Annotated in this window: 52 protein-coding genes (1 of these 52 only partly in view); 27 read left to right on the top strand and 25 right to left on the bottom strand. The window is 67.0% G+C overall.

The window, feature by feature from the left end; genetic code table 11:
- The 6 genes from aceE to IB225_RS14970 all read left to right on the top strand — a co-directional run.
- Nucleotides 1-873 carry the 3' portion of a pyruvate dehydrogenase (acetyl-transferring), homodimeric type gene (gene aceE / locus IB225_RS14995; RefSeq protein WP_192312061.1) on the top strand. The gene continues 1,821 nt to the left of window position 1, outside the view, so only the last 873 of its 2,694 coding nucleotides appear in the window; the start codon falls outside the window, past its left edge; its stop codon occupies nt 871-873.
- A gap of 22 nt (nt 874-895) precedes the next feature.
- On the top strand, nt 896-1,990 hold the full coding sequence (locus IB225_RS14990; RefSeq protein WP_192312060.1) for a crosslink repair DNA glycosylase YcaQ family protein: 1,095 nt from the start codon (nt 896-898) through the stop codon (nt 1,988-1,990).
- 174 nt (nt 1,991-2,164) lie between these two features.
- Entirely contained in the window at nt 2,165-4,999 is a 2,835-nt protein-coding gene (locus IB225_RS14985; protein ID WP_192312059.1) for a TrlF family AAA-like ATPase, read from the top strand.
- A gap of 147 nt (nt 5,000-5,146) precedes the next feature.
- Nucleotides 5,147-5,464 carry a DUF3817 domain-containing protein gene (locus tag IB225_RS14980; RefSeq protein ID WP_192312058.1) on the top strand — a complete coding sequence of 106 codons (318 nt, stop codon included), beginning with the start codon at nt 5,147-5,149 and terminating at the stop codon, nt 5,462-5,464.
- Between the two features lie 93 nt (nt 5,465-5,557).
- Nucleotides 5,558-6,532, top strand: a complete 975-nt coding sequence (locus tag IB225_RS14975; protein WP_192312057.1) for an HPP family protein — start codon at nt 5,558-5,560, stop codon at nt 6,530-6,532.
- A gap of 189 nt (nt 6,533-6,721) precedes the next feature.
- Nucleotides 6,722-7,078 carry a cupin domain-containing protein gene (locus IB225_RS14970; protein ID WP_192312056.1) on the top strand — a complete coding sequence of 119 codons (357 nt, stop codon included), beginning with the start codon at nt 6,722-6,724 and terminating at the stop codon, nt 7,076-7,078.
- A 6-nt stretch (nt 7,079-7,084) separates the two neighbouring features.
- Here IB225_RS14970 and IB225_RS20590 read toward each other — a convergent pair whose 3' ends face one another.
- Nucleotides 7,085-8,140, bottom strand: coding sequence for an alpha/beta fold hydrolase (locus IB225_RS20590; protein ID WP_305076524.1), 1,056 nt, complete (start codon nt 8,138-8,140; stop codon nt 7,085-7,087).
- Nucleotides 8,141-8,301: 161 nt separating this feature from the next.
- Between IB225_RS20590 and mddA the strand changes: the two genes are divergently transcribed.
- The gene (gene mddA, locus IB225_RS14960; protein WP_192312055.1) at nt 8,302-9,066 is read left to right on the top strand and encodes a methanethiol S-methyltransferase; all 765 of its coding nucleotides are present in this window, start codon (nt 8,302-8,304) and stop codon (nt 9,064-9,066) included.
- Here the strand turns inward: mddA and IB225_RS14955 are convergent.
- Both IB225_RS14955 and IB225_RS14950 read right to left on the bottom strand, forming a co-directional pair.
- The gene (locus tag IB225_RS14955; protein WP_192312054.1) at nt 9,042-9,422 is read right to left on the bottom strand and encodes a hypothetical protein; all 381 of its coding nucleotides are present in this window, start codon (nt 9,420-9,422) and stop codon (nt 9,042-9,044) included. The two genes, mddA and IB225_RS14955, sit on opposite strands and share 25 nt — an antisense overlap.
- Nucleotides 9,422-10,447: a DUF2272 domain-containing protein gene (locus IB225_RS14950; RefSeq protein ID WP_192312053.1), complete on the bottom strand. Its 1,026-nt coding sequence runs from the start codon at nt 10,445-10,447 to the stop codon at nt 9,422-9,424. The genes IB225_RS14955 and IB225_RS14950 overlap by 1 nt, the downstream gene beginning before the upstream one ends.
- Before the next feature lie 156 nt (nt 10,448-10,603).
- On the opposite strand from IB225_RS14950, the gene IB225_RS14945 reads away from it, so the two are divergent.
- The 3 genes from IB225_RS14945 to IB225_RS14935 all read left to right on the top strand — a co-directional run bounded on the left by IB225_RS14945 (nt 10,604) and on the right by IB225_RS14935 (nt 12,558).
- Complete coding sequence (locus IB225_RS14945; RefSeq protein WP_192312052.1) at nt 10,604-11,233, top strand: hypothetical protein; 630 nt, start codon at nt 10,604-10,606, stop codon at nt 11,231-11,233.
- Between the two features lies 1 nt (nt 11,234).
- Nucleotides 11,235-12,212, top strand: a complete 978-nt coding sequence (locus IB225_RS14940; protein WP_192312051.1) for a polysaccharide deacetylase family protein — start codon at nt 11,235-11,237, stop codon at nt 12,210-12,212.
- 100 nt (nt 12,213-12,312) lie between these two features.
- On the top strand, nt 12,313-12,558 hold the full coding sequence (locus IB225_RS14935; RefSeq protein ID WP_192312050.1) for a hypothetical protein: 246 nt from the start codon (nt 12,313-12,315) through the stop codon (nt 12,556-12,558).
- Here the strand turns inward: IB225_RS14935 and IB225_RS14930 are convergent.
- Nucleotides 12,555-13,334 carry a LytTR family transcriptional regulator DNA-binding domain-containing protein gene (locus tag IB225_RS14930; RefSeq protein WP_192312049.1) on the bottom strand — a complete coding sequence of 260 codons (780 nt, stop codon included), beginning with the start codon at nt 13,332-13,334 and terminating at the stop codon, nt 12,555-12,557. The two genes, IB225_RS14935 and IB225_RS14930, sit on opposite strands and share 4 nt — an antisense overlap.
- On the bottom strand, nt 13,331-14,437 hold the full coding sequence (locus tag IB225_RS14925; RefSeq protein ID WP_192312048.1) for a histidine kinase: 1,107 nt from the start codon (nt 14,435-14,437) through the stop codon (nt 13,331-13,333). The genes IB225_RS14930 and IB225_RS14925 overlap by 4 nt, the downstream gene beginning before the upstream one ends.
- 202 nt (nt 14,438-14,639) lie before the next feature.
- Between IB225_RS14925 and IB225_RS14920 the strand changes: the two genes are divergently transcribed.
- Nucleotides 14,640-15,035 (top strand): hypothetical protein, encoded by a 396-nt coding sequence (locus IB225_RS14920; protein ID WP_192312047.1) that lies wholly within the window; start codon nt 14,640-14,642, stop codon nt 15,033-15,035.
- A 92-nt stretch (nt 15,036-15,127) separates the two neighbouring features.
- Here IB225_RS14920 and IB225_RS14915 read toward each other — a convergent pair whose 3' ends face one another.
- A complete protein-coding gene (locus IB225_RS14915) occupies nt 15,128-17,581 on the bottom strand; it encodes a TonB-dependent receptor (RefSeq protein WP_192312046.1) in 2,454 nt (817 codons plus the stop codon).
- 402 nt (nt 17,582-17,983) lie between these two features.
- Between IB225_RS14915 and IB225_RS14910 the strand changes: the two genes are divergently transcribed.
- Nucleotides 17,984-18,373, top strand: coding sequence for a DUF1801 domain-containing protein (locus IB225_RS14910; protein WP_192312045.1), 390 nt, complete (start codon nt 17,984-17,986; stop codon nt 18,371-18,373).
- 14 nt (nt 18,374-18,387) lie between these two features.
- On the opposite strand, the gene IB225_RS14905 is transcribed toward IB225_RS14910, so the two are convergent.
- The gene (locus IB225_RS14905) at nt 18,388-19,968 is read right to left on the bottom strand and encodes a hypothetical protein (protein ID WP_192312044.1); all 1,581 of its coding nucleotides are present in this window, start codon (nt 19,966-19,968) and stop codon (nt 18,388-18,390) included.
- A 171-nt stretch (nt 19,969-20,139) separates the two neighbouring features.
- On the opposite strand from IB225_RS14905, the gene IB225_RS14900 reads away from it, so the two are divergent.
- Nucleotides 20,140-21,255: an alpha/beta hydrolase gene (locus IB225_RS14900; RefSeq protein WP_192312043.1), complete on the top strand. Its 1,116-nt coding sequence runs from the start codon at nt 20,140-20,142 to the stop codon at nt 21,253-21,255.
- 6 nt (nt 21,256-21,261) lie between these two features.
- On the opposite strand, the gene IB225_RS14895 is transcribed toward IB225_RS14900, so the two are convergent.
- Together IB225_RS14895 and IB225_RS14890 are read right to left on the bottom strand one after the other, a co-directional pair.
- The gene (locus IB225_RS14895; protein WP_345776629.1) at nt 21,262-23,955 is read right to left on the bottom strand and encodes an EAL domain-containing protein; all 2,694 of its coding nucleotides are present in this window, start codon (nt 23,953-23,955) and stop codon (nt 21,262-21,264) included.
- Between the two features lie 227 nt (nt 23,956-24,182).
- The gene (locus IB225_RS14890; RefSeq protein ID WP_192312041.1) at nt 24,183-25,001 is read right to left on the bottom strand and encodes a CHAD domain-containing protein; all 819 of its coding nucleotides are present in this window, start codon (nt 24,999-25,001) and stop codon (nt 24,183-24,185) included.
- A 157-nt stretch (nt 25,002-25,158) separates the two neighbouring features.
- Here IB225_RS14890 and IB225_RS14885 point away from each other — a divergent pair, with 157 nt between their 5' ends.
- Complete coding sequence (locus IB225_RS14885; RefSeq protein WP_192312040.1) at nt 25,159-25,437, top strand: hypothetical protein; 279 nt, start codon at nt 25,159-25,161, stop codon at nt 25,435-25,437.
- A gap of 85 nt (nt 25,438-25,522) precedes the next feature.
- Nucleotides 25,523-26,518, top strand: coding sequence for a hypothetical protein (locus tag IB225_RS14880; protein WP_225583899.1), 996 nt, complete (start codon nt 25,523-25,525; stop codon nt 26,516-26,518).
- On the opposite strand, the gene IB225_RS14875 is transcribed toward IB225_RS14880, so the two are convergent.
- The 3 genes from IB225_RS14875 to IB225_RS14865 all read right to left on the bottom strand — a co-directional run bounded on the left by IB225_RS14875 (nt 26,519) and on the right by IB225_RS14865 (nt 28,581).
- A complete protein-coding gene (locus tag IB225_RS14875) occupies nt 26,519-26,869 on the bottom strand; it encodes a VOC family protein (RefSeq protein WP_192312039.1) in 351 nt (116 codons plus the stop codon).
- A gap of 71 nt (nt 26,870-26,940) precedes the next feature.
- Nucleotides 26,941-27,651: an AraC family transcriptional regulator gene (locus IB225_RS14870; protein WP_192312038.1), complete on the bottom strand. Its 711-nt coding sequence runs from the start codon at nt 27,649-27,651 to the stop codon at nt 26,941-26,943.
- Between the two features lie 12 nt (nt 27,652-27,663).
- Nucleotides 27,664-28,581 carry a LysR family transcriptional regulator gene (locus tag IB225_RS14865; protein ID WP_192274392.1) on the bottom strand — a complete coding sequence of 306 codons (918 nt, stop codon included), beginning with the start codon at nt 28,579-28,581 and terminating at the stop codon, nt 27,664-27,666.
- A 161-nt stretch (nt 28,582-28,742) separates the two neighbouring features.
- Between IB225_RS14865 and aceB the strand changes: the two genes are divergently transcribed.
- Nucleotides 28,743-30,374: a malate synthase A gene (gene aceB / locus IB225_RS14860; protein WP_192312037.1), complete on the top strand. Its 1,632-nt coding sequence runs from the start codon at nt 28,743-28,745 to the stop codon at nt 30,372-30,374.
- A gap of 46 nt (nt 30,375-30,420) precedes the next feature.
- Nucleotides 30,421-31,755 (top strand): isocitrate lyase, encoded by a 1,335-nt coding sequence (gene aceA / locus IB225_RS14855; protein ID WP_192312036.1) that lies wholly within the window; start codon nt 30,421-30,423, stop codon nt 31,753-31,755.
- Nucleotides 31,756-31,842: 87 nt separating this feature from the next.
- Here the strand turns inward: aceA and IB225_RS14850 are convergent, their stop codons facing one another.
- From IB225_RS14850 to IB225_RS14840, 3 genes are all read right to left on the bottom strand, one after another.
- Entirely contained in the window at nt 31,843-33,903 is a 2,061-nt protein-coding gene (locus IB225_RS14850; RefSeq protein ID WP_192312035.1) for a S9 family peptidase, read from the bottom strand.
- A gap of 106 nt (nt 33,904-34,009) precedes the next feature.
- Nucleotides 34,010-35,515: a YifB family Mg chelatase-like AAA ATPase gene (locus tag IB225_RS14845; RefSeq protein ID WP_192312034.1), complete on the bottom strand. Its 1,506-nt coding sequence runs from the start codon at nt 35,513-35,515 to the stop codon at nt 34,010-34,012.
- A gap of 10 nt (nt 35,516-35,525) precedes the next feature.
- On the bottom strand, nt 35,526-35,789 hold the full coding sequence (locus tag IB225_RS14840) for an accessory factor UbiK family protein (protein WP_192312033.1): 264 nt from the start codon (nt 35,787-35,789) through the stop codon (nt 35,526-35,528).
- 188 nt (nt 35,790-35,977) lie between these two features.
- Here IB225_RS14840 and IB225_RS14835 point away from each other — a divergent pair, with 188 nt between their 5' ends.
- Nucleotides 35,978-36,316, top strand: coding sequence for a P-II family nitrogen regulator (locus IB225_RS14835; protein WP_192312032.1), 339 nt, complete (start codon nt 35,978-35,980; stop codon nt 36,314-36,316).
- A gap of 6 nt (nt 36,317-36,322) precedes the next feature.
- On the top strand, nt 36,323-36,685 hold the full coding sequence (locus IB225_RS14830) for a DUF6404 family protein (protein WP_192312031.1): 363 nt from the start codon (nt 36,323-36,325) through the stop codon (nt 36,683-36,685).
- A gap of 81 nt (nt 36,686-36,766) precedes the next feature.
- Here IB225_RS14830 and speE read toward each other — a convergent pair whose 3' ends face one another.
- Nucleotides 36,767-37,624 (bottom strand): polyamine aminopropyltransferase, encoded by an 858-nt coding sequence (speE, locus tag IB225_RS14825; RefSeq protein ID WP_192312030.1) that lies wholly within the window; start codon nt 37,622-37,624, stop codon nt 36,767-36,769.
- Between the two features lie 130 nt (nt 37,625-37,754).
- Between speE and speA the strand changes: the two genes are divergently transcribed.
- A complete protein-coding gene (gene speA, locus IB225_RS14820) occupies nt 37,755-39,644 on the top strand; it encodes an arginine decarboxylase (protein WP_192312029.1) in 1,890 nt (629 codons plus the stop codon).
- A 146-nt stretch (nt 39,645-39,790) separates the two neighbouring features.
- Nucleotides 39,791-40,438 (top strand): carboxypeptidase-like regulatory domain-containing protein, encoded by a 648-nt coding sequence (locus tag IB225_RS14815; protein ID WP_192312028.1) that lies wholly within the window; start codon nt 39,791-39,793, stop codon nt 40,436-40,438.
- Nucleotides 40,439-40,444: 6 nt separating this feature from the next.
- On the opposite strand, the gene IB225_RS14810 is transcribed toward IB225_RS14815, so the two are convergent.
- From IB225_RS14810 to radC, 5 genes are all read right to left on the bottom strand, one after another.
- On the bottom strand, nt 40,445-41,200 hold the full coding sequence (locus IB225_RS14810) for an SDR family NAD(P)-dependent oxidoreductase (protein ID WP_192312027.1): 756 nt from the start codon (nt 41,198-41,200) through the stop codon (nt 40,445-40,447).
- Nucleotides 41,201-41,234: 34 nt separating this feature from the next.
- Nucleotides 41,235-41,660 (bottom strand): hypothetical protein, encoded by a 426-nt coding sequence (locus IB225_RS14805; protein WP_192312026.1) that lies wholly within the window; start codon nt 41,658-41,660, stop codon nt 41,235-41,237.
- Nucleotides 41,657-42,442 carry an SPOR domain-containing protein gene (locus IB225_RS14800; protein ID WP_192312025.1) on the bottom strand — a complete coding sequence of 262 codons (786 nt, stop codon included), beginning with the start codon at nt 42,440-42,442 and terminating at the stop codon, nt 41,657-41,659. The genes IB225_RS14805 and IB225_RS14800 overlap by 4 nt, the downstream gene beginning before the upstream one ends.
- Nucleotides 42,443-42,456: 14 nt before the next feature.
- A complete protein-coding gene (argS, locus tag IB225_RS14795; RefSeq protein WP_192312024.1) occupies nt 42,457-44,145 on the bottom strand; it encodes an arginine--tRNA ligase in 1,689 nt (562 codons plus the stop codon).
- An 87-nt stretch (nt 44,146-44,232) separates the two neighbouring features.
- Nucleotides 44,233-44,907, bottom strand: coding sequence for a DNA repair protein RadC (gene radC, locus IB225_RS14790; RefSeq protein WP_192312023.1), 675 nt, complete (start codon nt 44,905-44,907; stop codon nt 44,233-44,235).
- A gap of 96 nt (nt 44,908-45,003) precedes the next feature.
- Here radC and coaBC point away from each other — a divergent pair, with 96 nt between their 5' ends.
- Genes coaBC through IB225_RS14775 form a run of 3 tightly spaced genes read left to right on the top strand, consistent with a single transcriptional unit; the run spans nt 45,004 to nt 49,045 of the window.
- Entirely contained in the window at nt 45,004-46,227 is a 1,224-nt protein-coding gene (coaBC, locus tag IB225_RS14785) for a bifunctional phosphopantothenoylcysteine decarboxylase/phosphopantothenate--cysteine ligase CoaBC (RefSeq protein ID WP_192312022.1), read from the top strand.
- Nucleotides 46,224-46,688, top strand: a complete 465-nt coding sequence (gene dut / locus IB225_RS14780; RefSeq protein WP_192312021.1) for a dUTP diphosphatase — start codon at nt 46,224-46,226, stop codon at nt 46,686-46,688. The genes coaBC and dut overlap by 4 nt, the downstream gene beginning before the upstream one ends.
- Before the next feature lie 14 nt (nt 46,689-46,702).
- Nucleotides 46,703-49,045: a phosphomannomutase/phosphoglucomutase gene (locus tag IB225_RS14775; RefSeq protein WP_192312020.1), complete on the top strand. Its 2,343-nt coding sequence runs from the start codon at nt 46,703-46,705 to the stop codon at nt 49,043-49,045.
- Between the two features lie 72 nt (nt 49,046-49,117).
- On the opposite strand, the gene IB225_RS14770 is transcribed toward IB225_RS14775, so the two are convergent.
- Both IB225_RS14770 and pyrE read right to left on the bottom strand, forming a co-directional pair.
- Nucleotides 49,118-49,846, bottom strand: a complete 729-nt coding sequence (locus IB225_RS14770; protein WP_225583898.1) for a hypothetical protein — start codon at nt 49,844-49,846, stop codon at nt 49,118-49,120.
- Nucleotides 49,847-49,863: 17 nt separating this feature from the next.
- Nucleotides 49,864-50,535: an orotate phosphoribosyltransferase gene (pyrE, locus tag IB225_RS14765; RefSeq protein WP_192312019.1), complete on the bottom strand. Its 672-nt coding sequence runs from the start codon at nt 50,533-50,535 to the stop codon at nt 49,864-49,866.
- 115 nt (nt 50,536-50,650) lie between these two features.
- Here pyrE and IB225_RS14760 point away from each other — a divergent pair, with 115 nt between their 5' ends.
- Genes IB225_RS14760 through IB225_RS14750 form a run of 3 tightly spaced genes read left to right on the top strand, consistent with a single transcriptional unit; the run spans nt 50,651 to nt 53,053 of the window.
- On the top strand, nt 50,651-51,421 hold the full coding sequence (locus IB225_RS14760; RefSeq protein ID WP_192312018.1) for an exodeoxyribonuclease III: 771 nt from the start codon (nt 50,651-50,653) through the stop codon (nt 51,419-51,421).
- Nucleotides 51,421-52,767, top strand: coding sequence for an MFS transporter (locus IB225_RS14755; protein ID WP_192312017.1), 1,347 nt, complete (start codon nt 51,421-51,423; stop codon nt 52,765-52,767). The genes IB225_RS14760 and IB225_RS14755 overlap by 1 nt, the downstream gene beginning before the upstream one ends.
- A gap of 58 nt (nt 52,768-52,825) precedes the next feature.
- Entirely contained in the window at nt 52,826-53,053 is a 228-nt protein-coding gene (locus IB225_RS14750; protein ID WP_192312016.1) for a hypothetical protein, read from the top strand.
- On the opposite strand, the gene IB225_RS14745 is transcribed toward IB225_RS14750, so the two are convergent.
- On the bottom strand, nt 53,050-54,189 hold the full coding sequence (locus IB225_RS14745; protein ID WP_192312015.1) for an anhydro-N-acetylmuramic acid kinase: 1,140 nt from the start codon (nt 54,187-54,189) through the stop codon (nt 53,050-53,052). The two genes, IB225_RS14750 and IB225_RS14745, sit on opposite strands and share 4 nt — an antisense overlap.
- Nucleotides 54,190-54,269: 80 nt before the next feature.
- Nucleotides 54,270-55,709, bottom strand: a complete 1,440-nt coding sequence (locus tag IB225_RS14740) for a peptidoglycan DD-metalloendopeptidase family protein (RefSeq protein ID WP_192312014.1) — start codon at nt 55,707-55,709, stop codon at nt 54,270-54,272.
- Between the last annotated feature and the right edge of the window lie 99 nt (nt 55,710-55,808).

Below are 55,808 nucleotides of genomic sequence, written 5' to 3'. Positions count from 1 at the left end.
ATGTTCGGCTTCCAGCGCATCGGCGACATCGCCTGGCAGGCGGCGGACATGCGCACGCGCGGCTTCCTGCTGGGCGGCACCGCGGGCCGCACGACGCTCAACGGTGAAGGCCTGCAGCACGAGGACGGTTTCAGCCACGTCATCGCCGGCAGCATCCCCAACGTGCGCAGCTACGACCCGACCTTCGGTTTCGAAGTCGCGGTGGTCCTGCAGCACGGCATGCAGAAGATGCTGCAGGAGCAGGTGGACGAGTACTACTACGTCACCCTGATGAACGAGAACTACAGCCATCCGGAAATGCCGGAAGGTGCGGCCGAGGGCATCATCAAGGGCATGTACCTGCTGACCGACGCCGGCAAGCCGAAGAAGGGCGAGCTGCGCGTGCAGTTGCTGGGCAGCGGCACCATCCTGCGCGAGGCGATCGCGGCGGCCGAGCTGCTGGACAAGGATTTCGGCGTCACCGCCGACATCTGGTCGTGCCCGAGCTTCAACGAGCTGCGTCGCGACGGTTTCGACGCCGAGCGCTGGAACCGCCTGAACCCGGAAGCGAAGACGCCGCGCAAGGCTTACGTGACGGAACTGCTGGAAGGCCGCCAGGGTCCGGTGATCGCCGCGACCGACTACGTGCGCGCCTACACCGACCAGATCCGCGCGTTCGTGCCGGCGGCGTACACCTGCCTGGGCACGGACGGCTTCGGCCGCAGCGACACGCGTGCCAACCTGCGTCGTCACTTCGAAGTCGATCGCTACTACATCGCCCACGCTGCCATCGCCGCGCTGGCGAAGGAAGGCAAGATGACCGGCAAGGACGTCGCCCGCGCGATCAAGCAGTACAAGATCGACGTGGATAAGGCGAACCCGGTCACCGTCTGACCGCGGTCGCGGGCCGTACGGCATGGCGCTCACAGGGGATCACCTGCGCCGCTATGCCGTCGCCCGCAGTCTGTTCAAACCGACCACCCTGCCGCGGGCGATCCAGCGGCTGGGTTTCGTGCAGGCGGACCCGATCCGGGCGCCGGCACGTGCGCAGGACCTGACCCTGCGCCACCGCGTCGCCGGCTATCGCGCCGGCGACCTGGAGCGGCGATATCCCCGCCTGCCGCTGGAAGAAGACTTCTTCGTCAACTACGGCTTCCTGCCCCGCGAGCATCACCAGCTGATGCATCCGCGAACCGCACGCGAGGCGTGGACGCCCGCGCGCTGGAAGCAGGCGCAGGCGGTGCTGGCCTTCGTCAGCGAGCGCGGCAGCGCGCATCCGCGCGAGGTGGATGCGCACTTCGGGCATGGCAAGACGACCAACTGGTTCGGCGGCTCGTCCAACGCCAGCACGCAGCTGCTGGACGGCATGCATTACCGCGGGCTGCTGCGGGTGGCGCGACGCGAGGGTGGCACGCGGGTCTATGCGCCGCGCCTCGGTGATGCAGCACCGGTCGCGATGTCCGATGCGGAAGCGCGGCTGGATGCGTTGCTCGACATCATCGTGCGCAAGTACGCACCGTTGCCGGCGGCGAGCCTGGGTCAGCTGTTGGGTTACCTGCGCAGCGGTGTGCCGCAGTGGACCGACCTGCGTGCGGCGGCGCTGAAGCGGGCGCGCCAGCGATTGGGCACGGCGCGGGTCGATGGCGTGGACTGGTACTGGCCGGCGGACGAGGATCCGCGCTCCCGACGCTGGAAGCCGGACGACCAGGTGCGCCTGCTGACGCCGTTCGATCCGGTGGTGTGGGACCGGCGTCGGTTCGAGATGTTCTGGGGGTGGACGTATCGCTTCGAGGCGTACACGCCTGCACCTAAGCGGAGGCTGGGGTATTACGCGCTACCGGTGCTGTGGGGTGACCGGGTTATTGGGTGGGGGAATCTCAGCGTGGTCGATGGGGAGTTGAGGTCGACGTTCGGGTATGTGGCGGGGCGTGGGCCGCGTGATGCGGCGTTTCGCGCTGGGCTTGAGGAAGAAGTGGGCCGAACTCGTGTCTTCCTGCGGCTGGAAGGGTAATCCATTGATGCCGACGAGTGGTTACACGATGATCGCTGAGGCGGTTGAGCCTGCAGTGTTGGCCTACTAAAGGTGTGCGTTAGTCGATAGGAACGCGTCGAGAACGCTATTTTAGGTGGCGCCAAAAATAAGTGGATTAGCGAAAGTTCTTGTCGGCCTGCCAAGGAGAAATTCATGACGAGCAAGCTTGGAACTCACGCCGGTGCCGTATGGCATCGCACAGATCTGCAGTGTCATACGCCGCGGGATCACGGTTGGGTTGGTAGTGATCAACTGACAGGCGGCACGCCCGAGACGGAGGCCGCGAGAGCGGCATGGGCCGACGGATTCATTGTTGCATGCAAAGAAAAGCGTTTGAGAGCAGTAGCTATTACGGATCATCATGACATTGCTCTGTTTCGCTATGTAAGGGAGGCGGCAAGCAGAGATGGCTCCGGCATCGTTGTTTTCCCTGGTGTAGAAATCACATGCAATGACAATGCTCAGGTGCTCGCCCTATTTGATCCTTTGGCTGATGTCGAGGTAGTCAAGAAACTCCTCAGCAAGCTTCACAGCCTGCCGGCCACTTCTCCAGATCATCAGGACTTGGCAAAAGGTTGCGTGGTTGCTCCGTGTGGGTTAACGGTTGAGAAGCTATTTGAGACGGTTGCGGTAGATGTTTCCTTGAGGGAGAGCTGCCTTCTCTTGCCGCATTTCAGCGATCAGGACGCGCACAAGAGTTTGAATGCGCCGGGACATCATCCGCGCTTCGTAACGTTGGACGCTGACGGCATCTACGTTGAGCGGCCGTTTGGAGAATTGGCGCCGCAAACCGTCGATAAGATTCGCGGGAAGATCAAAGAGTGGGGAACGAGAAGGCGCGCGATTGTTTCGACTGGCGACAATCGTCGCGAAGACTGGGAGCGACTTGGGGCGAACGCCTGCTGGATCAAGCTGGGTGAGCCATCGTTGGAGGCGCTGCGACAGGCGCTTTTGGCAGACGAGGCTCGCATTGCATATGAAGAGCCTGACTTACCATCCGAACGGTTGATTGGCTTAACTATAAAATCCACCCTCCTTGGGGAGAGTCCGGTCGAAGTTACCTTCAATGAAGGTTTTACCGCTGTTATAGGTGGTCGCGGCTCTGGAAAAAGTGCGATTCTCGAGCATCTTAGGTTTGTCCTTGCGCGTCGATCTGGGGACTTTAGCGCTTCGGACCAGCAGGTCGTGCGAGAGCTTCATCTCGTAGAAGAGACTCTTGGAGAGAATGGCTTCGTCGAGGCTCGACTTTATCGCGAGGGGATTTATGAGACCTGGCGAAGAGATCTGGCGACGAAGGACACCATCTTGATTACCGATGTGGATGGCGACAAAAGCTCTGTATCGCTGGAGGAGGCGCGTAGGCGATTTCGAGCTCGAGCGTTCTATCAAAAGTCTTTATCAACGACTACTGCTGAAAAGAGCATTGATCAGATCACCGGAATTGCCGCAGCAGAAGCTATCGAGCGCCGGAGAGAAGTAGACCAAGCAATCAGAAACGGGAAGCGATCAGTGGGCGTTGCTGTTCAGCAAGCAGCCGCGCATTGGCAGGCTGTCCTGGAAAGTCGGCAGGCAAAGCTACGTGTGCAAGATGTACAGGATAGGCTGGCGGCTGTAGCGAAGCTGCTAGACGAAGGCGGCATATCCAAGTCGACACTTGCGATTATTGAAGAGTCGCCAAGATACGCGCGTACTGCTGCCTATCTAAGTGAGATAGAGCAAGTAATTTCAGATGATCGGGTTCGATTACATGATGCCAGGAAGTCCATTCTGAACTTGCCGCCGGTGCCGGATCAGATTGCTTTCGAAGAGATACTTCTGCTCAAAGAGGAGTCTTTAAAGTCAAGGTCGAAGATTCTTGAGGCGCTAGAGACTGCGGCGACGGAGCTAAGCAAGCTTGACCAGTTGAGAGATAGGGCGCTTTCGCGCTTTGCGGCGCGTACTTCTGAGTTTAAGGGGCGTTACGACGAAGCCGTGAAGCAGCAGGCGGCACACAAGTCACTCATTGCTGACAATGAGCGATTGGTGGCGGAGCTTGCCATCGCACAACGACTAGAAGCAAGCGCGCAGAGCAGGGAGAGCGATTCGTCCGGCGCCTTGAATGCGTTGGCGGTGGAGAGAGACGCTCTTAAACAGTTGCTTGATGATAGGAGGCTGATTCTTAAGGAGGCAGCCGAGAAAGTCGCGGGGCAGTCAGGTCAGGTCCTAGCAGCTAGGTTGAAGAGAGACCCTTGTCCCGCGGAATGTATCAATGCTGTTTCTGCTCTGTTGGAAGGAAGCAGAGTTCATGATGCCGCCGACAAAGTGGAGGCTCTCGTCTCAAATTTGTCCAAAGCGGAGGTGGATGGTGCTTGGTTCGATTTCTCTAGCCAGATTCTTAAGATCTACGAAGCGAGAATCATGGTCGGATCCAATGAAGAGCCGAGCGACGACGTAAAAAGGGAAATTGAAAAGGCATTGTTCGGCTCCTCGCCGATCACTCAGCAGCAAGCGACGAAAATTTACTCGTCATTGACCGATGAGAAGGTGTCGGCGGTGTTGTCTGCGGTTCCTCGCGATTCCATCATGCTTAAGTACATAGACGATGGTCGAGAGATTCCTTTCAGCAACGCATCCCCTGGACAGCAGGCGTCGGCTCTGCTGGAGCTACTACTAAAGCAAGAGGCAGGCCCATTGATCATAGATCAGCCAGAAGATGACCTCGACAATAGGGTGGTAATGAAGATCGTCGAGCTTATCCGCAGATCAAAGAACAGGCGCCAGCTAATCTTCGCAACGCATAATCCGAACATCGTGGTCAACGGCGATGCGGACAAAGTCGTGTCGTTGAGCTCGGGTGGATCTACAGGCCCGACTGGAGGACGAGTTGCAATCGATTGTGATGGTGCTATTGAGACTTTGGCTATCCGCGAGAACATTACAAGGATCATGGAAGGTGGCAAAGAGGCATTTGATCTTAGAGGTCGAAAGTACGGCTTCGATCACGCGTAGGCATACGAACTCCAGTTGAAGTTGCAGATGGACCTCCACGAATCAAGGACTCACTGGTCGATTCTTTGATTTTCTAGTTAAGATTTCTAGTGCCAGCGAGCGTCGCAGCCGCCATCGCATCCGGCAATCCCTTACTGGAGTTCCTGCATGACCCGTCCCCTCGCGCCCGCCGGGCGCCTGTTCGCTGTCGCTGCCTTCATCGAAGGCTTCACCTGGGCCGGTCTGCTGATCGGCATGTTCCTCAAGTACGGGCCGGTGGCCAACGAGCTGGGCGTGAAGATCTTCGGGCCGCTGCATGGCGGTGCCTTCCTGTTCTACGTCGTCGCCACCGTGCTGTCGGCCCTGCGCCTGCGCTGGCCGTGGTGGGCCACGCTGCTTGCCCTGATCGCCGCCGTGCCGCCGCTGGTGACCGTGCCGCTGGAGATGTGGTTCCGCCGGATCGGCCTGCTCAGCGCACGCGCTTGATGTTCCGAAGCGGCGGGCCCAGGCCCGCCCTACGGCGCGGGCCGGGCGCGTCCTTCGCATAGACTGCGTCGCCCCCTCATTGTTCGTTCGCCCATGAGCCCGCCGTCACGCCTCACCGAATTGCGCCTGCTGCTGGGCATCGAGCGCAACACCACCCGCCATGGCGAGAAGTGGATCTCCGGCCTCGGCGCGCTGCTGGGCATCGTGGCGGTGTACTGGCTGGCCCGCTGGACCTTTCCGGAACACGCCGCCGGTGCCGTTGGTGGCGCGCTGATGGTTACTTCCATGGGCGCCTCCGCCGTGCTGCTGTTCGCGGTGCCGCAGGGCGCGCTCTCGCAGCCGTGGGCCGTGGTGGGCGGCCACCTGCTGTCTGCGGTCATCGGCGTCAGCTGCCAGAAGCTCTTCCCTGGTCACACGTGGACCGCCGCCCTTGCGGTCGGACTGGCAGTGCTGGGGATGTACTACCTGCGCTGCATCCATCCGCCCGGCGGCGCCACCGCGCTGGCCGCGGTGATCGGTGGCCCGGAGGTTCATGCACTCGGCTACCACTACGTGCTGATGCCGATCCTGATCAACGTCCTGGCGATCCTGGCGATGGCCATCGCCTTCAACGCGCTGTTCCCTTGGCGCCGCTATCCCGCGCACCTACACAAGCGCCGCCAGCCCATCCCCGCCACGCGCCCGGCCGCGCGCCAGTTCGAACTGACGCAGGAAGATTTCTCCGCCGCGATGGAGCAACTCAACTCCTACGTCGACATCACCACCGAAAACCTCACCGAGTTGCTGGAACTCGCCAAGCAGCACGCCGAGAAGAACATCACCCATCCGCAGGACATCATCGCCGGCCGCGCGTACAGCAACGGCAAGCTGGGCAAACTATGGAGCGTGAGGCGCGTGCTGACGCAGGAAGAGTTGCCCACAGATGTCGCTGCCGGTCGCCTGCATTACCAGGTCATTGCAGGCGAACAGGTCGGTCAGGCAGGTAGCTGCAGCGCGGACGAGTTCAGGCAATGGGCTCGCTTCGAAGTGGTGTCGCAGGGCAGTGGACGTTGGGTGAGGGCGGACTAGCCGCGCACGATCAAGCGCCTATCCGTCGAACGGTGTCCGGCACTCGCATGCCGTGGCGTTGTCGCCGGTGAGCGGTCGCAAGTGGGCCGTGCATCGTGTGCGAGGGCGGGGTGGCCGGACGCTCCCGCACATGCGTCTTCCCTGTGGCGGCGCGATGACCGGTCGCAGCGCGCACGTCGGAGCAGACCCATGCATCGCAACGTCTTTCTGGCTGTCGGCGTCCTCGCTGTCGCCGCCTGCGTGACCTCTTCCGCGAAGGATCTTGCCCAGACAGCGGGTCAGGGCGCCCGCGTCATCCTGGAGAACGACAAGGTCCGCGTGATCGAACTGACCGTCGCACCGGGCGGAAGCACCGGCATGCACACGCATGGCGACCACATCATCTACTTCCTCGCGCCGGGCGAGGCCCTGCAGAAGAATCCCGATGGCACCGAAGAGAAGCGCTCACTGCCGGCTGGCCACATTGAATGGGGCAACCCGGTGACCCACGACACCGTGAATCGCGGTAGCGTCGCGTCGCGAACGCTCATCATCGAACTGAAGTAGCGACGGTCAGCCCGTCGGCGCGCCACCCCGCAACAACGCCATCGCCTGCGTCCGCGACTGCACTCCCAGCTTCTCGTAGATGCGGGTGAGCGTGTTGCGGACGGTCTTGTCGCTGATGAACAGCGCCGCCGCGATCTGCGCGTTGGTCTGACCAGCCACCAGTCCCGCGACGATCTCGCGTTCGCGCGCCGTCAGCGCGGACAGATGATCCTCGCCGCGGGGCGTGCCGCCCAGGAACGCCAGCACTTCCTCGCCGAACCGTTGCCAGGCCGGCTCGTGCTGCAGCAGCACGTGGTTGCGCGACTCCAGTTCGACGAAGCGCGCGCCGGGAATGCCCGCGGCCAGCAGACGCCCTTCTTCCAGTGGCACCACGCTGTCCTGCCTCGCATGCAGCACCAGCGTCGGTACGTTGACCTGGTCGAGCAGGGCGGTGACGTTGAGATGCGCGCGCGCTTCCAGCAGCGCGGCGGCGGCCTCGGCGGTGGTCGTGGTGCGCACCAGTTCGTTGAACCAGTGCACCTGCGCGTCGGTCGCCTCGGGAATGAAGCGCGAGGTGAACACCTGCCGGAAGACCGGATTCTGGTCGGCCCAACCGACCCGCGCGATGTCGATGATGGCCCGGTACAACCGCGCGGCCTCGTCGTTGCCGCGTTCGTACGGACCGCGCGCGTAGGCGCCGTACAGCAGCAGCTTCGACACCCGCTTGGGATACTTCACTGCGTACGCGATGCAGGCCGCTGCGCCCTGCGAGATGCCCATCAGGGCGAACGGCTCGCGCAGGTCGGCCGCGTCGATGACGGCTTCCAGATCGCCGAGCCAGTGCTTCAGCGTCAGGTCGCGTGCCGGGCCGCCGCTCATGCCGCAGCCGCGCTCGTCGTAGCGGAGCAGCCGATAGTGCTGGGCGAAGAACGCGTACCAATGGCGCCAGATCGGGCTCTGCAGGTCGTACTCGAGATGGCTCAGCCAGTTGGCCGCCTTGACCACCACTGGCCCGCTGCCCATTGACGCCCAGGCCAGGCGTGCGTCGTCGCCGGTGGTCAGGTAGCGGATCGCCTGCTGCATGCGGACACCCGGAAAGGGACCGGCCGCAGTGTAGCCGGGACATTGCTCCCCCGGCGGACGTGACCTCGGCCGCACGTCGGGACATTGTTCCCCTGCCCCGGGCGAGGCAGAAGGAAGACGCTGGCGCCTCCTCTTCCTGCACGCGCGACGGTCCCCCGGCCATGTTGAAACGCACCCTGATCCTGCTCTACGGCGTGGCCTGCTACGCCGTGTTCTTCGCCACGTTCCTGTACGCCGTCGGCTTCATCGGCAACCTGTGGGTGCCGAAGGCGATGGACTCGCCACCGACCGCACCGCTGTTCACGGCCCTGCTGATCGACCTGGGGCTGCTGGCGCTGTTCGCCGTGCAGCACAGCGTGATGGCGCGTCCCGCCTTCAAGCGCGTGTGGACGCGGGTGATCCCTGAGTCCGCCGAGCGCAGCACCTACACGCTGCTGTCCAGCGTGGCGCTGATCCTGCTGTTCTGGCTGTGGAGCCCGCTGGGCGGCACGGTGTGGGACGTGCAGGACGCCACCGCGCGCGCCGTGCTGTATGCGGTTTACGCCTTCGGTTGGGTGCTGCTGCTGTACACCACGTTCCTGCTGAACCACTTCGAGCTGTTCGGCCTGCGCCAGGTCTGGTTGCAGTTCCGCGGTCGCGCTTATACACACCTGCCGTTCCGCACGCCGACCGTCTATCGCTGGGTGCGCCATCCGCTGTACGTCGCGTGGCTGCTGACGTTCTGGGCGACGCCGACGATGACCGTCACCCACCTGCTGTTCGCGGTGATGACGACGGCCTACATCCTGATCGCCATCCGCTGGGAAGAACGCGACCTGGTCGCCGCGCTGCCGGAGTACGAAGACTATCGCCGGCGCGTGCCGATGCTGGTGCCCGGAACGCGCCGCGCCACGGCGGAGGATCAGGGCGTCTTGCGCAGCCCGTGATCCGCGCTTTCGCAGACGACCAGGGCGCCGTCCTCGGTCACCGTGCCGGTCGCCTGCACGCGGTCGCCGGCCTTCAGCGACTGCACGTCATCCGGCGGCGGCGCCTTGCACAGGTTCCAGCGGGCCGGCAGGTGCACGTCGACCTGACCGTTCTCGCTGGCGATCTTGATGATGGCGCTGCCGTCATAGGTCCACGGCGTGGTGTCCACGCTGACGATCGTGCCGTCGACGGTCGCCTGCTGGCCGGCGGCCAACGTAGCGCCGGTGCTGGCGGGCGGCGTCGTGGTACAGGCGCCCAGCAGCGCCGTGGCGCACAGGGCGGCGAGCGGGAGTATGCGAAGGCGTGACGGCTTCATCAGGGCGTGTCCGTTGGGGTGGTCGGGGCGGCGTCGGCGGGGCACCTTGGCACACCGCCCCCGACGACACAGTGAACGCAGCACTCCGCCTTCTCCGTCGACTCACTGCCCGGCGCTTCCTGCGCCGGCGGCAGGTAGCCCTGCAGCCTCGCCAGTTGTTCCGGCGACTTCAGCCGCAGGATCGCCGCCCAGTCCTGGCGGTTCATGTTGCACGCGGCCTCGTTGTCGGGCGCGCACAGCGTGCCGTCGCCGATGCGCAGCGGCAGGCCGCCCCAGAACTCGCCGTTGCGGTTCAGCGGTAGCATCCGCATGGTGACGCTCTGCTGCACGTTGCCGCCGATGGCGTAGGCCGTGCTGTCGTTGTTCGGGTTCACCGCCACCACGATGTCGCAATGCATGTCGAGCGAGCTGCCACTGCGCAGCAACGGCACCAGGCCTTCGTGGCCGAACAGCCGGCCGGACTGGCGCACGTAGCAGATCAGGTCGCCGACCACCGGCTTGGCGTGCGCCACGTCGATAACGTCGAACGCGTTCGTCGACGGGTTCTGGTACGCCGCCTGCACGTAGGTGAAGTGGCGGCTGGAACCGCGGAAGCCCGGCACCCTCGCTTCGCGCATCACCCACGAGATGAAGGCGGCCGACCACGGCGTGTCTACCACGAAGCCGCGGCAGGCTTCGGCCTGCGGTCCGGTCGCCGAGGCGTACAGGCAGTCGGTCGCACCGCGGCGGTGGCCGATCGCGGCAAGCAGCCCGCTGTCGCGCCAGTAGCGCGCGACGCGCTGCCAGGCGCGGTCGTCGCCGATCGACAGCAGCGACGACTCGGCTTCCATCACCGGTGCGTTCGCCAGCCGGCCGTTGCGGTCGATGAAGGGGCGATACCACATCAGGTGCTCGCGGCAGGCAACCGCGGCGATGCGGGTGGCGACGTCCGTGGGCGTCTGTTGCGACAACTGCGGGCAGGCATCGGCCGCACGCACGGCGAAGGAAGACAGCAGCAACAGGGGCAGCAACAGCCATGCACGCATCAGATGATCCTTGGGGCTTTCCGTGTTTCTTACGCATCATGCCGCATGGGCAGGACAGCGCTTCATCACGCGGCCTGAAGGTCTGGCAGGGGTCCGGTCGTTGCGGGGTGTCATCCAGGCTGGCTAAGCTCGCGGCTCATCGTTCTGGAAACACCCATGGCCCGCATGTCCGTCGCCCGCATCGCCTTCGCCCTGTGGCTGCTGGTCCTGCCGCCCATCGCGTCCGCCGATGCGGATCGCTACGAGAATCCCACCCTGCAGTTCGTCCTGACCAAGCCGGCGACATGGCACTTCATGTCGCTGCAGCAGCATCGCGAGAACCTGAAACGCGTGGAGTTCGAATCGGATGCGTTCAAGCAGCAGGTGATCGCGCAGTCCACCGGGCCGCTGGTGATCATCACCCGGCATCCGGAGCCCTATGCGGGCCTCAATGCCAGCCTGAAGGTGTCGGTGAAGCCGTTCGGCGCGTTGCCGACGCGCGAGCCTGTAGCCCTGGTGGGCATGATCCTGCCGACGCTGAAGCAGCAATTGAGCGGCGTCCAGGTAATCCAGGAGCCCCGTGCCACGACCGTCGCCGGGTTGCCTGCCGCGCACGTCGTGCTGCACTACACCCTGGGTGCCACGGATGGCGACACGTTCGCCACGGCCTCCGAACTCTGGATCGTCCCCAACGGCGATTTCTTCTACATGATCGGTGCGGGCTACGCACGGGGCGATGCGGAAACGCGAGCGGAGATCGCCAAGGTGATAGACGGACTGGCGATCGCGCGCCAGGCGGCGCCCTGAGATGCGGCGCCTGATGCGGACATGGGTGGCGACCGCGCTGTGGGCGGTTTCGCTGGTCTCGATGGCGGCCGAACCCGACCGCCGCATCGCCATCACCATCGACGACCTGCCCTGGCAGCGGATGGACAAGACGCCCGCGGCGGAGCTGGCGCCGCGCCATGCGCAGTTGATGGCGCAGCTGAAGCAGGCGGGCGTGCCGGTGGTGGGCTTCGTCAACGAGGGCAAGCTGGAGATCGACGGCCAGGTGCAGCCGGCGCGGGTGGCGATGCTGCGTGACTGGCTGGACGCGGGCTACGAGCTGGGCAACCACACGCGTGGCCATCTCGATGTGCACGCGGTCGGCCTGCCGGCGTTCCAGCAGGACATCCTGGACGGTGAACGCGTGCTGCGGCCGTTGCTGGCGGAGCGCGGGCAGGCGCCGCGCTGGTTCCGCCATCCGTATCTCCGCGCCGGCCGCACGCCGGAGGATCGCGCCACGCTGTCGACCTTCCTCGGCGAGCATGGCTACCGCATCGCACCGGTCACGGTCGACAACGGCGAATGGGTCTGGGCGTTCGCCTATGCCAACGTGCTGGACGATCAGCCCGACACGCCCGCGCGCGCAGCCACGCTGGAGCGGCTGCGCCGTGGCTACATCCCGTACATGCTCAATAAAGTCGATTACTACGAGGCGCAATCACAGGCACTGCTGGGCTACGCGCTGCCGCAGGTCTGGCTGCTGCATGCGAACGAGCTCAATGCCGTGGCCTATGCCGACCTGGTGGCCGGCGTGCAGCGCCGCGGTTATCGCGTGGTGACGCTGGACGAGGCGCTGCGCGATCCCGCCTACGCCCGCGGCGAGGACGGCTACAACGGCCGCTACGGTCCCAGCTGGCTGCACCGCTGGGCGATGGCGGAAAAGAAGCCCCGCGAGTTCTATGCCGGCGAACCGACCGTGCCCGGCTGGGTGCTGGCGCTCGCCGGTGTCGAATCGGAGTAGCTGGCCCGCGTTGCCGGCTTTCCGCGTTGGTCCCGATGGATCAGGGCGGACCGCAACGCATGCCAGGCAAGGCACACCCCCACCGTGCTGGAGCCGGAACATGCAGAAGAAGGTGGACCTGTCGACCTGCCAGGGGCATCTGGTGGAAGTGGTGCTGGAGCGCGTCGACGAACGCGCGCCGTGGTCGTTGGCCGTGCGCGTGCGTGAGTCCGCCGGCAGTGACTGGAGCGATAACCTCTGGGTCGACGACCAGCGCGCCTACTTCACCTGCTACGACGCGCTGGCGGCATGCAAGGCGCAGGCGCATCGCGTGATCGACGACAGGCTGCGAATCGGCACCGGCTAGTCGTCGCGCCGCAGCGTCGCCAGTTTCAGGAAGGCCTCGTGCTGGTAGCGGCTCATGCGCAGCTGCTGGCCGGTGTCCATCGTCACCACGTGGTAGCCGTTGAACCACGGATGGATGTCCTTGACCCGGCGGATGTTGATGATCGCCGAGCGATGCACGCGGGCGAAGCGGCGCGGATCCAGCCGCGCGGCGAGCGCCGACATGGTGTCGCGCAGCTCATGCACGCGATCGGCCAGGTGCAGGCGCACCGTGTTGCCACTGGCCTTGATCCAGACGATGTCGTCCACGTCGACCAGCACCACGCGTTCGTCCTCGCGCACCGGCAGGCGTTCCAGGTAGGCATCGCGCTGCTGCAGTGAGGCGAGCGCCTGCATGATCCGTGTCGTCGTATCCGCATCGGCGCCGCGCACGGTGGCGAGTCGCTGCTTCGCGCGACGCAGCGTTTCCGCAAAGCGCTCGCGGCTGAACGGCTTCACCAGGTAGTCCACCGCGTTGGCTTCGAACGCACGCACCGCGAACTGCTCGTAGGCGGTGACGAAGATGGTTGCCGGCATCCGCGCAGCCCCGATCGTCGCCACCACGTCCAGACCGGTGATGGCCGGCATCTGGATATCCAGGAACACCAGGTCCGGCGACAGGTCGCGGATCGCCGCCACGGCGGAAACGCCGTCGCCGCATTCACCGGCGTCCTCGATGTCGGGGTCCTCGCGCAGCAACCGCAGCACCGCATGGCGCGCGATCGGTTCGTCGTCGACCACCAGCGCGGTGAGGCTCATGCGGGCACGTGCTCCGGCAGCACATCGTCATCGAGTTCGTGGAACGGCAACCGCAACCGGCAGGCGACGCCGCGCGGGACGATCAGGTCCAGTCGCAGGCTGGCATCGTCGCCGTAGAGTTCGCGCATGCGCAGCCGCGTGTTGGACAGGCCGATGCCATGGCCGCCGGCATGGCCGCCTTCGTCGAGCGTGCTGTTGTAGTTGCGCACGTCGATGCACAGCACGCCGCCTTCACGACGGCAGTCGATCTCGACGCAGTCGTCGCCGACATGCTGGCCGATGCCATAGCGGATGGCGTTCTCCACGATCGGCTGCAGGACCAGGCTGGGCACGGCGGCGTCCATCACATCCGGCGCAACGTGGATGCGCGTGGTCAGGCGGTCCTTGAAGCGGTGCCGCTGGATGCCGAGATAGAGTTCGAGCAGTTCCAGTTCGCGCCGCAGCGGAATCTCCTGGCCGTCGTAGTCCTCAAGGAACGCACGCAGCAGCTCGCTCAGGCGCAGAAGCATGTCCTCGGCGGACAACTTGTCTTCGTCCAGCAGGGTGACGATGGCGTGCAGCGTGTTGAACAGGAAATGGGGCTGCAACTGGCTCTTCAGCACCTGCAGGCGCGACTGCGCCAGTTCGGTCGCCAGCCGCGTCGCCTCGAGTTCGCGGCGCGCCTTCTCCGCCTGGAAATGCAGCAGCTGCTGTACGGCCAGCAGCGCCCAGTAGGCGAGCAGGCCAGTGGCGAAGTGCTTGCTGATGAACTGGCCGAGCTGGCTGCCGAAGCCGCTGGGCTCGAACAGCGACGACACCAGCGCGCCGATCGCCATTGCCAGCAGCGTCACGCCGAGGCTGTAGCCGACGTGCCGCAGCAGCGGGCGCACCTGCAGCGGGAACGGAATGGGGTGCTGTTCGCCCAGCCGGAAGACTAGCGGCGCCAGCGCGGCCCAGGTAAGCCATTGCACCGCGGACCAGCGCAGATAGGTCGTGGGGGGCCACAGGTGCGCATTGACGGCGTCGTTGACGCAGCCCTGCAGGGCGAACACCAGCACCACGAACGACCACAGGGCCAGGTAGCGGGACAGGCGGACTTCGAGCGTGCCCAGGCGGATCTTCATGCGGAACTCCCAATCGGCGAACGCATCGTAGGTCGGTATACGGGCCGCGGAAAGGCGCGGAGGTCACGGACTACGATTCGTCACGACGGCACGACGATTCGTCACGAATCCGTTGCCGCCCTGTCCTGGCGGGCGCGAGATGCGGTCGCCCCGCACGCAATCCCGCGTTGCCGGTGGCGCCCTTCCCACCGGAGATCACGCCATGCACCGCCTGTCCGTCATCGTCCTGCTCGCCGCCGCCATCGCCTCCACTGCCCACGCCGGCGAGCGCACCCGCTACCTCGACCTGATCAACCGCGCCCACGACCGGGTCGTCTCGGTCGCCACGGCGCCGGCTGGTGGCACCGCCTGGAACGAACTGCTGCAGGGCGAGGCCGTCCCCGGCGGTGGTGGCGGGATCACCGTGCAGGTCGCCAGCGACACCTGCGTGCACGACATCCGGGTGGAATTCGCCAACGGTCGCCGCGCGCTGTATCCGGCGGTCGATGTCTGCCGCCATCGCGGGCTACGCATCCAACCGCTTTCATCGCGAGAGACGAAGGCGATGCTGGCGGTACAAGGCACTGATGCTTTCGTGGGATCGACAGTCGGGGAATGACGTGTCGCAAGTGCCCGTTACGGGGGGATGGAGCGCGGACGACTATTTCGCCGGGGACGGCGATATCGCGTCGCCGCCCCCGTGTGCTGCCCTCAGAAGCTGTAGTCGAGGCGCACCGCGAAGCTGCGCTCGTCGCCATAGCGCTCGTAGAGTGCCTGTCGCGTGGAAGTACGCGACCGCGCGGAGCGATAGGTGATGTATTCCTCGTTGAACAGATTGTCCACGTGCAGGCTGAGCACTGCGTTCTCGTTCAGATGGATGCGGCCGGATACGTTGACCGTGGTGTAGGACGGAGATACGTCCTGCGGTCGCGTGTTGAAGTGCGACTTGTATTCTCCGTAGGTTGCCACGTCCACCCGTCCGAATGCCTGCCGGCCGAACAGGTTGAAGCCCTGATCCAGAGCCAGGTAGGCGTTGTACTTGGGCACCATGGTCATGTCGTCGCCTGCTTCGGCCTGCAGGGCTTCGTTGTCGGCGGTAAGTTCGGAGTCGGTGTAACCGTAGTTGAAGGTCAGCGTGGTGGCATTTCCGAGCGCAAGGGAGCTTTCGAACTCCAGGCCCTGTGACTTGGCCGACTCGCCCGGCGTATTGGTCGTGTAGCTGAATCCGCAGCTCGGCATGTAGACCGACGCCCAGGTCTCGCTCCAGTCGATGCGGTAGACCGCGGAGGAGATCCTCAGCCTGCGGTCGAACATGGCAGCCTTGAATCCGAGTTCCTTGTTCTCGATCTGGTCGCTGTTATAGCGCGGCTTGTAGCCGCCGACGAAGTCGTCAGCCAGGCAACTGGTGGGGAGGGGAGCGTTGTTGCCGCCTGCGCGATAGCCCTCCGAATACAGCGCATACAGATTCATGTTGTCGTTGGGCATGTAAGAGACGCTGAACTTCTTCCGGTTCCCCGACTCTTCACCGCCATATGCCTCATTGAAGAAGGGGCTGCCATCCACGTCGGTGCCGAACCAGATGCCGCTGCGCTGGAACGCAGTCGAGTCCTCCAGGTCGAAGAAACGGATGCCGCCGGTCAGCTCGAACTTGCCGATGCCGGTTTCAAACAGGTAGCTAAGCTCACCGAATGCCGCACGCTCGCGCGAATAGTCGTGGAAGGTGGTCAGGTTGTAGTTCGCGGCGGGATTGCCGTACAGCGCCTGTCCGAGCTCGGCGACGTTGTTGATCCCAAGATCGGTGAAGCCGTAGCCGAAGTAGTCGTTCCATGCCGAGAACACGGCGACGCTCTGCGGATCGGTCTGGTGGTACTGCCATTGCGTGCTCGGGTTGTAACCCGACCAGGCGCGGTCCTGGAACAGGCCCACCGTCCAGTCAAATCCGCCCACGCGCTCCAGATTCTGAAAGCGGAGCTCGTGGGTCGTGCGATAGGAGGTGTCGCGATTGATGATCCACGTCAGTCCCATATCCTCAAGGTCGAGCCGTGACCAGTTGTCCAGCGAGTTGCTGAATTCCTTGCGGTAAGAACCCACGTAGTGCATCGACATGATGCCGAACAGGTCGTCATGGTCGGCACTGATCGAATAGAGGCTGGTCGTGTCGCGGCTCCAGCCATCGAGCAGTTCGTAGATCGTGTACTTTCTGTCGGACCTCACCCGCGGCGAAGTGGCGCGGCATGCGGGCCGCTCGGCGCCCTCCGGACAGTCGACGGTCGTGAAATCGACGTCGTAGCCCCACGGTGAAGCGGGATTGGCGGTCAGCTCGGGTACCCAGTAGTAGCCGGCGATCGAGCGGTCCGCGTTGACGGTGCCGCGGGTGTCGGTGGCGGTCCAGATGTGGCCGAAGTTGATGTTCAGGTCTTCCATCGGTTGCCAACGCAGTTGCGTGCGCAGGAATTCACCCTCCGCCTTGTAGGCGTTTCCGGTGTAGGCATTCACGATCTTGCCCGGCGAGTTGCTGACGCTGGCGGCGATGCGCAACGCGAGCGTGTCGTCCACCAGCGGGACATTCATGCCGGCCTGCGCTCGCGTACGGGTACCCGATCCGTTCTTCTCTTCCTCACCGACCAAGGTGGTAAAGAGCTCGAAATCGTTGAACTGCGGGCGGCGCGTACGCATCTGTACCGTGCCGCCGATGGCGTTGGACCCCCACAGTGTCCCTTGCGGTCCGCGGAGCACTTCCACCTGCTCGATGTCGAAGACATTGCCGAAATCGAAAGGTATTCCATCGACAAACTGGCTGGTGGTACCTGGTACCGCGGTGTTGCCACCGACCAGGCCGCGCAGGATCAACTGGCCTGTCGGGCTTGAGCCGCCTGCGATGGTGCGGTAGATGTCCTGCACGTTGGCGATGTTGCGGTCTCCAAGCTCGAGCGCGGACACCACCGTGATATTCATCGGCACCTCGAGGATGCTCTCCTCGCGCTTTCGCGCCGTGACGATCACCTTGTCCAAGGTAGTGGAATCGGCGCTTTCCTCACGCTGTGGCTGCGGAGTGGCCGAAAGCTCCTGTTCCTGCGCGATCGCGGTGCCGCTGGCGAGCAGCGCCGATGCCAGGGCGAGCGCCAGCGTGTGGCGTCGTGCATTGCATGTGGTGCGGATGAGCATGCCTGGACCCCTTAAAGTGAAAAGGAAGCGAGATGCACAGTGCCGTTGTATGCAGAGGACCCTCCCCAGGGGCACTGCCGGCCGAGCATAAGCCCATCCATCGTCCAGCGTCCAACGGGACCCTGTGCAGCGGGTGCCTGTCGAGCGCCGTTGCGCGTGTGGCCGCCGGATACCCCCAACTGGTGCATGCCCGGGTGACGATGCGCGGGGCAGGTGCGGCTCATGGCTGCGGCGCGACGAGCGATGGTGGCCATCCAGTGGACGGCAATACGCGGACAAGGCACGGCTGCTAGCACGCCGCCAGGCCCAAAGCTTTACCCGCGAGCCGGGCGTACTCAGCAACATGCTGTACTGTCGACTCAGCACGGATCGCGTGCAGCGGGATTCGAAAGGAACTGCGCCATGACACCACCCGCCAAGTCGAACGAGGTCGAGGACTTCCTCACCACACTCGCGCATCCGCAGGACGTCGCATTGCGTCGCCTGCGTGCGGTGATCCTGGCCGCCGATCCGCGTATCGGCGAGGGCATCAAGTGGAACGCGCCGAGCTTCCATGTGGAGGGTCGCCACTTCGCGACGATGCAGTTGCGGCGCGCGGACCGCCTGTTGCTGGTGCTGCATCTGGGCGCGGGCAAGAAGGCGGTTCCGGACGGCGCGATTGCCGATCCGGACGGGCTGCTGACGTGGCTGGGTGCCGATCGGGCAACCTGGACGTTCGCCGGTGTGCAGGACGTGGATGCGCACGCCGCCGCACTGCAGTCGCTACTGCGGCAGTGGATGGTCCACGCCTGACGTCGACGGCGGCGTCAGATGCCGCTGCTGGCGAAGATCGGCTGGCGCTCGATGCGACCGACGTCCGCCACCGCCTTGCGCACGTCGTCGCGCGCGAGCAGCGCGCGCCACCGTGCCTGCACGGGTTCGAAGGCGGGCAGCGGCGCGGGCTCGCGGTACTCCTGCACCGCCGCCAGCAGGTCGCCGCGGGTTGCGGGCGCCGCCAGCGCGGCGATCAGTCCGGCTGCGGCATCGTCCATCCGGTTGGCTTCGACCAGCGCCCAGATCCATATCTCCAGCGAATCCTCGCGATGTTCGCCCAGATAGGCGAGCGCGCGTTTCGCGGCGGCGGCATCCTGCCGCTGGACCGCGGCGCAGTGTTCGATGGACGCTTGCACCATGCGGCCATAGCCACTCATCTGGCCGACGTTGTCGATCGCGGCGAGGGCTTCGTCGGGACGACCGCGTTGGCAGAGGAACTGGCCGAGGTTGAGCGCCTGGCTGACGTTCAAGTCGCCGGACTCGGACATCAACGTGCCGCGGAACAGGTCGGCCTGCGCGTCGTACAGCCTGCCCAGGCGCCGTTGCGCGATGGCACGGGCGTTGATGATCCACACCTCGTAGTCGGGATCGTCGAAGGCCGGTGTTTCCGTTGGCGCAGCAGAGACGGCGCCCAGTGTCGTGGTCGCCAGCGTGACGACGTCGGCGTGTTGGCCGACGGCCAGCAGCGCCGAGCCCAACTCCATGCGGACTTCCAGGTTGCGGGGACGCTCCGCTGCGAGCGCACGCAGGTGCTCCATGCGACGCTTCGCGGCCGCGGCGATGTCGAAGGCCGCTTCGTTGCGATCCAGCAGTGCATCGAAACGCCGGTCCACGCGGAACTTCACCAGTGCTTCCGGCGACGTGGTAAGTGCCACCGCGCGACGTACACCCTCGGCATCACCGCGTGCCTGGTAGAGCAGGGCGAGCTGGTACCACAGGTCGCCAGCCCCCAGCCCGTTGGCGTCCCAGTTCGCCTGCAGCAGCGCCTCCAGCACCTGCAGCCGGATGGGGGTGCCCTCCGGCGCCTGCCGGGCGGTCTGCATCACGAAGCCGGTGTCCAGATGGGCGAGGACGTGCGGCCAGCGGACGGCCAGGTCGCGCAACCGGGTGGCAGCGGCGCCGTGCGCGCCATCGCGCGCATCCAGTTGTGCGAGCAGGTAGACGTTGTCGGGGTCATCGGAGCCCGCATCGATCGCGCGCGTGGCCCAGCGGCGTGCGCGGTCGTGGTCGCCCAGACGTACTGCCATCCACGCCGCGCGTGACCAGGTCGCGCGCTGCTCGTCCTCGCTCAGCGTTGCGAATTCCCGATGCGCCATGACCTGGGCGAGCGCGCGGTCCGCGGCGGCCACATCGTCCTGGTCGCCCAACGCCATCGCATCGCGCCATTGACGCGCGTAAGCGGGTGATACGCCTTGCTTGCGCTTCTCGCGCAACGCCGGGCCGGTCTTGCCAAGCGACGCGGCAGCGGGCGGCTGCTGATGGTGCGCATCATGCGAATCGACGGGTGTCGCCGACTGCGCCGCTACTCCCTGCGTCGTCGCCAGCAGGCAGATGGCCCACATCCATGCTTTCATCGTGTCCTCGCGTTTCTCCCTGTTGCATTAGACCCCAAGCGACGCAGCGGAAGAAGCCGCGCGATCGCGCGGAAGCGTGACCGGCAGCGCGTCCACCACGACCATCGGCCGGTGCGTGCCGGCGAACGGTCACCGACAATGGCGACACCGTCGAGGCTGCAAGGAGTGTCCATGAAGTCCATCGCCGCCACCTTCGTGCTCGTCGCCGCCGCGCTGTCGCCGTTGCAGGCCGAAGCGCAGGACGCCTGCCCGGACCGCTCGAGCTACGCGCCGGCGCGGGAGATCGTTGCCGACCTGGGCCGCATCGTCGCGCCGGAGGGCGTGCAGGAGGAGTACGCCGTCGAGATCGGCGGCATCCGCCAATGGGTGAACGTCCGCGGCCAGGACCGCGACAACCCGATGGTGCTGTTCGTGCACGGCGGGCCAGCGTCGCCGATCATCCCCACGCTGTGGCAGTTCCAGCGCCCGCTGGAGGAATACTTCACCGTCGTGAACTACGACCAGCGTGGCGCGGGCAAGACGCTGACGCTGAACCCGCAGGACGCGGTCGCCGACACGCTGCAGGTGCAGCGCTACGTCGACGACGCCATCGCCCTGGCCGAGCACCTGCGCAGCCGCTACCACAAGCGCAAGCTGGTGCTGATGGCGCACAGCTGGGGTACGGTGGTGGCGATGCATGCGGCCCTGCAGCGGCCGGACCTGTTCCATGCCTACGTCGGCATCGGCCAGGTGATCAACGTGCGCACCAACGAGCAGGTCAGCTTCGACTACGGCCTGCGCACCGCGCGCGAGAAAGGCAACGCCGAAGCGGTGCGCGAGATGGAATCGATCGCGCCGTATCCCGGCGACCAGCCGATCACCCGCGAGCGCATCATCATCGCGCGCAAGTGGCCGCAGTTCTACGGCGGACTCACCGCTTACCGGGAAGACTCGAAGTACTTCTACCAGGGCCCACGGCTGTCACCCGACTATGACGACACCGCGCGCTGCGCGATCAACGCGGGCAGCGTGTTCTCGCTCGGTCGGCTGCTGGACGAATTCCTGCGCGTCGACTTCACCGGCGTGGAGCGCTTCCCCATTCCGGTGGTGATGTTCATGGGACGGCACGACTACACCACGCCGTCCGAACCCACCGCGGCCTGGCTGGCGCGCGTGCAGGCCCCGTACAAGCAGGGCGTCTGGTTCGAGCATTCGGCCCACATGATGCCGTGGGAGGAGCCGGGCAAGACGCTGGTCAGCCTGCTCGAATACGTGCGGCCGCACGCGATCGACACCCCGAAGGACTAGGCCGCCTCAGCGCACCACCGCGAGACGGCGCGGCGGCGGTTCCTCGCGCTGGAACAGCACGCGCTCGGGGCGGTGCAGCGCGTAGCCCTGGCCGTAGTCCACGCCGAGCGAGCGCAGTGCGTCGCAGATCTTCGGGCTGGCGACCCACTCGGCCACGACCTTCAGGCCGCGCTGGTGGCCGATCTGCGCGATGGCGCTGACGATGGTGCGGCTCATCGGGTCGGTTTCGAGATCGCGGATGAAGCTGCCGTCGATCTTGATCAGGTCCGCCGGCAGGTTCTTCAGGTAACCGAAGGACGACATGCCGGCGCCGAAGTCGTCCAGCGCGATGCGGCAGCCGACGCGGCGCAGGCGTTCGATCACGCCGACCACCTTCAGCAGGTTGCGCACCGCGACGGTCTCGGTGATCTCGAAGCACAGCGCATGCGGCGGCACCGCGTACTCGGTGATGCGGGCGAGGATGAAGTCGGCGAGACCTTCGTCCTCGATGCTGGCGCCGGACAGGTTGATCGCGCACGTGCCCAGGCGCATGCCCGAATGGTGCAGTTCGCCGAAATGGGCCAGCGCGTTGCGGATCACCCAGCGGTCGATCGCCGGCATCAGGCCATAGCGCTCGGCGGCGGGCAGGAACGCGCCCGGCAGCACGATGCCGCCGTCCTCGTCGCGCAACCGCAGCAGCAGTTCGATGCTGGTGGCGGTGTCGCGCCCGTCGAGCGGCACGATCTCCTGGTAGTCCAGCAGCAGGCGGTCCTGGTCCATCGCCCAGCGCAGGCGGTTGGCCCATTCCATCTCGCCATGCCGGCGCGTGGTCTCGTTGTCCTCGCGGTACATGTGCACGCGGTTGCGGCCGTTCTCCTTGGCCAGGTAGCAGGCGGTGTCCGCCCACGCCAGCAGGTCCTTCAGCGTGGGCTCCTGCTGGTCGACCACCACCACGCCGATGCTGGCGCTGACGGTGTAGGTGCGGTCCTGCCACACGAACATCAGCGCCTCGATGCGTTCGCGCAGGCGTTCGGCCAGCGCGCGTGCGCCTTCGGCATCCACGTGGAAGGCCATCAGGCCGAATTCGTCGCCACCCAGGCGCGCGAGCACGTCGCCACCGCGCAGCTGCTGGCGCATCGCCAGCGCCAGCTGGGCGAGCAACTGGTCGCCCGCCATGTGGCCGGACACGTCGTTGATCAGCTTGAACTGGTCCAGGTCGATGTACAGCAGCGCGCAGGGATCGCAGACGGCGCGGCCCTTGCGTTCGCTGAGCGCCTCTTCCACACGGCGTTCGAACTCGCGCCGATTGCACAGTTCGGTCAGTGCGTCGTGGGTGGCCTGGTAGCTGAGGCGTTCGGTCAGTTCGCGCTGCTCGGAAATGTCCGTGGCCACCATCAGCAGGTGCGCGCTGCCGTCCATGTCGACCTGCGCGATCGACGCGCTGGCCCAGAAGGCACCGCCGTCCGGGCTGAGCAGCACGGCTTCCAGGTTGCCCCAGTCGTTGCCGATCGCGACGGCGTCGCGCGCACGCGCCTGCAGCTGCGGATCGGAGAACAGCGTGGACAGCGGCAGTCCGGTGGTGTCGCCCAGGCGCAGGCGTGCTGCCTGGTTGACGTAGACGATGCGGCCGTCGCGGGCGTCGGCCAGCAGCACCAGCGCGGGCAGCAGTTCGTTGAGGGCGCGGAAGCGCAGTTCGCTCTCACGGTAGCGCTGGCTCATCTGCTGGCCCAGCGTCACCGCGCGATGGCGCGTGGTGGTCAGCGACCAGGTGAGGGCCGCCAGCAGTAGGCTGATCACGCCGCCGCCGGCCACGATGGCCTGCAGGCGCCCGCTGTCCAGCGGCTGCGGTCGTGCCTGCATCTCGAGGCGCCACTGCCGGCCGCCGAAGTCCAGCCGGCGCACCTGCGCGGGCAGGCCCGTCGCGACGGCGGTGCCGGAGTCGTAGAACGGATGCGCATCCGCGGTGGCGTCGTACAGGCGCACGCGGAAGCCGTCGAGCACCGCACCGGCCATCGCGGTTTCGACCAGCGGCTGCAGGCGGATGCCGATGGCCAGCGCGCCGATCTCGCGGGCGCGCCGCTGGTTGGGTGTGCCCGGCGTGGGACCGTCGGAGTACACCGGCAGACGCATCGTCACGCCCAGCGGGTTCTGGCCGGCGGGTGTGCTCTGGCGCAGCGCGAACGGGGCGGAGATCACGACCGTGTCGGTGTCGCGTGCACGCAGCAGCGCGGCCAGGTTGGCCTTCTGCGTGACCATGTCGAAGCCGATCAGCGACGCGTTCGCCTGGTAAGGCGCGACGAACTGGTAACGGTACGAGACGTGGTCGGCCAGGGGCTGGTCGGCCGGCGATCGGCGTGCGAACGCCACCGCGGTGTACGACCCCGGCGCGAGCGGGCTGCGCAGGCTGGCGTGGTACTGGCTGAAGCGCGCCTGGTCCATCTGGTCGTTGGACAGGAACACGGTCTGCATGGCGCGCAGCATCGATGCCGCCTGCTCCAGCGGCATGCGCAACTGGGACGCGCCGGCATCGGCCAGCGCGCGGCGCGCGTCTTCCGCGCGCTGCTGCAGGTCATGCCATTCGCGGTAGGCCACGATCGAGGTGCATGCCAGGCCCGCCAGCAGGACAGCCGCCGCCCACGCCAGCGGCGGCAGGCCCGCGCGACGGGGGAGCGGAGCCGACGGCGCCGGAGCGTCGCCGGGAGGGGCGGGGGTGGAATCCACCTTCGGGCCTTGATCCTGCGTAAGGGGGAGGGCGAGCCGCCCGGAGCCGATCCTGGGGGGATGCAGGCTTCGTGCCAGTTCGACCGCATGCCGGAACACCGGATCCGCGGCCTCTCCGCCGACCCGGGACATCCCGGACGACGGTCGGAGGGACCGTATGGGTCACTATCGGCCCCAGGGTGACGTTCTTGATGTGGCGGCGTCGGCGGCAGCGTCCGTGAACCGGGTCAGGCCAACGGCTGGATGGGGGAAGGCGTCCTGGCGCGGCGGCTGGCGGCAGGTCGGGCGCGCGGACGGTCGGGTTCGAGGGCTTCCAGTGCCTGCGACAGCAGGGCCAGGTCCTGCAGGGCGCCCAGCTGGTCCACCAGCTTGGCGACATGCCGCAGGCTCAAGGTGTCGCGCGAATCGCCGTGCGGTCGCACGTGCAGTTTGCGCAGCGCGCTCAGCTGCATGCGCAGCCGGCGCGAACGACGGCGCCAGTCGTGCAGGTCATCGACATTGCCCGAGGTGAGTGCCGTTGCCTCCGCGCGCGCCTGCCGCCGTATCGAGCGTTCCAGCGCGTGGCGCAGATCGTCGGCGTGCAGACGGTGCCAGCGCAGCTGTTGCAGGCGTTCGGCCTGCCGGTGGGCCTGTGCCTGCCGGCGCATGAAACCGGGATCGTCGTGCAGCGTGTCGGCGAGCCGTTGCTGCTGGCGCTCGACCAGCAGTGCCAGCAGCGCGTCCCAGTTGGCGCGGTCTCCGGGGTCCGTGGTGGCGTACACCATCTGCCGGGCCGTGTCCTGCACCACCTGGCCGTCGCGCAGTGCAGACAGGTCGCCGGCCAGCAGGCGCAGGTCGAGATCGATCGCATCGACCGCATCCCGGCCCAGCGCACGCCGTCCCAACTGCAGCAGCGAGCGCAGGCGGCGGACGCTCTTGCGCGCCTCGTGCACGCCCGCCGGATCGGCGGGCGCGATCGCCAAGGCCGATGCGAGCACCTGCACGTCCGCGGCAGCGAGCGCAGCGGCGCGTTCGCCGGTACGGGAGGAGTCGGCGCGAGGGCACATGGGCGACCACCATGGCAGGGGACCGACAGTCTAAATCCGGGCGGCGCGGCGTCCCGCATGCGCCCCAGGCTGAATGCCTGCCGCTCGTCGGTCCGCGGGGACTTGGCGTCGCGTCCGCCAAAAGGTATAAATCGTTTATACGATTTCTGGATGTGCCATGGCCAAGTCCCGCAAGACGCGCGAGGCCGGCGATATCGACGTGGCCACGGAGGCTGCGCCGGCGAAGCTGGTCCGCGACAGTTTCACCATGCCGGCCGACGATTTCGCCCTGGTCGGTGTGCTGAAAAGCCGGGCCCTGCAGGTGCAGCGTCCGGCGAAGAAGAGCGAGTTGCTGCGGGCGGGCCTGCAGGCGCTGTCCGCGTTGTCGCCGCAGGCTTTGGCCAAGGCGCTGGATGCGCTGGCGCCGGTGAAGGCCGGACGGCCGAAGAAGAAATAGCAAGCGCCGCAGTCAGCGGCGAACCCGTGTAGTCGCGTGCATGCGCCCCGGCGCGTGCGGTTTCCCTGTCCCGGATGTGTTGTCGATGAACGTCGCCGCTTTCCTCCGCCGCCATCGCGTGGCGGTCCTGCTGTCCCTGCTGTTGTTGGCGCCTATGCTGGTGGCGTCATCGCACGTGCCTGCGCGCAGCGAGGCCGGTGTCGGCATGCATGCCGGCTATCGCGTGCAGGACCTGGACTGGGTGGACACGACGCGTGGGCGTGCGGTGCCGGTGAAGCTGTTCTGGCCGGACGCGGCGCGCACCGGCAAGGTGCCGCTGGTGGTGTTCTCGCACGGCATCGGCAGCGCGCGCGACGGCTACACCTACCTGGGCCACTACTGGGCGAAGCACGGCATCGCGAGCATCCATGTGCAGCACGTCGGCAGCGACCGCGCGCTGTGGCAGGGCAATCCATTCGGTCTCGTGTCCCGCTTCCAGCAGGCCGCCAGCGATATCGAGGCCGTCGCGCGCGTGCGCGACCAGCGGTTCGCCCTCGATCAGGTGCTGGCCGGCGAATGGGGCGCGAACGTCGATCGCGCACGCATCGTCGCCGCCGGCCATTCCTACGGTGCCAACACCACGCTGATGGCCGCAGGCGCGCGGGTGGTGCGCGACGGGAAGACGATCGACCTGCACGATCCGCGCTTCAGCGCCGCCATCGTCATCTCCGCGCCGCCGTTCTATGGCGACGACGACTTCCGTCCGATCCTGGCCGGCATCAGCATTCCCACGCTGCACGTCACCACCGACGACGACATCATCCGCATCCCCGGCTTCGGTTCCGGCGTGGAAGACCGCCTGAAGGTGTTCGATGCCATCGGCGGTGCGCACAAGGTGCTGGCGGTGTACCGCCATGGCACGCATAACGTGTTCACCGACCATCGCTACTTCGATTCGCGCGAGGTCAGCGAACAGGTCAAGCAGGCAACGGAATCGCTGTCGCTGGCCTTCATCGACACCACGTTCGGTGGGCCGGCGGGCGAGCTGGCGCAGTGGCAGTCGGGCCACCGCGCCTTGCTGACACGCTACGACGCGCGCTGATCAGGTGGTGGACCAGACCGCCAGTTCGTAGCCGTCGGGATCGGCGAACTGGAAGCGGCGACCGCCGGGGAACGCGAAGATCGGCTGGGTGATGCGTGCACCCGCCTTCTCTACCTGCGCCAGGCTGTCTTCCAGCGCGGTGGAATACAGCACCACCAGCGCGCCACCGGGCGTGGGCGTGCCATGCGCGAAGCCGCCGGTCAGGCGGCCGTCGCGGAACTCGCAGTAGTCCGGACCGTAGTCCTGGAACGTCCAGCCGAACGCGTCGCCGTAGAACGTCTTCGATGCGGCGATGGAAGCGACGGTGAATTCGAGATAGTCGATGCGGTGATGGTGTTCGGTGGCGCTCATGGCAGGTATCCGTGGAAGAGGCCGCCAGTCTGCGGCAGTGCGCGCGCTGCTGTCTTGGCGAAATCCGACAGTCAGCCTGCGACCTGGAGGACCAGTTGTGTCGGGGTCAGTCCGGTCAGGCGTCGCGCCTCTCCTGCCAGCTGCGCGGCGTCGTAGTAGCCCGCGTCCAGTGCGGCGTTCAGCAGGGTGGGCGTGCTCCGCTGCGCGTGCAGGAAGCGCTGCAGGCGCAGGATGCGCGCCAGCGTTTTCGGTCCGTAGCCGAACGCGTCGTCACAGCGTCGCAGCAGCGTGCGTTCGGTCAATCCGAGTTCGCCGGCGAGTTGCGCGATCGATAACGGGCGCGCATCCGACAGGTGTGCGTGCACGGCCTGCATGGCGTCGTCGTGCGTCGGTGCTTCGGCAAAGATCCGCCCGGCCAGCCACGCCATCGCCTGGGGTCCGTGCTCGCCCATCCGGTCGGCAAGCCCGGTGAGCCGCGGAATGCCGAGATCACGCAGCTCGATGCGGTGATTGGCCAGCACATGCAGCGGCGTACCCAGCCAGCACGCGGCCACCGTGGGCGCGAAGCGCAGCCCCTGCAATCGACTGTCTGGCGCGAGCCGCGCGTACTGGGCCCGTGTATCGGGTCCGGCGACGCTAAGCCGGATACCGTCCCAGAGCAGATCGACGCAGGCGTCCGGCAACACGAGGGCAGGCGTTGTCTGCGCGCCCTGCACGTAGTCCCAGCGGCACAGCAACGACTGGCCGAGGGCAAAATCGTGTTGTCGGTAACGGCCGCTCATCGGCGTATCGCGTCAGCGCTCGGAATGCCCGCTCTCATCGTACTCGCGGCGTTCGAACAGGTGCGGCTGGATCAGTTCGATGAAGGCGCGCGCCTGCGGCGACAGGAACTTGCCCTTGCGCACCACCACGCCATAACTGCGCGAGGGAAACCACTGCGCCAGCGAGCGCGCGACCAGCCGGTCGCGATCGCTGTCGCTCAGGCAGATCGAGGCGATGATCGAAATGCCCATGCCCATGCTGACGTACTGCTTGATGACCTCCCAGCCGCCGACCTCCAGCGCGACGGTGTAGGGCACGCGCGCCTGCTGGAACACCAGGTCGACCAGGCGGTAGGTAATCAGCCGCTTCGGCGGCAGGATCAGGCCGTAGGGCGACAGGTCCTCCAGGCGCAGGTCGCGCTTCTTCGCCAGCGGGTGGTCCGGCGGCGTGATCAGCATCGGCTCGAAGCGGTAGACCGGCGCGTAGCTGAGGTCGGCCGGCACGTCGAGCACCGAGCCTACCGCCAGGTCCACCGCATCCGAGCGCAGCAGGTCGGTGCCGTCGGCGGTGGCGGCGTTGTGCAGGGTCAGCTTCACGTCCGGGTGCTGCTGGCGGAAGTGCTCCACGATCTTCGGCAGCAGGTAGAGGATGGTCGAGCTGTTGGCGGCCACGTTCAGTTCGCCGGCCTCCAGTCCGCTGACTTTCTCGCGGAAGGTGGCATCCAGCCCGTCCAGGCCGGCGACCAGCGGCTGCGCCAGTTCGTACAGCACCTGGCCCTCCCGGCTGGGGGTCAGTCGGCGCCCGCTGCGCTCGAACAGGGTGACCCCCAAGTCCCGTTCCAGGGCCTGCAATTGCAGGGTGATGGCCGGTTGGCTGACGAAAAGCGCCTCCGCCGCCCGCGATACGGACCCCAGCCGGACCGTCTGGCAGAAGGCCCGCAGGGGTTTCATCCGGTCGGATTTGTAGGGAAATCGCGGGGTTGGGGCTTCTTTAGAGCTCACGTTCTAGCCAAGTATTAGCTCAGCTTATTTATTGCATTGACAAAACTGTTTTGTCAAATAATTCGATGCGGGAGCACTGTGCGTCTCCAGCAAGACGCTAGGAGATCCCCATGTCCGCTCCCGCTTTCGCCCTGCCGGCCCGCGATCCGCGCGCCGACCGTCCCACCCCCGGCATCGCCCTGACCGCCAGCCTGGCCGGCCAGGACGCGCTGCTGCCGCCCGGCGTGCTGGCGCTGCTCGTCTCGCTGCACCGTGCGATCGAGCCGGAGCGCCAGGCCCGCCTGGCCGCCCGTCGTGAGCGCCAGACCTTCTTCGACGCAGGCGGCCTGCCGGACTTCCGCGACGACACCCGCGCGATCCGCGACGGCGACTGGACCGTGGCGCCGGTGCCGAACGCGCTGCAGGACCGCCGGGTGGAGATCACCGGGCCGGTCGACCCGAAGATGGTCATCAACGCGCTGAACTCCGGCGCGAAGGTGTTCATGGCGGACTTCGAGGATTCGACCTCGCCGACCTGGCAGAACCTGATCACCGGCCAGCGCGCGTTGACCGACGCCGTGCGCGGCGACCTGGAATTCACCGCAGAGAACGGCAAGCACTACACGCTGAAGCCGCAGGACGAGCAGGCCGTGCTGCTGGTCCGCCCGCGCGGCTGGCACCTGGACGAGAAGCACGTGCTGATCGACGGCGCGCCGATCGCCGGCGGCCTGTTCGATGTCGCCGTGTTCGCCTGGCACAACGCCCGTGCGTTGCAGGCCAAGGATCGTGGTCCGTACTTCTACCTGCCCAAGCTGCAGAGCATGGAAGAGGCGGCACTGTGGGAAACCGCGCTGTCGCACATCGAGGCCGCGCTGGGCCTGCCGCACGGCCAGATGAAGGTCACCGTGCTGATCGAGACGCTGCCTGCCGTGTTCGAGATGCACGAGATCCTGCACGCGCTGCGCGACCGCATCGTCGGCCTGAACTGCGGCCGCTGGGACTACATCTTTTCCTACCTGAAAACCTTCCGCCGCCACGCCGACAAGGTGCTGCCGGAGCGCGGCCAGGTGACGATGACACAGCCGTTCCTGAAGGCCTACTCGGAACTGCTGATCCAGACCTGCCATCGCCGCGGCGCGCATGCGATGGGCGGCATGGCCGCGCAGATCCCGATCAACAACGACGAAGGCGCCAACGAGCAGGCGCTGGCCCGCGTGCGCGCCGACAAGCTGCGCGAAGTCACCGCCGGCCACGACGGCACCTGGGTCGCGCACCCGGCGCTGATCCCGGTGGCAAAAGCAATTTTCGACGAGCACATGCCGCAGACCAACCAGCGCGGCGTGCTGCGTGAGGACGTGGCCGTGACCCGCGACGACCTGATCCGCCCGTCCACCGGCACCATCACGCGCGCCGGGTTCGAAGGCAACGTGGAAGTCTGCGTGCGCTACCTGGCCGCATGGCTGGACGGAAACGGCTGCGTGCCGATCCACTGGCTGATGGAAGACGCCGCCACCGCCGAGATCTCGCGCACGCAGATCTGGCAATGGCTGCACACGCCGGACGTGCACCTGTGCGACGGCACCCAGATCGACTACGCGCTGCTGCAGCGCACGCTGGCCGCGCTGCCCGCGAAGCTGGGCGACCACTCGCGCCTGCCCGGTGGCGAGCGCATCTCCGAAGCCATTGCCCTGCTCGACCACCTGAGTCGCGCCGACGACCTGGCCGATTTCCTGACCCTGCCCGCGTACGACCGCATCGACTGACGTACCACCCCACCCACGACGTCCGCACGACGAAAGAGAGCCCGCCATGAGCACCAAGCAACAGCAGATCGACGCCATCCAGAAAGACTGGGACAGCAATCCGCGCTGGACCGGCGTGAAGCGCGACTACGCCGCCGCCGACGTCGTGCGCCTGCGCGGCAGCCTGCAGCCGGAATACACCCTGGCGCGCCGCGGCGCGGAGAAGCTGTGGAAGCTCGTCAACGGCGAAGCGAAGAAGGGTTACGTCAACGCCTTCGGTGCGATCAGCGCCGGCCAGGCGATGCAGCAGGCCAAGGCCGGCCTGGAAGCCGTCTACCTGTCCGGCTGGCAGGTCGCCGCCGACGGCAACACGTCCGAGACCATGTATCCCGACCAGTCGCTGTACGCGTACGACTCGGTGCCGACGATGGTCCGCCGCATCAACAACACGTTCCAGCGCGCCGACGAAATCCAGTGGAAAAACATCTGCGACGGCAAGGCGAATGAAGCCGACGCGATCGACTTCTTCCTGCCGATCGTCGCTGACGGCGAGGCCGGCTTCGGTGGCGTGCTGAACGCCTACGAGCTGATGAAGAACATGATCGTGGCCGGCGCCGCGGGCGTGCACTTCGAGGACCAGCTGGCCGCGGTGAAAAAGTGCGGCCACATGGGCGGCAAGGTGCTGGTGCCCACGCAGGAAGCGGTGCAGAAGCTGCAGGCCGCGCGCCTGGCCGCCGACGTGCTGGGCGTGCCCACCATCGTGCTGGCCCGCACCGATGCCGAAGCGGCGAACCTGCTGACCTCGGACTTCGACGCCAACGACCAGCCCTTCGTCACCGGCCAGCGCACCGCGGAGGGCTTCTACCGGGTGAAGAACGGCCTGGAGCAGGCGATCAGCCGCGGCATCGCCTACGCGCCGTACGCCGACCTGGTGTGGTGCGAGACCGGCACGCCGGACATCGGCTTCGCCCGAGAGTTCGCGCAGGCCGTGCACGCCAAGCATCCCGGCAAGCTGCTGTCCTACAACTGCTCGCCCAGCTTCAACTGGAAGAAGAACCTGGACGACGCGCAGATCGCCCGCTTCCAGGACGAGCTGTCGGCGCTGGGCTACAAGTACCAGTTCATCACCCTGGCCGGCATCCACATCAACTGGTTCAACACCTTCAAGTTCGCCCACGACTACGCGCGCGGCGAAGGCATGAAGCACTACGTCGAGCAGGTGCAGGAAGCCGAGTTCGCCGCCCGCGAGAAGGGCTACACCTTCGTCTCCCACCAGCAGGAAGTGGGCGCCGGCTACTTCGACGACGTCACCACCGTCATCCAGGGCGGCAGCTCCAGCGTCACCGCGCTGAAGGGCTCGACCGAGGAAGAGCAGTTCTACGAAAAGGAAAAGGCGGCCTGATCGCCGCCTGCAGGGATGCACCAAAGGAAACGCCGGCTTTCGCCGGCGTTTCTTCTTTTCAGCGTCGAGTGAGCAGGGCGCGCGCGTTTACTTCTTCACTTCCTGCGTATGGCGCTTCAGTGCTTCGGGCAGGCCGAGGACGCCGTCGGCGCCGTAAGGCACGCTGATGCTGGAGCCGGTCAGGTCGTCGCCGATCTGCTCGGCGCGGCCGCCGAGACACTGGGCCAGGAAGCCTTCGGTCACGGCGTTGAACGCCTTGTTGTTTTCCGGTCGCGCGAAGCCGTGGCCTTCGTCGGGGAACAGCGCGTAGGTCACCGGGATGCTCTTTGCCGTCATCGCCTTGACGATCTGGTCGCTCTCGTCCTGCTTCACGCGCGGGTCGTTGGCGCCCTGGCCGATCAGCAGCGGCTTCTTGATCTGGTCGGCGCGGGTCAGCGGTGAGCGCTCGGTCAGCCACTTCTTGCCGGCCTCGGTACGCGGGTCGCCCATGCGCTTGGCCAACTGCTCGAAGAAGCTCGCCCAGTAGGGCGGCACGGTGCTGAGCAGGGTGTTGAGGTTGGACGGGCCGACGATGTCTACGCCGCAGGCGAACGTGTCCGGCGTGAAGGTCAGGCCGGTCAGCGTGGCATAGCCGCCGTAGCTGCCGCCCATGATCGCGACCTTGTCTTCGGTGGTGACGCCCTGCTTGACCGCCCATTGCACGGCGTCGATCAGGTCGTCGTGCATCTTGCCGGCCCACTCGCCGTTGCCGGCGTTGGTGAAGTCCTTGCCGAAACCGGTGGAGCCGCGGAAGTTGACCGACAGCACCGCGTAACCGCGGTTGGCCAGCCACTGGTTGTAACCACCGTAGCCGTAGGAGTCGCGCGCCCACGGACCGCCGTGGACCAGCAGCACCAGCGGCACCGGCACATCGGCCTTGCCGTCGTTGTCCGCATCGGCGCTGCGCGGCAGGGTCAGGTAGCTGACCAGCGTCTTGTCGTCGCGCGAGGTGATTTCCACCGGCCACTGCGGCACCAGCGGCTTGCCTTCCAGTTTCGGACGCGCGGAGAACAGTTTGGTCAACGTGCCCGAAGGACGGTCGTAGCGGTAATAGACCAGCGGCGCTTCGGCCGCCGAGTACGCAACGATCCAGGTCTTGTCGTCCAGCGTGCGCGTGTTGACCGACACGTCGCCGGGACCGATCGCCTCCAGCTTCTCCAGGTCGCCGCGGACGGCGGGATCCACCACTTTCCACTCGTCGCGCAAATAGTCGACCGACACGGCCTGCACCTTGCCGGTGGCAGGATCGGACAGCGTGCCGCCGACGTCGGCGCGTGCGTCTTCGAGCACCAGCGTGCGCTTGCCGCTGGCCACGTCCACCGCGAACAGCGCCGAGGTGTTGCGGCCGCGCGAGTCGGTGAAGTACAGCGTCTTGCCATCCAGGGTCAGGCCGCCGGGGCTGGTGGTCAGCACGTCCTCGAACGGAATGTCGTCGAACTTCTCCCAGGCGCCCTTGGCGTCGCGCTTGAGCAGGTCCGCACCGCCGTCGGGGCGCGAGCGCTGCGCGTACTTGAGCGAGTAGTCCGCGTCGGCGATGTAGCCGGCGATCTTCGCGTCGTTCTTTTCCAGCAGCGTGCGCGCACCGGTGGCCAGGTCGACCTTGTACACGTCATGCCACTGCGCATCGCGGTCGTTCATGCCGACCAGGATCGTGCCGGGATGCTTCGGGCTGACGCCCGCGACCTGCGCGGTGGTCTTCGGGAACGGCGTCAGGTCCTTTGCCTGGCCGGACTTCAGATCGACGGCGTACAGGTGGAAGTCCTCATCGCCGCCGCTGTCGCGCAGGTACAGCAGCGTGTCGGGCTGGTACGACCAGAAGTAGCTTCGGATGCCGCGCGCCTTGTCCTGTGTCACCGCCTTCGCCTGCGCGGGGTTGTCAGCCGGGGCGACCCAGACGTTCAGCACGCCATCGACGGCGGCGACCCAGCTCAGATACTTGCCGTCGGGGCTGATCTGGACGTTGGCGCGTTCGGGATTGCCGAACAGGGCTTCGCGGGGAATCAGGTCGGTGCCGGCGATACGGTCGGCAGCGGTGGGGGCTGCCTGGGCGGAAAGGGCGACCGCGACGGTCGAGGCCAGCAGCGTGAGACGGAATGCGTTACGGCGCATGGGCGGACTCCTGGGTTGCAAGGGCGGGACGGCGGACAGGACGCCCGCCGGCGGGAGATGTGACCCGAGTAGATCACAGCCCACCCTTGTCTGCCGTGGCCAGAGGTCATGCGGCGCTGCCGCGATCCAGACCGCGATACCCCAGTGCTTCGGTCAGGTGCGCCGTGGTGATCGCATCGCTTTCCGCGAGATCGGCGATGGTGCGCGCCACGCGCAGGATGCGGTGCAGGCTGCGTGCGGACAGCTGCAGACGCTCGACGGCGCGCTCCAGCAAGGCCTGGTCGCGGGCCGACAGCCGGCAATGCGCCATCGTTTCCGCCTGCCCCATGCGCGCGTTCGGGCGACCGGCACGCGCCTGCTGGCGCTCGCGTGCGGTGATCACACGGCACTGCACGGCCGCCGTGCTTTCGCCGTCCGGTGCATCCGGCCGCAACTCATGCGGTGGCAGGCGCGGAACGTGTACATGCAGGTCGATGCGGTCCAGCAGCGGACCGGACAGCCGGCTGCGATAGCGGCGTACCAGATCGGCACCGCAACGGCAGCGTCCACTCGGATCACCGGCCCACCCGCAGGGGCACGGATTCATCGCGGCGACGAGCTGGAAGCGCGCGGGAAACTCCGCCGTCCTCGCCGCACGCGAGACAGTGACGGTGCCGGACTCCAGCGGCTCGCGCAGCACTTCGAGCGCTGCGCGCGACCACTCCGGAAGTTCATCCATGAACAGGACGCCGTTGTGCGCCAGCGAGATCTCGCCGGGCCGTGGCTGCGCGCCACCGCCCACCAGCGCCACTGCGCTCGCCGTGTGGTGCGGGGCGCGGTAGGGGCGCTGTCGCCAGCGCGCCGGGTCCAGGCCACGGCCGCTGACCGAGGCGATGGCGGCGCTTTCCATCGCTTCCGCATCACTCGCTTCGGGCAGCAAACCGGGCAATCGCGACGCCAGCAGCGTCTTGCCGCAGCCGGGCGATCCGACCAGCAGCAGGTGGTGTCCGCCGGCCGCGGCCACTTCCAGAGCGCGGCGTGCATGCGCCTGCCCGCGGACGTCCGCCATGTCGGGGATCGACGATGGCAATGGCGGCGGTGCGATGGCGTGCGGCAGCACCTTGTGACCTTCCAGCAGGGCGCAGACTTCCAGCAACGTGCGACCGGTGAAGGCCTGTCCCTGCCGCGCCAGCGCGGCCTCCGCACCACTGGGCTCCGGGACCACGAGCGACCGCCCGGCGGTAGCGACGGCGAGTGCGGCCGGCAGTACGCCATCCACTGCGCGTAGTTCGCCGGTGAGGCTCAGCTCGCCCAAGAACTCGTAGTCGGCCAGCGCCTCGCGCCGGATCTGACCGCTGGCCGCGAGGATGCCCAGGGCGATCGGCAGGTCAAAGCGACCGCCGTCCTTGGGCAGATCCGCCGGAGCCAGGTTGACCGTGATGCGGCGAGCCGGAAACTCGAATTGCGCACACAGGATGGCGGCGCGCACACGGTCGCGCGATTCGCGCACCGCAGCCTCGGGCAAGCCGACGATCTGGGTGGATGGCAGGCCGCCGGACAGGTGCACCTCCACGCGAACCGGAGGCGCGGACACGCCTGCCCGTGCCCGGCTGTTCACCAGGGCCAGACTCATGGCGGCGGGGTCAGGACTGGGCGGGCTTGTCGGCCAGCTGGGCTTCCAGCGTGGCGACGGTACGTTCCAGCGTTTCGAGTTTCTCGCGTGTGCGCAGGAGCACGGCCTGCTGCACGTCGAACTCCTCGCGCGTCACTAGATCCAGCTTCGCCAGCCCCGCCTGCAATGCGGACTTGAAGGTCTGCTGCAGTTCTTCCTGCGAATCCTTCAGGCCGGGCGGCACCAGTTGGCTGAGGCGGCGTGCGAGGTCGTCGATGTGGTTGAGGTCGATCATGTCTGGTCTCCGGCAGTGCGGTGAGCTTGCGGGTGCCGTCGGCCCGGGGCCATCGGTGTTCGCTGCGCAGCGCTGTCGGAAATTTCCGGGCGGCGAGGCGGTCATTGAACCGCGAGACCCCCGCTGACCGCAACCGCACCACGTCGCGGCGCGTTATCCTGCGCGCAGCATTCCCGGGAGGATCCTGCATGAAAATGGTCATGGCGATCATCAAGCCGTTCAAGCTGGACGACGTGCGCGAAGCACTGGCGGAATCCGGCATCGCCGGCATCACCGTCACCGAGGTGAAGGGGTTCGGTCGGCAGAAGGGCCATACCGAGCTCTACCGCGGCGCCGAGTACGTGGTCGACTTCCTGCCGAAGGTGAAGCTGGAAGTTGCCGTGACCGACGAGCAGGTCGAACAGGTGGTCGAAGCCATCGTGAAGGCCGCCGGCACCGGCAAGATCGGCGACGGCAAGGTATTCGTCTACGACCTGGAGCGCGTGGTGCGGATCCGCACCGGCGAGCTCGACGCCGACGCGCTGTGACGCCCCATGGCTGACCCTGCTTTCGATGCGCGCTTGCGGCAGGCGCTGGCCTTCATCGCGTCAAAAGGCGTTCGTCCCAGCACGGCCGCCCCGCCGTTGTATCGCCTGTTCTGGAAAATGGGACTGAAGGTCCCGCCGCCGCTCATGGCAGGTTTCTTCTCGATCGCCTTGTTGATGGGCGGCTTCTTCGGCGTTTTCTGGGGGCTGCTGATGTGGTTGCTGATGTGGGGCCGCACGGGCATGTCCATGGCCGCCGCTGCCGTGCTCGCGTTGCTGGCAGGCGCGCTGTTCGGTCTGCTCATGGCGGCCGTGTTGCGTTGGCAGGCGCGGAATAAGCAGATCCCGGCGTGGAAGGACTTTGCCCCGTAGCGACGTCCTTTGAGTCAGTGCAATCCGGAAAGAAGAAGGCCCCGCAGAGCGGGGCCTTTCTGTTTGCATCACGCGCGCGACTTATTCGCCCAGTGCCTTCGCCACGAACGGCGGCGCCACCAGCACGCCCGTGTGGAGATGCGCGGTGTAGTACAGCGTGTCGAACGGCTTGGCCTCGGCATCCGCCTGGCGGAACGCGAAGTCGGCGCCCGCCGCCTTGCTGGCGATGGTCACGCTCCACCAGCCGGTCGGGTAGCACGGCTGTGGGAACGGCAGCGTCTTGAACGACTGGAAGCCGGCCTTGCCCATTTCGGCGCGCATGTCGTTGATCAGGTCCAGCAACGCCAGCGGCGATTCGGACTGCTGCACCAGCAGGCCGTCCGGCTTCAGCGCGCGGAAGCAGCTCTCGAAGAACGCCTTGTTGAACAGGCCTTCGGCCGGGCCGACCGGATCGGTCGAGTCGACGATGACGACATCGACGCTACCGGGTTCGCAGTTCGCCATGTAGGCCACGCCGTCGTCGAACAGCAGCTCAGCGCGCGGATCGCTGTTCGACTCGCACAGCTCGGGGAAATACTTCTCCGCCATGCGGGTGACCTGCTCATCGATATCGCACTGCGTGGCCTTCTCCACGCCCGGATGCTTCAGCACTTCGCGCAGCGTGCCGCAGTCGCCGCCACCGATGATCACCACGCGCTTCGGTGCGGCGTGGGTGAACAGCACCGGATGGCTGATCATCTCGTGGTAGAAGAAGTTGTCGCGCGTGGTCAGCATCATCGCGCCATCGATCACCATCAACTTGCCCCAGTCGGTGCTGTCGTAGATCTCGATCTTCTGGAACGGCGACTGCACCTCGTCCAGCTTGCCGGTGGTGCGGAAACCGATGGCCGAGCCGGTGTGCGAGAAGTGTTCGATGAACCAGGTGTCGTTGGCGGTCATGGGGCTGTCCTGCGTGAAGGGAATGGCAACGACGATGGGGGCCTGCCGCTGCGGGGGCGCATTGTAACGGACCCATGTGACCGCAGCCTGTAGAATGCGCCTCCGTTCGCCACCCCACTGGAAAACCGCCATGTCCTGGTCCACCGACCACGCCCGCAAGACCTACTCCGTCCCGCACTGGGCCGAAGGTTATTTCGACGTGGACGCCGCCGGCCGCATCGTGGTCTCGCCCAAGGGCGCGCAGGGTCCGGTGATTCCGCTGCCCGAGGTGGTCGACGCCGCGCGCGCGCAGGGTGCGCAGCTGCCGCTGCTGGTGCGTTTCCCCGACATCCTTGGCGACCGCCTGGGCAAGCTGCAGGCCGCGTTCGCGCAGGCGCAGGCCGACTGGGAGTACAAGGGCGGCTACACGGCGGTGTATCCGATCAAGGTCAACCAGCATCGCGGTGTCGCCGGCACGCTGGCGTCGCACGCGGGCGAGGGCTTCGGCCTGGAAGCCGGCAGCAAGCCCGAGCTGATGGCCGTGCTGGCGCTATCGCGTCCGGGTGGCCTGATCGTCTGCAACGGCTACAAGGACCGCGAGTACATCCGCCTGGCGCTGATCGGCCGCAAGCTGGGCCTGCAGACCTTCATCGTCATCGAGAAGCCCTCCGAGCTGGCGCTGGTGATCGAGGAATCCCGCGCGCTGGGTGTGAAGCCTGGTCTCGGCGTGCGTATGCGCCTGGCCACGCTGGGCGCCGGCAAGTGGCAGAACAGCGGCGGCGACAAGGCCAAGTTCGGCCTCTCCCCGCGCCAGGTGCTCGACCTGTGGAAGCAGCTACGCGAAGCGGGTCTGCAGGACACGCTCGGCCTGCTGCATTTCCACATGGGATCGCAGATCAGCAACGTGCGCGACATTGCCAACGGCATGCGCGAGGCGACGCGTTACTTTGTCGAACTGTCCAAGCTCGGCGCGACCATCAGCCATGTCGATGTCGGCGGCGGTTTGGGCATCGACTACGAAGGCACGCGTTCGCGCAGCTACTGCTCGATCAATTACGGCATCGGCCAGTACGCCAGCAACATCGTGCAGCCGCTGGCCGAGGCGTGCGAGCAGCATGGCCTGACGCCGCCGCGCATCGTCACCGAATGCGGTCGCGCGATGACCGCGCACCACGCCGTGCTGGTGGTCAACGTGTCGGAAGTCGAACAGGCGCCGGAAGGCCGCGTGCCGCCCGCGCACGACGACGAACCGGCGGTGATCCGCCATCTGCGCGAGATCCATGGCGAACTCGACACGCGTCCGGCGGTCGAGCTGTTCCACGAGGCGCAGCACCACCACAGCGAGGGCCTGTCGCTGTACGCGCTGGGCCAGATCGACCTGGTGCACCGCGCGCGCATCGACGACCTGTTCTACGCCATCGCGCATGCGGTGCGCGCACGCCTGAGCAGCGACGAGCGCAGCCACCGCGACCTGCTGGACGAGCTCAACGAGCGCCTGGTCGACAAGTACTTCGTCAACTTCAGCGTGTTCGAATCGATCCCTGACGTGTGGGCGATCGACCAGGTATTCCCGATCGTGCCGATCGAGCGCCTGGACGAAGCGCCGGCGCGCCGCGGCATCATCGCCGACATGACCTGCGATTCCGATGGCATGGTGAAGACTTACGTCGATAACGAGGGCCTGGACTCGTCGTTGCCGCTGCATGCGATGAGGCCCGGCGAGAGCTATCGCCTCGGCATCTTCCTGGTCGGCGCGTACCAGGAAATTCTCGGCGACATCCACAATCTGTTCGGCGATACCGACGCGGTGGAAGTCAGCGCCGATGCGGGCACCGGCTATCTGCTCACCCAGCAGCGCCGCGGCGACACCACCGACGTGATGCTCGACTATGTGGGCTACAGGCTGGACGACCTGCGTGCGGTGTACCGCCAGCGCGTGGATGAAGCCGGCCTGCCTGCAGATGAGTCCAGGCACTTGGCCGAAGCGTTGGAAGCCGGGCTCACGGGCTACACTTACCTGTCGGACGAGCCGTTGGGTTGAGCTCCTGCACCGGGCGTTGACGGCCCCCGGTGCATGCTTCGTTGGCTTGCCACGGCATCAACGCCGATGGTAGACAGGCATCGTGCCACCGTCCTCCAGGCGAGGGCGGGCACGACTACATGCATGAAGCAATGAGGGAGCCAGGGATGAGCAGAACGATCAAGCGCGTGGGGTGGTGGAGTGTCGTGGGTCTTGCGGTGGCGGCGTTTCCGGCCGTAGCCCAACTCCGGACTTCTCCCAAGGTGGACACGCGGCCGCAGGTGCAGGAAGTGCAGCCGCAGGTCGCCTTCGACAAGGCGCAGGCGGTGGCGGCGCTGGACAAGGGCGATGCCAGCATCACGGGCGTCGCATGCTCGTACCACGACGGCTACGTCTATCTGGCCGACAACACGCAGGTGATGCTGTTTCCGGCGACGCCGTATCTCGACGAGTGGGTCAGGCTCCGCAAAAAAGAGCAACGGGACCGCGTGGTCACGATGTCCGACGATGCGTACGCCACGCGGGTCGACACGGAAACCGATGCGAAGGGCAACTTCCGGTTCACCGATATGCAGCCGGGGCGCTACTACCTTTTCATGCAGTTCGCCTTCAACCAGGCGATGTCGCGCGATGTCTATGCGGGCACGAGCAATACGGGATATGGCGCGGTCAACCACTACCAGCGGCAGGACTACACCGTGGCGCGCAACGACGAGATGATCAAGGACGTGGAGATCAAGGCCGGCGACACGACCGTCAAGACCGCGCTGACCCGCGGTGGCCGACTGGCGGCGAAGCTGCTGCCTTGCAAGTAAGCGGGCTCAGGCTGGCGCGCGCGCGACCTGGAAGCCGGCGAACGACTGCGTCACCGGCATGATTTCCAGCCGGTTGATGTTGAGGTGCGGCGGCAGCGTGGCGACGTAGAAGATCGAGTCGGCGATGTCCTCGGCGGTCATCGGATTCGCGCCGGTGTACAGCTTGTCGGACGCGACCTGGTCGCCGTGCGTGCGCACCAGGGTGAATTCGGTTTCGGCCATGCCCGGTTCGATCGTCGTGACACGCACGCCAGTGCCGTGCAGGTCGCTGCGCAGACCCAGCGAGAACTGGCTGACGAAGGCTTTGCTGCCGCCGTAGGCATTGCCGCCGGGATACGGATACACGCCGGCGACCGAGCTGATGTTGATGATCGCGCCCTTGCGGGCGACGAGCGCCGGCAGCAGGCGGTGGGTCAGCGTGACGAGCGCAGTGATGTTGGTGTCGATCATCGTGCGCCAGTCCGACAGCAGCGCGCTCTGCGCGGGCAGTGTGCCCTGCGCCAGGCCGGCGTTGTTGACCAGCAGATCGACGTCGCGGAAGCCTTCCGGCAACGCGGCGAGCGCGGCGTCCATCGCTGCTTCATCGCGGATGTCGAAGGCGGCGGCGTGCACCTTGTCCGCACCGACCTCGTCCACCAGCGCCTGCAGGCGGTCGGCGCGGCGTCCGGTGGCGATCACGCGCCAGCCTGCGGCGGCAAAGCGACGGACGGCAGCGGCGCCGAAGCCGGAGGTGGCGCCGGTGATGAGGGCGGTGCGGGTCATGGGGATTCCTTGGGGAAGGGAAGGCGGGGCGCGGTCAGTGACGCGTCGTGCGTCGCCGGTACCACAGCGTGCCCAGCCACGTGCCCAGCGCGGCGGCGGCCAGCGACAACACCGCGCTCAGGGCATTGGTGCGCAACAGGAAGCTGACGGAATAGGTGTTGTCCGATGCCGCGCCCGCAATACCGGCCAGGACCGATACCGTGGCGATCCACATCGCCAGCGTCAGGCCCACGGCCACGATCAGGAAACGGGGGCCCGCCAGCGCGCCGCCCAGTCCCATGCAGACGGCCGTCACTCCGTAGCTGACGGGGGCCAGATAGCCCCAGCGCGTCTGCAGCACGTCCTGCCAGCTCGCGGGCAGCAGGCGCCCGACCAGCCACGACGCCGCCAGCAGCGCAACCATGGCGACTGCGGTCGCCAGCAGCAGGCGCTGCAGCGTCGGCTGCGGAGTGCGGCTCACTGTGCTTTCACCGCCATCGCCGGCAAGCCACTGCTGGCGAGCTTCTGCTTTGCCTCGGCCAGCTCGCTGGCCGTGCCGTACGGTCCCATGCGCACGCGGTACACGGTCTTGCCGTTGATCTGTGCAGACTCCACACGGGCGCTCAGGCCGAGCATGGCGATCTTGGCCTTCGTGGCCTCCGCATCGCCGGAGGCGCCGAACGCGCCCGCCTGCAGGATGTAGCGCGCGCCGGTGTCGGCGCTGGCGACCGTGGTGGCGGGCTTCGGCGCGGGCGGGGTGTCGGCGGCACGCGGTGCTTCCGGCGTACGCGCGGCAGGGGTTTCGTCGATGGGCGCAGGCTGTGCCGCCGTGTCGGACGCGGCAGGCGTGGTGGCGGCGATCGGCGACTGTCCGTTCAGCGCGGCGCGTGCCTTTCGGGCTTCCTCCTCGCGCGCGCTGGCGGCGAGTTCGGCATCGGACATCTGCACTTCCTTGCCGGGAAGCAGGGTGTAGAAGTCGTACTGGGTCTCCTTCGGCGTGGTCCCGTCCGCAGCGGTCGCACTGGGCGCTTCAGCCGGTGTGTCGGGCACCACGGCCTCGACGTCGGCGCTGTCGATCGGCGCCGGCTGCGCATCCGGGTTGGGCTGCGGACGGAAGAAGCCGTCGCCGTCCTTCTTGCCGAGACCGGGCACGATGAAATACACCGCCAGGCCGATCAGCAGGCCGAGGACCAGCCAGACCCACGGGGGCGTGGCGTGACTCGAATTGCGGGTGGCCTGGTTCTTGCCGCGCCTTGCTGCCATCTACTGCTCTCCGCTCACATCTTCTCGGGCGCACTGACGCCCAACAGGTCCAGTCCATTGGCCAGCGCCTGGCGTACCGCCAGGGCCAGCGCCAGCCGCGCATCACGCGCGGCCGCGTCGTCGATCAGCACCGGCGTGCCGGCGTACCACGTGTGGAAAGCATAGGCCAACTCGCGCAGGTATTGCGCCACGACGTGCGGCTCCAGCGATTCGCCGGCGGCTTCCACCACTTCCGGATAGCGCGACAGTTCCACCATCAGCTGCAGCGAAGTGTCGTCGTCCAGGCGCGCCAGGTTCGCCAGACCGTTGGCCTGGTCGTAGGCGTAGCCCTTCTCGCCGGACTGGCGCAGCAGGCTGCACACGCGGGCATGTGCGTACTGCACGTAGAACACCGGGTTGTCGTTGCTCTGCTGGCGGGCTAGGTCGATGTCGAACGTCAGCTGCGAATCCGGCTTGCGCGCGATCAGGAACCAGCGCGTCGCGTCGGCGCTGGTTTCCTCGATCAGGTCGCGCAGGGTGAAGTAGCTGCCGGCCCGCTTGGACAGCTTCACTTCTTCGCCACCGCGCATCACGGTGACCATCTGGTGCAGCACGTATTCGGGGTAGCCCTGCGGGATGCCTTCGCCCAGCGCCTGCAGGCCGGCCTTCACGCGCGCCAGCGAGCCGTGGTGGTCGGCGCCGAGCTCGGTGATCGCGCGTTCGTAGCCGCGCTGCCACTTCGACAGGTGGTAGGCCACATCCGGCACGAAGTAGGTGTAGCTGCCGTCGGACTTGCGCATCACGCGGTCCTTGTCGTCTCCGAAGTCGGTGGACTTCAGCCACAGCGCGCCGCCTTCCTCGTACGTGTGGCCGGAGGCGACCAGCTTGCGCACGGTCTCCTCCACTTTCTGGTCGGCGTAGAGCGAGCTTTCCAGGAAGTAGCGGTCGAACGACACGCCGAACGCGGCCAGGTCCAGGTTCTGCTCGCGGCGCAGGTAGGCCACGGCGAAGCGACGGATGGCATCGAGATCCTGCGGATCCTTTTCTCCGGTGACCACGTGGCCTTCGACCTCGACCGCGTCGCCGTTGAGGTAGGCCTGCGCCACATCGGCGATGTAGTCGCCGCGGTAGCCGTCTTCCGGCCAGCCTTCGCTGTCCGGCGACTTGCCCAGCGCGCGCGCCTGGGTGGACTTGGCCAGGTTGTCGATCTGCACGCCGGCGTCGTTGTAGTAGAACTCGCGCTTCGCATTCCAGCCGTTGGCGGCCAGCACGCGGGCGATGCAGTCGCCGATGGCGCCGGCGCGGCCATGGCCGACGTGCAGCGGGCCGGTCGGGTTGGCCGATACGTATTCCACGCCTACGGTGCGACCCTTGCCGCTGTCGTTGCGACCGTAGGCGGCGCCCTGCGCCAGCGCCGCGGCCACTTCGCGCTGGTAGGCGCCGGGGCTGAGGTGGAAGTTGATGAAGCCGGGGCCCGCGATCTCGACCTTGGCGACGTCATCGCTGGCCGGCAGGGCGTCCACCAGCGCGGTGGCGATGGCGCGCGGATTGCTGCGCGCCGCCTTGGCCAGCAGCATCGCGGCATTGGTGGCGAAGTCGCCGTGTTCGCGGGTCTTGGGGCGCTCGACCACGAAATCGGGCGTGGTGGCGTCGGCCGGCAGGGTGCCGGCAGAGCGCAGGGCGTCGATGCCCTGTGCGATCAAGGCGCGGAGGGAAGCTTTCACGGAAGACCGTCGTATTGCGTGGGAACCGCCTATTCTAAGTTTTCCCGGCCCCTGCGTGGGATCGGCGCGGTTCAGCGAGGCGCCGCATCACACCCAGCCGCGCGCGGCCATCGACTGCGGCGGCCCATCCCCGATGACGAAGTGGTCCAGCAGGCGCACGTCCACCAGTGCCAGTGCCTGTTTCAGGCGCTGGGTCACCGCGCGGTCGGCGGCGGACGGCTCGCTGCACCCGGACGGATGGTTGTGGCCCACGATCAACGCGGTGGCGTTCACTGCCAGTGCGCGTCGCGCGACTTCACGCGGGTGTACCTCCGCGCTGTCCACGGAGCCCTGGAACAGTTCTTCGAACGCGAGCACGCGATGGCGGGTATCGAGGAACAGGGCGGCGAAGACTTCGTGGGGTCGCCCGCGCAGGCGCTGGGCGAAGTAGCGGCCGGCGGCGTCGGGATCTCCGATCGAGTCGCCGCGTTCGAGCGAGGCATGCAACAAGCGGGTGCCGAGCTCCAGCGCCGCGGCGAGGGCGCTGGCGCGTGCCGGCCCCAGACCGGGCAACGCGATGAGTTCGGCGGGTGGACGCTCCAGCAACGCGCGCAGGGGGCCATGCCGGGCGAGCAGTTCGCGCGCAGTGCCGACGGCATCACGCCCGCGCAGGCCGGAACCCAGGAAGATGGCCAGCAACTCCGCATCGCTGAGGTTGGCCGGTCCGCGGGCCAGGAGCTTTTCGCGGGGGCGTTCGTCGGTAGGCCAGTCGCGTATGTGCATGGGCACAGGATCGGCCGGCGCCCCCGCCGCATGCATCGGGCGTCACGGGGCGTTCGGGTAAGCTAATCGCCTGTTTCGACGTAGGAATGAGCCGACGTGAGTGGATCGGACAAGACGCAGGGTCTGGCGGGACAACGCGTGCTGCTGTGCGTGGGAGGCGGGATTGCCGCCTACAAGGCGCTGGAACTGGTGCGCCGTCTGCGCGACGCAGGGGCGCAGGTGCAGGTCGCCATGACCGCGGGCGCGCAGCAGTTCGTGACCCCGCTAAGTTTCCAGGCGCTATCCGGTCAGCCCACGCGCACCACCTTGTGGGATAGCGCCGCCGAACAGGCGATGGGCCATATCGAACTGGCGCGCTGGGCCGACCGCGTTGTCGTCGCGCCGGCTACTGCCGACCTGATGGCGCGACTGGCGCACGGCCTGGCCGACGATCTGGTGACCACGCTGTGCCTGGCCACCACGGCGCCGATCACCATCGCGCCGGCGATGAACCATCGCATGTGGCAGCACCCTGCCACGCAGGCCAATCTGGCGACGCTGCGGGGCCGCGACGTGCAGGTCGTGGGTCCGAACGATGGTCCGCTCGCCGAGGGCGAGTCCGGCCCCGGTCGATTGGCCGAGCCGGACGAAATCGTCGCCGCGCTGGCAGGCCGGTCCACGGCCGCTGTGCCGCAGGATCTTGCCGGCCTGAAGGTCGTGGTCAGCGCCGGTCCGACCTACGAGGATCTGGACCCTGTCCGTTATCTGGGCAACCGCAGCAGCGGCAAGATGGGCTTCGCCGTGGCCGCCAGCGCCGTCAGGCGCGGCGCCGCCGTCACCCTGGTTGCCGGCCCCGTGCACCTGCCGACGCCGGCGGGCGTGACCCGCGTGGACGTGCGTTCCGCCGCGCAGATGCATGATGCCGTGTTCGCCTCGCTGCCGGCCGACATCTATATCGGTGCTGCCGCCGTGGCGGACTACACCCCGCGGGAGCCCGCCGCCAACAAGATCAAGAAGTCCAGCGAATCGCTGGCGCTGGACCTGGTGCGCACCCCCGACATCCTGGCCGAGGTCGCCGCGCAGACGCAGGCGCTGAAACTGGTGGTCGGCTTCGCCGCCGAGACCAACAACGTGGCCGAATACGCGCGCAAGAAGCTGGAGGCCAAGCGGCTGGACATGATCGTGGCCAACCGCGTCGGCATCGCCGATGGCGGCTTCGAGAGTGACCAGAACGCGATGACCGCCTACTGGAAGGACGGCGAGCGCAGTTTCGCTTCCGCCCCCAAGACGCGGCTTGCCGATGAACTGATCGACCTGATCGTGGAGCGACTGAACGCATGAGCGCATCCCGCGCAGTGGAAGTGAAGCTGCTGGACCCCCGCTTCGGCGACGAATGGCCGCTGCCGGCTTACGCCACCAAGGCCAGCGCCGGCATGGACCTGCGCGCGGCCCTGGAAGCACCACTGGTGCTGGAGCCGGGCGATGCGGCGCTGGTGCCCAGCGGTATCGCCCTGCACCTGGGCGACCCGGCGTTGTGCGCCGTGGTGCTGCCGCGTTCCGGACTGGGCCATCGCCACGGCATCGTGCTGGGCAATGGCACCGGCCTGATTGATGCCGACTACCAGGGACCGCTGCTGATCAGTGTGTGGAACCGCGGACACGAGGCCTTCACCATCCAGCCCGGCGATCGCATCGCCCAGGTCATGGTGCTGCCGGTCGTGCGCGTGAGCCTGCAAGTGGTGGATACTTTCGCCGACAGCGCACGGGGGACGGGTGGCTTTGGCCACACCGGCGTGCGATGACAGGGGACAAGCCGATGGACACGACGAACGAGAGCCGCGCACGCATGGCCGTGGGCGATCTGCGCAGTGCGCTGCCGAAACTGGCGGTACTGCTCGCGCTGCTGGCCGGACTGATGGCCTGGAGCGGCATCCGCCAGTGGCGCGATGCCGGTCTGCTTGAACAGACCGAGCAGGCGCGCGACAACGCCGTTGACGCTGTATTGGCGAGTCATGCGGCCCAGGTGAAGCAGCTGGAGCAGCGTCTGGCGTCCGCGCCGGTCAAGGCGGCGCTGGCGGCAAACGACACCGCCGTTGCCATTGCCGCCATCCGCGAGGGCTGGACCGGCGTCGAGCAGGTCGAAATCCTGGATGGCGCATTGACCGCGGCGTACGACGATGCCGCCGCCTTCGGCTACAGCAAGCTCGCCTTGCTGGAGGCCGGGATGCAGGGCGACGCCGTGGCGACGCGTGTGGTGAGAGACGGCAAGCAGGCCTCGTTCGGGCTGGCCGCGGCGGTGCCCCAGGGCGTGCTGTACGTGCGCCTGCCGTTGGCGCGTCTGACGCAGGGCTTCGACGGCGTGGCGATGCCGGCCGGCGGCTACCTGGCATTGCGCCAGGGCGGCTATTCGATCAAGCAGCGCGGCAACAGCCGACTGGAAGACGGTGCCGAGCGCATGGCGCATGCGGTTGGCAAGACCGGTCTGCGCGTGGCGACGGCGGTGCCCGACAGCGAATCCGGCCCGCTGGGCCTGGGCGCAATGCCGGCCCTCGTGGTGGCCGCGCTGCTGGCAGGCCTGGCCATAGCGGCCGTGCTGGTTGCACGGGGCGGCCTCCGCCCGGGACGCCGGGGCGCGGACGGCGGTGAGGCGCATGACGCAGAGGAACCCACCCTGGGTGAAGCGCTGCTGCGCGATCCGCCGCCTGCGACCACCGGCCGCGCCGTCGTGGCGACAGAGGAGGGCGAACAGGATGCCTACCGCCAGGCCGACGGCAAGGCGGTGGACGTGGATCCTGGCATCTTCCGCGCGTACGACATCCGCGGCATCGTCGGGAAGTCGCTGAGCGTGGAGGTCGCCGAACTGATCGGTCTGGCCATCGGCTCGGTGATGCGCGACGAAGACCTGCCGGACATCGTCGTCGGCCGCGATGGCCGCCTGTCCGGCCCGGACCTGGTCGGCGGATTGATCGAGGGCCTGCGCAAGGCGGGCCGCAACGTCATCGACATCGGCCTGGCGCCGACGCCGGTGGCCTACTTCGGCGCCTACCACCTGCGCGCCGGCAGCTGCGTGGCGGTGACCGGCAGCCACAATCCGCCGGACTACAACGGCTTCAAGATCGTGGTCGGTGGACAGACCCTGTCGGGCGACGCCATCACCGACCTGTACGAGCGCATCCGCGACAACCGCCTGTACGTGGCCGGCATCCCGGGCGACCTGCAGCAGCGCGACATCGCCGCCGACTACATCCAGCGCATCGCCGATGACGTGCAGCTCGAGCGTCCGCTGAAGGTCGTGGTGGACGCGGGCAACGGCGTCGCGGGCGACATCGCGCCGCAACTGCTGGAAGCCATCGGCGCCGACGTGATTCCGCTGTACTGCGAGGTCGATGGTACGTTCCCGAACCACCATCCGGACCCGAGTGAACCGCACAATCTGGAAGACCTGATCCAGACGGTGAAGCGCTTCGATGCCGACATCGGCCTGGCGTTCGATGGCGACGGCGACCGCCTCGGCGTGGTGACCAAGGAAGGCGCGATCATCTTCCCCGACCGCCTGCTGATGCTGTTCGCAGCGGACGTGCTGGAGCGCAATCCGGGCGCGCTGATCATCTACGACGTGAAGTGCACCGGAAAGATGCAGGGCTGGGTGCTGCGCCATGGCGGCACGCCGATGATGTGGAAGACCGGCCATTCGCTGATCAAGGCCAAGATGCGCGAAAGCGGCGCGGAACTGGCGGGCGAGATGAGTGGCCACTTCTTCTTCCAGGAGCGCTGGTACGGGTTCGACGACGGCCTGTACTCCGCCGCGCGCCTGCTGGAGATCCTGGCCAACCGCACGGAAACGCCGTCCGAGGTGCTGGCCGAGTTGCCCGATGGCGTGTCGACGCCGGAGATCAAGGTCGACGTGGTGGAAGGCACGCCACATGCCATCGTCGAGCGGTTCGTCGACGGGGTCGAGTTCGAAGGCGCGCGCCTGTCCACGATCGACGGCCTGCGAGCGGACTGGGACGACGGCTGGGGCCTGGTGCGGGCCTCCAACACCACACCGATCCTGGTGCTGCGCTTCGAGGCCGACAATACGGCGGCGCTGGAGCGCATCAAGGACGAGTTCCGTTCCCGCCTGCAGGCGCTGGCACCGGAACTGAAGATGACGTTCTGATCGCAGTCCGATGACGGACAAGAAAACGCCGGGCAATGCCCGGCGTTTTCGTTTTCCGGCGCAGGCAGCAGCCTACTTGCGGACGGGTGCGGGCGCTTCCGGCGTGGTGGCGGACTTCAGCGCGGCTTCTTCCGCCTGCTCCGGCGAGACGCCCTTCATCGCGCGGAAGCGCTGCAGGATATCGGCGATCTCCACGTCCAGTTCCGCGCGCTGCTTCTCGAAGCTCTGCTGCAGGCGGCGCGTACGGACCAGTTCCGCATGGCGCTGGTGGATGGACGCGGCCACTTCCTTGCGGACGGGACGGCCCGCCAGCTCGTTGTCGCCCGCGGTCTGGAGCAGGCTGATGAGGCCGTCGCGCAGGCTGACCGTGTTGTAGCTGGCGGTGCGCACGTTGTTGTCGACGATGGCCGTCCGCTCGTCGAACACGCGGCGCAGTTCGTCTTCGCTGCGATACGAGAGCAGCATCGCCGCGTCAGTGCGGCGGCGCATGTCCGCGGCGGCGGCATCGATCTGTGCCTGCTGCGCGGCGATGGCGGCCTGCGCACGCTCCTCCTCGGTCATGGCGCGATCCACGCCGCCGGTGCGCAGGCCGCTGGTCGCGCTGATCTCGTCACGCGCGACATTCACGGCATCGGCGGGGAGGGCGTCGCTGCAGACGCGTTGGCCCTTCTCTTCCCAGCAGAAGAGCTTCTTCGCGGTCGGCGCAGCGGCTGGCTTGCCCTTGTTGCCCTGGGCGAACGCATGGTATGCCACAAGCACGGAAAGCGCGGCGGCGAGAGTGGTGTAGGTGCGGACGGTCATGGCAGCCCCCTGCTGCGTCAGTCCTGGCTCGCGCTGCCGTAGCGGGCCCGGTAGGCCAGCAGGTCGTCGCGATGGCGGACAAGGTCGGCGCTTTCGCCGGCAAATGCAAGCAGGTCGTGCAGGCTGGCCACGGCGATCACCGGGACGCCGGTTTCTTCGGCGACCGTCTGCGCGGCGGAGCGGCGCACACCGCCGGTACCCGGTTCGCCCAGCACTTCCTGCCGGTCGAGTGCCACCACGATGCCGGCCGGCGTGCCGCCACCGGCGCGGATCAGGCCCAGCGCTTCGCGGATGGCGGTGCCGGCGGTGATCACGTCGTCGACGATCAGCACGCGACGATCCTCCAGCGGCGCGCCGATCAGCAGCCCGCCCTCGCCATGGTCCTTGGCTTCCTTGCGGTTGAAGGCGACCGGCAGGTCACGGCCGCGTCGGGCGAACTCGCAGGCCACCGCGGTCGCCAATGGAATGCCCTTGTAGGCGGGCCCGAACAGCAGGTCGAACTCGACGCCTGCCTCTTCCACCGCATCGGCATAGCACGCGGCCAGGCCCGCCAGCCGCGCACCACTGTCGAAGCGGCCCGCATTGAAGAAGTACGGACTCTGCCGTCCCGATTTCAGGGTGAACTGGCCGAAGCGCAGGGCCTGCGCGTGCAGGGCGATCTGGAGGAAGCGGGCGCGGTGATCGGTCATGGGCGGCATGGGGCTGAACAGGTCGGAGGACAGGATAACCGCCCCTCGGTCGACGTCGCGCGATGGGCGCGCCGGTTCGGGTACGCTTGCCCGGTTTCCGACGAACGACGAGCACATGCGCATCATCAGCTTCAACGCCAACGGCCTGCGCTCGGCCGCCACCAAGGGCTTCTTCGACTGGTTCACCGCGCAGGACGCCGACGTGCTGTGCGTGCAGGAGACCAAGGCGCAGGAACACCAGCTGGCCGGTCCCGAATTCCTGCCGGCCGGCTACAAGGCCTGGTTCCGCGACGCCACCACCAAGAAGGGCTACAGCGGTGTGGCGATCTACGCCAGGCGCGAGCCCGACGAGGTCCGCACGGCGCTGGGCTGGCCGGAGTTCGACGAGGAGGGCCGCTACATCGAGGCGCGCTTCGGCAACCTGAGCGTGGTGTCCTTCTATATTCCGTCCGGATCGTCGGGCGATGAGCGCCAGGGCTTCAAGTTCAAGGTCATGGACTGGCTGGCGCCGGTGCTGGACGAGTGGCGCCGCAGCGGGCGGCATTACGTGCTGTGCGGCGACTGGAACATCGTGCGCAGCCGCCTCGACATCAAGAACTGGACCAGCAACCAGAAGAACTCCGGCTGCCTGCCGCCCGAGCGCGACTGGCTGAACGGGATGTGCGTGGATGACGGTGGCTGGGTCGATGTCTACCGCGTGCTGCATCCGGAAGGGCAGGACTACACCTGGTGGAGCAACCGCGGCGCGGCGCGCGCCAACAACGTGGGATGGCGGATCGACTACCAGTTTGTCACCCCGTCGCTGCGGGATCGCCTGAAGGCCTGTTCGATCTACCGCGAGCAGCGCTTCTCCGACCATGCCCCTTTCACGGTGGACTACACCTGATGACCTCGAGTGCCGCGCCGCCGTCCCGCAAGCCCTGGCAGAACGTCCTTCTCAACCTGCGCCAGCCCAAGGTACTGGCGATGTTGCTGCTGGGGTTCTCGTCGGGCCTGCCGCTGTACCTGGTGGGCAACACCATGGGCTACTGGATGCGCGAGAACGGCAGTGAGCTGTCGGCGATCGGGTTCCTGTCCTGGGTGGGCCTGGCGTACACGCTCAAGTTCCTCTGGGCGCCGATCATCGACAAGACCGACGTGCCGCTGCTGGGGCGACTGGGACGTCGCCGCGGCTGGATGCTGTTGTCGCAGATCGTGGTGGCCGGCGGTCTGGCCGGCATGGCCATCGTGCAGCCGCAGGGCGGACTGGTGACCTTCGCCGTGCTTGCGTTGATTGCCGCGTTCGCCTCGGCCACGCAGGACATCGTGATCGATGCCTGGCGCATCGAGATCGCCAACAACACGGAAGAACTGGGCCTGCTGACCTCGGGCACCCAGTTCGGCTACCGTACCGCCCTGCTGGTGACAGACGCACTGATCCTGATCCTGGCCACCTACGTGGGCTGGGCCATGTCGTACTGGATGATGGCGGCGCTGATGGGCGTTGGCATGTTCTCGGCTCTGTTCCTGGCGCGCGAGCCGGCGGCCACCCAGTTGGCGTCCGCGACGCATTCCGAATCCCTCTGGACGCTTTCGGGTCTCTGGGACGCGATCATCGGACCCTTCATCGCGTTCTTCAGGGCGCACGGCAAGTGGGCGTTGCTGATGCTCGCGGCGATCAGTCTCTACCGGCTGCCCGATTTCGTGATGGGCCCGATGAACAACCCGTTCTACGCGGACATCGGCCTGAGCAAGGAGTTCGTGGGTGAAGTGCGGGCGTCGGTGGGATTGATCTCATCGCTCATCGGCATCGCCGCGGCGGGTATCAGCGCCGTGCGCTTCGGATTCGCGCCGACCCTGCTCGCCGGCGCCATCCTGGGGCCCGGCTCCAACGCGGCTTTCAGCTGGGTGGCTTATACCCACGGCGATCCGACCGTCTTTGTCTCGGCGATGGCGATCGACGGCTTCGCCACGGGCTTTGCGGGCACCGCGCTGGTCGCCTACATGTCCAGCCTGACCAGCATCGGCTACACCGCGACCCAATATGCGCTGCTCAGTTCGTTCTATGCCTTGCTCGGGAAGATGCTGAAAGGTTTCTCAGGTGTCGCCGTCGAGTATCTGGCGGTGGGCCGTACCTTGATAGAGGGGTATGCCTTGTTCTTCCTTGGTACGGCACTCGCAGGCCTGCCGGCGCTGTTGCTGTGCCTCTGGTTGGCGCGCCAGCTGCGCGCGCGACCTTCAGTGGCCGGGTAGCGGATGCTGCCTCCGGTGTGCGTTACAGTTCTCGGCGGGGCGTGTTAGGGGCGCAGCAATGACCGACATCGTGCTGAAGGACGTGGACCCGATCCTGGCCGAGCGCATCCGGCGCGTCTCGCACGCGCGGGGCTGGCCGATCCACGACACCATCTTCAACCTGCTGGAACAGGGTCTGTTCGTGTGCGAGGCCGAAGTCCGCGGCGGCTTCGATGATCGCGAGGTCAATGCACTCGCCGAGGCCATCAGCGCACTCAAGGACGTTCCGCCCGGCAAGGGCTTCTAGGCCGGATACACCGTGCCGAGCACGCGGCGCCCCGACGCGCCGGTGACGGCAGGCAGGTTGCCGGGGCGGCCGGCCAGCGTTTCGCGCGCCAGCCAGGCAAAACCCATCGCTTCCACGTAATCCGGATCCAGCCCGTGCGCGGCGGTCGATTCCACTACCGCCTGCGGCAGGTAGGCCGCCAGGCGCGCCATCAGCACCGGATTCCGCACGCCACCGCCGCAGACCAGTACACGGCGCGTCTCGGGTTGGGTCATCTGCAGCGCATCGGCGACCGTGCGTGCGGTGAGATCGAGCAGCGTGGCTTGCACGTCGGCAGGCGATGGCGTATCGCCCTCCACGCGTGCCTGCAGCCAGTCCAGGTGGAAGTGCTCGCGCCCCGTGCTTTTCGGTGGCGGCAGCGCGAACCAGGGGTCGGCCAGCAGCTTCGCCAGTAATGCCGCGCTCGTCTGGCCGCTGGCGGCAAAGGCGCCGTCGGCATCGTAGGCGCGCCCGGTGTGTCGCTCGCACCAGGCATCCATCAGCGCGTTCGCCGGACCGGTATCGAAGCCGCGCACGTCGCCCACGGTGGGCAGCAGCGTGAAGTTGGCAATGCCGCCCAGGTTGAGCACTGCACGGTCTTCCTGCGGAGACCCCAGCAGCGCCGCGTGGAAGGCGGGCATCAGCGGCGCACCCTGACCACCTGCGGCCACATCGCGACGCCGGAAGTCGGCGACCGTGGCGATGCCACAGCGCTCGGCGATGACATTGCCGTCGCCCAGTTGCCAGGTGAACGGCGGCTCCGCCTGCGGTCGATGGCGGATCGTCTGGCCGTGCGAGCCGATCGCCCGCACGCGGCCACGCGGAACACTGGCTTCGTCCAGCAGCGCGAGCGCGGCATCCGAGAACGCCAGCGCGATGCGGCCGTCCAGCGAGCCCAGCGCATCCAGGGACACGTTGTCCGCGCCCTGGCCGAGTGCGACGAGCTGCGTGCGAAGCGCTTCGTCCCAGCCGAAGGTGCGGCCATGGACAAGTTCGCAACGCAGGGCGCGGCCTTCGCCTTCAAAGCGCACAAGGGCGGCATCGATGCCGTCGGCGCTGGTGCCGGACATCAGGCCCAGGTAAAGCTCGGAAGTGATGGCGTCTGCGGCGTGGGTCATGCGGGACCGTCGGACAAAGAAAAAGGCGGGACAGTGTCCCGCCTTTTCTCGCTTCCCGCCATGCGCGGACGCTGGTCCGGTCAGCCCTTCTTGGCGGCAGCAGGCTTGGCTGCCGCGACCGTGGTCGCCTTCGTGGCCTCGTCGGCGGGACCGACATCGGCGTAGATGATGTCTTCGACCGTGCGGATGCGCGCCAGCGCGTTGGCCGTGTAGGTGCGATACGCCGCGAGTTGCGCGCCGGACAGCGGTTCCGGCGGCGGCATGGTCACCGACAGCGGATTGCGGTGCACACCGTTGATGCGGAATTCGTAGTGCAGGTGCGGACCGGTCGACAGGCCGGTGGTGCCGACATAGCCGATCACCGTGCCCTGGGCGACGCGCTGGCCCTGCCGGATGTTGCCCATGCGCGACATGTGCGCGTACAGCGTGGTGTGGCCGCGGCCATGGTCGAGGATCACGGTGCGGCCGTAGCCGCCCTGCCAGCCTGCGAACTGCACGCGACCGTCGCCGGCCGCCATGATCGGCGTGCCCGTCGAGGCAGCGTAGTCCACGCCCTTGTGCATGCGCATCGTGCCCAGCACCGGATGGCGACGCGCACCGAACTTGGAGCTCATGCGGGCATACGCGATCGGCATGCGGATGAAGTTCTTCTTCAGCGGCCGGCCGGCGGCGGTGAAGTACTCGGGCTTGCCGCCCGGGCGGGCGAAACGGAAACCCGAATGCAGCTTGCCGTCGACGGTGAAGGTGGCGGCCTGCACCGGGCCGGTGCTGATCAGTTCGCCTTCGCGCCAGGTCTGTTCGACCACCACGCTGAAGCGGTCTTCCGGGCCCAGGTCGGAATTGAAGTCGATGTCGTACTTGAAGATCTCGTCCGTCATCGAGTTGATGTTGGCCGAGGTCAGGCCGGCCTTGCGCGCCGACCGGTTCAACGACCGCCCCACCTTGCCGCTGAGTACGACGGTGCGGGTGGTGGTTTCGCGCGCGACCACGCGCTCGGTGATCTTGTCCGCGCCGACGACCAGTTCTACCCGGTGGCTGGGGTCGCGGTCGTAACGCAGGGTGCGCAGGCCGCCGGTGACCGGCAGGTCGAAGGCGATCTCGGTGCCCGGCTTCAGGCGCGTCAGCGCCTTCTTGGCGTCGGCGTTGTCCAGGATGCGGTGCAGCGTGGCGGCCGGGATGCCGAGTTCCTCGAAAATCGCCCCCATGGTCTGGCCGGGTTTGACCCGCACGACCTGCCAACTGTCGCCGGCGGTACCGGCCTGGCGTTCGGCCGACAGTTCGGGCAGATCGAGCAGCAGCGTATTGCGCGGCTCGGACACCGGCGCCTGGATCGCGCTGGAAAAGCCCGGCACGATGGTCGCCATCAGCACACCGATGGTGGTGAACAGACTGGCGTGGATCCAGTGGCGGCGCGTCCAGCGCCCTTCCGGGAGATGCCGCTTCACGGCGGTATCGCGAAGCACCCCAAGGCGCTCCCGGAACAGTTGCTTGCGGCTGTTGCCGCCCCCATGAGTTTGCATCAAGGTTGCACCCCGGGGCCAAGGCAAAGCCCCAATCGGCGTACCATAGACACGCGAAGACTTCGCGTCAAACCATTGAGTCAAATAGCTTTTTTGATT

Source organism: Pseudoxanthomonas sp. PXM02 (assembly GCF_014851805.1).
Classification (GTDB): Bacteria; Pseudomonadota; Gammaproteobacteria; order Xanthomonadales; family Xanthomonadaceae; genus Pseudoxanthomonas_A.
Note: the sequence above shows the minus strand (reverse complement) of the source record. Positions and strands in the feature narration are given on the sequence as shown.

What these genes read in the sequence shown, in the direction of transcription:
- IB225_RS14990 (WP_192312060.1), top strand. Translation starts at nt 896, where the DNA reads ATGGCGCTCACAGGGGATCACCTGCGCCGCTATGCCGTCGCCCGCAGT.
- IB225_RS14985 (WP_192312059.1), top strand. Translation starts at nt 2,165, where the DNA reads ATGACGAGCAAGCTTGGAACTCACGCCGGTGCCGTATGGCATCGCACA.
- IB225_RS14980 (WP_192312058.1), top strand. Translation starts at nt 5,147, where the DNA reads ATGACCCGTCCCCTCGCGCCCGCCGGGCGCCTGTTCGCTGTCGCTGCC.
- IB225_RS14975 (WP_192312057.1), top strand. Translation starts at nt 5,558, where the DNA reads ATGAGCCCGCCGTCACGCCTCACCGAATTGCGCCTGCTGCTGGGCATC.
- IB225_RS14970 (WP_192312056.1), top strand. Translation starts at nt 6,722, where the DNA reads ATGCATCGCAACGTCTTTCTGGCTGTCGGCGTCCTCGCTGTCGCCGCC.
- IB225_RS20590 (WP_305076524.1), bottom strand. Translation starts at nt 8,140, where the DNA reads ATGCAGCAGGCGATCCGCTACCTGACCACCGGCGACGACGCACGCCTG.
- mddA (WP_192312055.1), top strand. Translation starts at nt 8,302, where the DNA reads ATGTTGAAACGCACCCTGATCCTGCTCTACGGCGTGGCCTGCTACGCC.
- IB225_RS14955 (WP_192312054.1), bottom strand. Translation starts at nt 9,422, where the DNA reads ATGAAGCCGTCACGCCTTCGCATACTCCCGCTCGCCGCCCTGTGCGCC.
- IB225_RS14950 (WP_192312053.1), bottom strand. Translation starts at nt 10,447, where the DNA reads ATGCGTGCATGGCTGTTGCTGCCCCTGTTGCTGCTGTCTTCCTTCGCC.
- IB225_RS14945 (WP_192312052.1), top strand. Translation starts at nt 10,604, where the DNA reads ATGGCCCGCATGTCCGTCGCCCGCATCGCCTTCGCCCTGTGGCTGCTG.
- IB225_RS14940 (WP_192312051.1), top strand. Translation starts at nt 11,235, where the DNA reads ATGCGGCGCCTGATGCGGACATGGGTGGCGACCGCGCTGTGGGCGGTT.
- IB225_RS14935 (WP_192312050.1), top strand. Translation starts at nt 12,313, where the DNA reads ATGCAGAAGAAGGTGGACCTGTCGACCTGCCAGGGGCATCTGGTGGAA.
- IB225_RS14930 (WP_192312049.1), bottom strand. Translation starts at nt 13,334, where the DNA reads ATGAGCCTCACCGCGCTGGTGGTCGACGACGAACCGATCGCGCGCCAT.
- IB225_RS14925 (WP_192312048.1), bottom strand. Translation starts at nt 14,437, where the DNA reads ATGAAGATCCGCCTGGGCACGCTCGAAGTCCGCCTGTCCCGCTACCTG.
- IB225_RS14920 (WP_192312047.1), top strand. Translation starts at nt 14,640, where the DNA reads ATGCACCGCCTGTCCGTCATCGTCCTGCTCGCCGCCGCCATCGCCTCC.
- IB225_RS14915 (WP_192312046.1), bottom strand. Translation starts at nt 17,581, where the DNA reads ATGCTCATCCGCACCACATGCAATGCACGACGCCACACGCTGGCGCTC.
- IB225_RS14910 (WP_192312045.1), top strand. Translation starts at nt 17,984, where the DNA reads ATGACACCACCCGCCAAGTCGAACGAGGTCGAGGACTTCCTCACCACA.
- IB225_RS14905 (WP_192312044.1), bottom strand. Translation starts at nt 19,968, where the DNA reads ATGAAAGCATGGATGTGGGCCATCTGCCTGCTGGCGACGACGCAGGGA.
- IB225_RS14900 (WP_192312043.1), top strand. Translation starts at nt 20,140, where the DNA reads ATGAAGTCCATCGCCGCCACCTTCGTGCTCGTCGCCGCCGCGCTGTCG.
- IB225_RS14890 (WP_192312041.1), bottom strand. Translation starts at nt 25,001, where the DNA reads ATGTGCCCTCGCGCCGACTCCTCCCGTACCGGCGAACGCGCCGCTGCG.
- IB225_RS14885 (WP_192312040.1), top strand. Translation starts at nt 25,159, where the DNA reads ATGGCCAAGTCCCGCAAGACGCGCGAGGCCGGCGATATCGACGTGGCC.
- IB225_RS14880 (WP_225583899.1), top strand. Translation starts at nt 25,523, where the DNA reads ATGAACGTCGCCGCTTTCCTCCGCCGCCATCGCGTGGCGGTCCTGCTG.
- IB225_RS14875 (WP_192312039.1), bottom strand. Translation starts at nt 26,869, where the DNA reads ATGAGCGCCACCGAACACCATCACCGCATCGACTATCTCGAATTCACC.
- IB225_RS14870 (WP_192312038.1), bottom strand. Translation starts at nt 27,651, where the DNA reads ATGAGCGGCCGTTACCGACAACACGATTTTGCCCTCGGCCAGTCGTTG.
- IB225_RS14865 (WP_192274392.1), bottom strand. Translation starts at nt 28,581, where the DNA reads ATGAAACCCCTGCGGGCCTTCTGCCAGACGGTCCGGCTGGGGTCCGTA.
- aceB (WP_192312037.1), top strand. Translation starts at nt 28,743, where the DNA reads ATGTCCGCTCCCGCTTTCGCCCTGCCGGCCCGCGATCCGCGCGCCGAC.
- aceA (WP_192312036.1), top strand. Translation starts at nt 30,421, where the DNA reads ATGAGCACCAAGCAACAGCAGATCGACGCCATCCAGAAAGACTGGGAC.
- IB225_RS14850 (WP_192312035.1), bottom strand. Translation starts at nt 33,903, where the DNA reads ATGCGCCGTAACGCATTCCGTCTCACGCTGCTGGCCTCGACCGTCGCG.
- IB225_RS14845 (WP_192312034.1), bottom strand. Translation starts at nt 35,515, where the DNA reads ATGAGTCTGGCCCTGGTGAACAGCCGGGCACGGGCAGGCGTGTCCGCG.
- IB225_RS14840 (WP_192312033.1), bottom strand. Translation starts at nt 35,789, where the DNA reads ATGATCGACCTCAACCACATCGACGACCTCGCACGCCGCCTCAGCCAA.
- IB225_RS14835 (WP_192312032.1), top strand. Translation starts at nt 35,978, where the DNA reads ATGAAAATGGTCATGGCGATCATCAAGCCGTTCAAGCTGGACGACGTG.
- IB225_RS14830 (WP_192312031.1), top strand. Translation starts at nt 36,323, where the DNA reads ATGGCTGACCCTGCTTTCGATGCGCGCTTGCGGCAGGCGCTGGCCTTC.
- speE (WP_192312030.1), bottom strand. Translation starts at nt 37,624, where the DNA reads ATGACCGCCAACGACACCTGGTTCATCGAACACTTCTCGCACACCGGC.
- speA (WP_192312029.1), top strand. Translation starts at nt 37,755, where the DNA reads ATGTCCTGGTCCACCGACCACGCCCGCAAGACCTACTCCGTCCCGCAC.
- IB225_RS14815 (WP_192312028.1), top strand. Translation starts at nt 39,791, where the DNA reads ATGAGCAGAACGATCAAGCGCGTGGGGTGGTGGAGTGTCGTGGGTCTT.
- IB225_RS14810 (WP_192312027.1), bottom strand. Translation starts at nt 41,200, where the DNA reads ATGACCCGCACCGCCCTCATCACCGGCGCCACCTCCGGCTTCGGCGCC.
- IB225_RS14800 (WP_192312025.1), bottom strand. Translation starts at nt 42,442, where the DNA reads ATGGCAGCAAGGCGCGGCAAGAACCAGGCCACCCGCAATTCGAGTCAC.
- radC (WP_192312023.1), bottom strand. Translation starts at nt 44,907, where the DNA reads ATGCACATACGCGACTGGCCTACCGACGAACGCCCCCGCGAAAAGCTC.
- dut (WP_192312021.1), top strand. Translation starts at nt 46,224, where the DNA reads ATGAGCGCATCCCGCGCAGTGGAAGTGAAGCTGCTGGACCCCCGCTTC.
- IB225_RS14775 (WP_192312020.1), top strand. Translation starts at nt 46,703, where the DNA reads ATGGACACGACGAACGAGAGCCGCGCACGCATGGCCGTGGGCGATCTG.
- IB225_RS14770 (WP_225583898.1), bottom strand. Translation starts at nt 49,846, where the DNA reads ATGACCGTCCGCACCTACACCACTCTCGCCGCCGCGCTTTCCGTGCTT.
- pyrE (WP_192312019.1), bottom strand. Translation starts at nt 50,535, where the DNA reads ATGACCGATCACCGCGCCCGCTTCCTCCAGATCGCCCTGCACGCGCAG.
- IB225_RS14760 (WP_192312018.1), top strand. Translation starts at nt 50,651, where the DNA reads ATGCGCATCATCAGCTTCAACGCCAACGGCCTGCGCTCGGCCGCCACC.
- IB225_RS14755 (WP_192312017.1), top strand. Translation starts at nt 51,421, where the DNA reads ATGACCTCGAGTGCCGCGCCGCCGTCCCGCAAGCCCTGGCAGAACGTC.
- IB225_RS14750 (WP_192312016.1), top strand. Translation starts at nt 52,826, where the DNA reads ATGACCGACATCGTGCTGAAGGACGTGGACCCGATCCTGGCCGAGCGC.
- IB225_RS14745 (WP_192312015.1), bottom strand. Translation starts at nt 54,189, where the DNA reads ATGACCCACGCCGCAGACGCCATCACTTCCGAGCTTTACCTGGGCCTG.
- IB225_RS14740 (WP_192312014.1), bottom strand. Translation starts at nt 55,709, where the DNA reads ATGCAAACTCATGGGGGCGGCAACAGCCGCAAGCAACTGTTCCGGGAG.